The sequence below is a fragment of the Methylocystis sp. H4A genome, from assembly GCF_015709545.1.
Classification (GTDB): Bacteria; Pseudomonadota; Alphaproteobacteria; order Rhizobiales; family Beijerinckiaceae; genus Methylocystis; species Methylocystis silviterrae.
Window position 1 is genome coordinate 1 of record NZ_JADNQY010000024.1, and the last position, 53,154, is coordinate 53,154.

Here is a 53,154-nt window from a genome sequence, read left to right on the forward strand (position 1 = left end):
CAAATGGATTTGTTCGACGAGGTGGGTCAGCGTTGGACGCTGCGGCTTCAGATAGACTTCCCGGATCGTCTGGCGGATCAACTTATGACGCGATTTGTCGAGAGCGAGCGCCCCTTTCGATCGGCCTCGCGGCTTCGGCTGAAGCGCCTCAACGGTGGGCGTTTCGCGATAGATCGCGACGAGGCGATAAAGTGTCGCGCGACTGATCCCGAGGTCCAAAGCAACATCTTCGACGTCGCTTGTTCGTAGCCGGTCGCCCGCGGAGCGGCCTAACAATTCTCTGATGGCCTCCTCGCGTCGACATGCCTCTAACCACTGCGGGTCGTCGGACCCCGTCGTGTCGGCGTCATCAGGGCAGGGCGCGTTCTCATTATTGCTGTTCATTTTTCGGCCGCGTCCATGAGAAATGGTTGAGCCGCAAATTCTCAATTCAACTGTACATCATTCGGGCGTTTTCTCAATTCAAATGTATACGCGTAAATCAGCAGCGTTTCGTAACGCATTGAAATTCAACAGGCCGATTTCTCAATTTCTGATGTGTCCTGACACGCAGTGGGCGAAGGTCGGCGGCGTTCAACACGACGCGGCCAGCGCGCACTTCTTCGCCGCCGGCGCCAGTCTTGCCCGCCTCGACCAGCTTTTGCGTTGCCCCGGAGGCGATATTTCGCGCGCCGGAATCGGCTCCGCCGATGTTTCGCGCGCCGACGGAAGAGCCGCCGATGCTTCGAGCCCCGGCAAAAACTTCGGGGAAGGAGGCCTCGAACCCGTTTTTGCCGGCGCCCTGCGGCAGCGCCTCGCCTTGCGCGCCGCAACCGCCTGCGCCGCGATAGCGCGTCTGCGCGAAGACGAAGGCGCCCTGCGCGACGCCGAACATCTCGCCGGCTTCGACGCGGCGCCGACGCCCGGCGGCCGCCTGCATCGGCTGTGGCGCCTGTTCACAACGCCTTCTGTGCGGCTCGATGCGCGCGTCGTGAGAGTCGCGGCCGATTGTCTCGATTTACCGCCGGCCATCGATTGCGAAGCGGTCGCCGCCCTTGTGGATGAGCGGTCGACAGCTGAGAATCCGCTCAATGCTGCGGCCCGCGTGAGCGCGCTAGCGCTGGGCGTCATCGGTGACGCGGCGCAATTCGACGCCGAAATTTTTGCGCTGTGGTTCGCCGATCTTGTGTTGGCGCGGCGCCTCGCGTGGCAGGCGCCGCTGCCGCTGTTGGCGACGACGATCACGCATCCATCGATGCGCACGGCGACCGGACGCCGACCACGGCCGAGCGATGCCGATTGGGATTTGAGCGCCGCGCGCGCCATGGCGCGCGCGGCGCAAGAGTCTTACGCGCTGGCGACAGAACTGTCGCGGCGTTCCAATATACTGTTGAGCGTTGCGCCAAAATTGCGCGCCAAAAAGGCGGCGCGCGTCGTCGATTTGTTGCTCGCCGACGATTGCGTTTCGCCGACGCGGGCGGCGACGTCGGCCGGCCTTTCCGATCGCGCCACGCGGCGTTTGTTCGATCGGTTGATGGCGCTTGGCGCCGTGCGCGAACTCTCCGGTCGCGCCAATTTTCGACTTTACGGACTGTGACATGAAAAGGATGCCGACATGCCGTCGATGAAGGCGCATCGACAGGACAGTGCGCCGCCGCCAAACCGTCGTGTGCCGCGGCGCGATGGGGATTTGCTGTTCGACGCCGATCTTTCCGATCTGCCACAGGCGATGCGCTGGCGCGAATGGATGGGGCGCGTCGAAGCGGCGATCTTCGCCGCGCCGTCGCCGGTCACGCGCGACGCGCTCACCAAACTGGTCGGGCGCGATTGCAATTTTGATGATTTGATTTGCGACATTCGCGAAGATTTGCGGGCAAGGCCCTATGACCTCGTTCTCGTCGCCGGCGGCTATCAACTGCGCACCAAACCGCGCTACGCCGACGCCATTCGCGTCCTGAACAACGGCGCCCACGCCGCCGGACCGCCAGCGCTGACGCCGACCGAACTCCTCACCGTGACGGCGATCGCCTATCTGCAGCCAGCGACGCGCGCGGAGCTGTCGCAGTTTGCAGGGCGAGAAATCAGCCGCGACGTCATTGGAGCGCTCAAGCGCCATCGGCTGATCGACGCCGCATTGCGCGCGCCGGAGCCCGGCGCGCCGTTCGCCTACGTGACGACGAGGAAGTTCCTAGAGGTCTTCGGACTCGCGTCGCTGCGCGATCTCCCCGACATCGAACGGCTCGAAGACGAGGGACTTTTGGAGAGGCCGCAGCCGGAGGCCGATCTTGACGCCCTTCTTTTCGCGGAAGAGGAGGATCTCGAAGAGCATTGGGAATGACCGGTGATAGGGTTCGCAACTCCCTGCCTGCTCGTCGTCCTTTCACGGCGAAAACAGGGGTTCGAATCCCCTTTGGCGCGCCAAGAAAATCAATTGTCCGGACTGAAGACATAGGTAACAGTCTGTTCCTAAGACATGGGTGACAACCTCGGGCCGAAGGGGTTGTCGAGGGGTTGCAAGGTTTTCTGCTCCAGATCGATGAAGCCGAGATCGTAGCTCATGAAGCTGACGAGCCAAATGCCGTCGTCGATTTCCTTGATTCCGAGGCGCTGACCGGCGAGCACGGACGAGATGTTGACGCGCTTTCGATACATGCAGATGCGCCCGCATGAGGTGACCATCACGTCGCGATCGTGCAGCGGATAGTCGATTTCCGGTAATTTCCCGTCATAGGGCTTGGCGGACGGGCGATAGACATCGGCCGGGCGCTTCATGTCGAGCGCTTCGTGCGGCCTTTCGTCGTTGAACTCCTTGATGAACGCGTCGAAGCGGGCCTGTTGCTGCAAGCTGTTCATGCCGGGCGGACGGGTCGCCTCCTTCTTCAAGGTCAGGTGCATGCGCTCGTGGCGGCCGTTCTGCTGAGGATGGCCGGGCTTGATGCGCTCGATCTCGACGCCCAGGCGCAGCCACCAGACGGAGAGCTTGGAGAGGCCGAAGAGGCCGTTGGGGCTGGCGAAGGGAACGCCATTGTCGGAGCGGATGGCGCCGGGGAGGCCGCGCTCACGAAACAGCCGGCCGAAGGCGGTGATCGCCGGGTCCTCTCTGGTCGATTCCAGCGCCTCGCAGAGCAGCAGGAAGCGCGAGGCGTGATCGGTGACGGTGAGCGGATAGCAGTAGCGTCCGGAGCCGAGCTTGAACTCGCCCTTGAAGTCCACACACCAGAGATCATTGGGAGCAAGGCCGGGCGAAAGCTCCGTGCCCTGCGCCCGCGGGCGGCGGCGTCCGAGCGCCTTGACGAGGCCGTGCCGGCACAAGACCGCATGGATCGTGCTGTTGGCGGGGACGCGGAAATCGCCGTCGAGCTTGCGCAGCAGCAGCTCGCGATTCTTGCGCGCGCCCCAATGGGGCTTTTCACGCTTGCAGCGCAGGATGAGGCTTTCAATCTGCTCGGGCAGCTGGTTGGCGTAGCGCACCGGCCGCCGCGAGCGGTCGGTGAGCGCCTCGAGGCCGTGCTCCTTGTAACGATCGAAGATTTTGTATCCCGTCTTGCGCGAGATGCCGAACTCCCGGCACACATCGCTCATCGCCTCGCCGTCGAGCAGACGCGCGACGAACCGAAGACGCTCTTCCATAACCGAACACCCCTTCCAGGGCATTCGACACCTCCCGCCTAGACTGGCGGGAGGTGTCACCCATGTGTCCGGAACAAACTGTCACCCATCTCTCAGGTCGCTCACAATAAGTTGTGATAATAGACTGCGTCGAGCGCCGCTTCGTGCCAACATTTGCCGGATAAGCGTCGGCGAACGTCAGCGGATTCCGTCCCTCCGCCCACGAAAAAGCCCGGTCGTCGCCGGCCGGCTGGAGGTGCGGTGGGAAGGCCAGTCGCCGAGCACTTTTGGCTCGGCGCGGGCCGGTTCGTACGCGCGGAGCGATGCAGGCAACCGCGACCAGCCGCCATAGTTAATGCTATGCTGCCGCCATCTGCGGACGCTTGGTGCAAACTGACGGCCTGAAACCGTCGGTCTTGAGGAGGTCGCAATGGTGAAATTTGGCATCTTGGCGACGCTGGAGGCGAAGATCGGCAAGGAGCACGAGGTTGCAGCGTTCTTGAAATCGGCGCTGCCGCTCGTGGAAGCAGAGCCCGGCACAGTGTCGTGGTTCGCGATCCGAGTGTCACCCACCACTTTCGCCATTTTCGACGTTTTCAATGACGAAGCCGGCAGAGACGCTCATCTTGCTGGGGAAGTCGCGAAAGCGCTCATGGCGAAAGCGCCGGAGCTTTTCTCGCAGCCACCCAAAATCGGGAAGGTTGACGTGCTGGCGGCAAAGCTGGGCTGACAACACAAAAACGCACCGATCGCGTCGACGACTTTTTGCATGCCCGCCTCGGCTTCATCCGCGCGGCCTGTCGATGTGGCCAATTCCGCTTCCCGCACGGCAAGTGCTGGAGCGCATGGGCCGATTTGCTCTTCGGACTGCCTAATGGCAGCGGCGGTTTCCGATACAAGGTTTAGCGCGACGGTGACGGGGTCCGACAGCGGGTCCCTGTGCAGGCGCGCCCATCACGGCAAGGTCGCCTTCGATGCCATGCGGACGGCGCCGGGAACGCCGTTCGTTGCCCTGGCGAGGTGCGCCGCTTTGTCTGCTCCGTCTGCGGCTCCCGGACGTTCATCTGATGCCAGATTGGCCGCCATATCGGGCGCGGGGGTGACACACCCTAGCGGTCTACTCTCTCCTGGGAAGAGTTCCAGCGCATCGCCGACCTAATCGGCCAGCCGCGCTACAACATCGCCCTACGACGCAGATTGAAGTCATCCGGCCAGCGGCTGGCGGCAATGAGCTTGTCCCGATGCGCTGGGGCCTTGTTGCCTCTTTAGTGGAAGAGTCCGCTCAACGAGCTGCCGGCGACATTAAAACGCCCGCGCCAAGACGGTTGGGGCGAAGACGCTACTGCCGCACGACGAGCACTGAGCACTTTGCGTGGTGTACGATGGCGCCGGCGTTGGAGCCAATGAGAAACCGATCCATTCCTGGCCGGTGGGAGCCTACGACGATGACTTCGGCGCCCCACTCCTCGGCCTCCGCCAGAACCTTTTGATAGACGGGACCGAACAGCACAACGGTCGAGATTCGGCCGGTCGGATGATCGATGCTAGCCGCTAGGGCCGCGATCTCCTTCTCAAGGCCTTGCCGAATATCCTTGTCGAAATTTCCCTTGACGTAGTCGAGGAAGGCAATGGGAATAAGCGTCTGCACATTGACCAGCCTGAGTTCGCTATTGAAAGCCCTGGCGAGCGCTGCCGCTTTGTCGATCGCCTGCTTGGTCATCTCAGATTCGGTGAGATCGATCGCGACAAGAATATTTTTGAACATCATCGCCTCCCTGGCTGACCCTTTAAGGCAGCTAGATGCCGAACTCTAATACTCCTTCGCGTATCTTGCCGCCGCGTCAATCGCCACAATCGACTCCCGCAAATTGTGGATTATGATCCTGCCGGCATTCCCTTCCGAGGAATGGCTAGTGGGAGGATATTTCAATGAACCGCAGAATTTTTGTACTCGCGCTGGGTCTTGGAGTCGCGGCCTTCGTAGCGCCCCGCGTCGCGCTCGCCGAGGATCATTTGGCCGAGGCGATTAGCCACACCAAGGAAGCGATCGACCACGGCAAACAAGGTCATGCGGATGTGTTGGTGACGCACGCCGAAGCCGCGCTTAAACACGCTGAAGCGGCGGAAAAAGCGAAGAAGAATGAGCACACCAAGGAAGGAATTACCCATCTGAAGGCGTCAATTACGGAAGGCAATAAAAAGGACGCCAAAGCTGCGACCGGACACGCCGAAGAGGCGTTGACGCATCTGGAAGCGGCGCAGAAATAACCCAAACAGCAAAACCCGCCGTTTCATCCACGGCGGGGCGTTCTGTTGCGCCGACGACGAATTTCGGCGCTCGGGATGATGTAGGGCTCGAAGCCTACGCCGCAAATCCCCGGGCATGAGCCTTGCGCCGATCTTTCGAAGCCGCCCATGCCGTGGCCAAGCATTGCCCCGAACGTCCAGCCGAGCCCGAGGCGCTTGCCGTCTCGGAATCGCTTGTGGGCGTCCCGCATGATCGCGGTGCGGTCGTAAGTCACGGCCTCAGCCTTCTCCGCAAATCGTCCGCCTTGATGGCGCAGCGCTCGGCGCTCTCGACGATGCGCCGAGACGTTCGCATGGCCGCGCCTTGACGTTGCTCAGGTCAGTCATCGGCATGGTCTCCGCACCGTGCCATTGCCGCCTGGCAGGTGCGGCGAATTGAACCAAGAGTCCATATAGTCGCCGTCCAGCTCTCCTTTGTCGCTGTCGTCCTCTTCTTCGTCGCGCGGCCCTGTAGTCCTCTCCCGATCGTCGTCATAGCCGCGCAGCGCCATCTCGGGATGGCCGCTCCCATGGCCCGTCCAGCCGAGCGACGGCTCGGCTTCGTCGACCGCATCGGCCACGCGAGACGCGGCCCAAGCATGTTGCTGATTGACGGCGGTCGTCGCGCCGAGCGTTGGCTCCTCATCGCCGGTCGGCTCAAGCAGCTCGCTTTCGTCCTCGCGGTCGTCGCTAGCTCCTTCGGCCCAGTGCGCCTGGTCCGGACGGCGTCGATCTGGTCCAACAGGTTCAAGAACGCGTCCACGGCGTCGGCGAGCGCCTTGCGCATGCCGGGGCGCAATTCGATAAAGAGCGGCGCCGCGGAGGCGTTGTCGTTGTCGAAGCTCATGACTGCGCTTCCCGCTCTAACACCGCGACGGCGTTGCGGACGGAGTCGCCGATCATGTCGCCGACAAGCATGTCATTGACCACGTCGTCTTCGTCGAGAAAGTCAGCGAGGCGACGGAGCAGCCGTAAGGCGCCCGCGAGCGTCGTCGGTGTGGATTCGAAGACCGCCCGCTGCGCTTCAGTTCGCATTATCTTGCGCCTTCTGCGCGGCCGACTCCGCATCTAATACCTCGCTCGTCTCGGCATTCTGCGCATATGCGTTGTGGGCTTCTAGAACGGCGCGCGCGTTCTGGTATTCTGGCTCAAGGCCGGCGGCTTCAGCACGCATTGTGGCGTTGCCTTTGCGGAGGCGCGCAATCGTGTCGTCTATTTCTTCGTCTGTCATTCCCATGCTGCTTTCGCGCATGGTTTCGAGATGGAGAATGCTGAAGACGCGATTGCCATTAAAGACAACTTCCGGGAGCCTATTGCTCGTGGGCGCGGCGTCCGCCACGGCTTCCCAAGCAGTCCGTTCGATCGCGTGCAGGCGCTCGTATTCTGCGAGAGCCTCAAGCAGCGGATCATCGTCCGCGACGACGCCAGCAATGGCAGGAAGCCCTGCGACGGGCGCAGCGGCGAGGCCGGCGAGCATGGCCCGCCGCGATGGTGTATGAGACAGTTTAGCCATGATGTGAAGCTCCGTTTGCGTTGTGGTCAGGCCGGGAGTGGGGTTCGCGAGATCTCTTCCCGGCCGCTTATCATGCGGTCCCTCTTGAAGTTCAGGCCGCGAATGATCCGGCGAGGCGGCCGGAATGCGTGGTGTAGAGGCGGCATAGGGGCATGCGCGGCGCAGGCCGGTCGGCAACGCAGGAACGGACCGGAAGGCCGACGTTGCTTTCCTCGCGCAGGGGACTGTCAGGAATCTTGTGTGTGTGGGCCATAGTAGAACCGCTGGAGGCGGACTATGGCGATCAAGAAGGACACACTGGACCAACTTCTCTCGGGGCGCGATCCAAAGGAAGTTTTTTCCAAGGACGGGCTTTTCGACGAGCTGAAAAAGGCCCTGGCCGAGCGGGTTCTGAACGCGGAGCTGGACGATCATCTCGATGGCGAAGCAGTGGGTGGTAGAGCCAATCACCGCAATGGCTATTCGAAGAAGACCGTGCTGACCGAGACGTCGAAGATCGACATCAAAATCCCGCGTGACCGGGAAGGAACTTTCGATCCCAAGCTCATCCAGCGTTACCAGCGCCGCTTCCCGGGCTTCGACGAGAAGATCGTGTCAATGTATGCGCGCGGCATGACATGCGTCGCGCGTGGCGGCTGGGGCGCGCCCCGATGGCGGGGCGCGCCCAGTTCGTGAGATCCAGGGCCATCTCCTGGAGCTTTATGGGCTGGAGGTCTCGCCCAATCTCGTCTCGACGATCACCGACGCGGTTTTGGAGACGGTCGCCGAATGGCAGAACCGGCCCTTGGAGGCGATGTATCCGCTGATTTTCTTCGACGCCTTGCGCGTCAAAATCCGCGATGAAGGGCTGGTTCGCAACAAGGCCGTCTATGTCGCGCTGGGCGTTACGCCCGAGGGAACCAAGGATATTCTGGGCCTGTGGATCGAGACTTCCGAGGGCGCCAAATTCTGGCTTCGCGTCATGAACGAGCTGAAGAACCGAGGCATCGACGACATTCTCATCGCCGTGGTGGACGGACTGAAGGGCTTTCCGGACGCGATCAACGCGGTCTTTCCGCAAACGATTGTGCAGACCTGCATCGTGCATCTCATTCGCAACTCCATGGACTTTGCGTCATGGAAGGACCGCAAGGCCATCGCCGCCGAACTGAAGACGATCTATCGCGCGAAAGACGCGGACGCCGGCCGAGAGGCGCTGGAGGCATTCGACGCCGGACCATGGGGTATAAAATATCCAGCTATTGCGCAGAGTTGGCGGCGAAACTGGGAGCAAGTCATTCCGTTTTTCGCCTTTCCCGTCGCGGTGCGTCGGATCATCTACACGACGAACGCCATTGAATCGCTCAACGCGAAATTGCGCCGCGCCGTGCGAACGCGAGGGCATTTTCCAACCGATGAGGCCGCGACGAAGTTGCTGTATCTCGTCTTGCGTCAGGTCGCGGGAGAATGGAAAATGCCGCCACGCGAATGGTGCGAGGCGAAGACCCAATTCGCCATCATGTTCGACGAAAGGTTCGTCGTGGTGTGATGGTCAACCTGGCCCCACACACAAGATTCCTGACAGTCCCCTCGCGCAGGCGAGACGCCTTGGCCTTCTTCCATTCGGAGGACAGCGCCTTGGCGAACCATTCCCGACAGGAGCCGCCGACGCTCTGGCCAACTCCTCTTCCACCTCGTCAGCCGGCTCTATGAGCGCACCTCAGTGATCGTCACAACCAATCTCGCCTTCGGCGAATGGCCCAGCGTCTTCGGCGACGCCAAGATGACGACCGCTCTCCTCGACCGCCTCACCCATCACTGCGACATCGTCGAAACCGGCAACGAAAGCTGGCGCTTCGAAAACCGCGCCTGAGGCCGACGCGCCGCCCAGGCCGCTGCCGTAGTCGGCGTAACTCCGGTCGGGCTACGCCCTCCCTCCGTCACGCCGACTACGGCACAAAACGCACGCCTGAAAAGGGGTCCCTTTTCGGCGCCGATCTGGGGTCCCGGTTCAATGCTGATTGACAGCTTGGGAGCGGGCATTGGCGTTCGCATATCCTAGGAGAGCACAATGAGATTGCCGAGCCTGTGGTCCCGTCAGGACATAGACCCCTTTCGTTCGCTCCGACGCGAGATGGAAGATGCGTTTCGTATCTTCGATACCGGTCTTCCGACCCTGAGTGTCGGAGCGAAAGCGCCTGCGATTAACGTCGCCGAAACGGTTAACGCCATCGAGGTGACGGCCGAACTTCCCGGCGTCGAAGAAAAAGACATTAAAGTAGGCTTAGAAGGCAACCGGCTCACCATCGCCGGCGAGAAAAAAGAAGAAAGCCAAAGGGACGAGAAGGAGTGGCACGTCGAGGAGCGCAGCTACGGCTCGTTCTATCGCTCAATGTCCTTGCCATTCACTCCCGCTGACGGAGCCGTGGAGGCGCATTTAGACAAGGGCGTTCTCCACGTCACCGTCAAGAAACCTGCCGAAGCCGCTAGCGCCGCCAAGACAATCGAAATCCAGGCCGGCCAGCCTCCGAAGCAATCCTGATTGGAGGGCGCAAGACAAATACTCGCACGCGAGTAAATCTCGCGTGCGCTCAGGCAACTGCGTCGTGATTCCTTCTTGCGACAAGCAGGATTGCGCCACCCGCACAGTTTGCAACTCCTCTGAGGTCCCCGCGAGTAGCAGGCGCTGGATTGACGCCGCCGCGGTAAGCGACACTCGGCGGACACATGAATTTCGGCGGCGTCGATTCTGCTGGCGATTTTTCGCCTAAAGGGCCTATGCCTGAAGCGCTTTCATGATTTTCCGCTTAGCCCGCCCTCAGCTGTTGACGGACGAATCGGCTGAATAAACCCCGCTCCTTTGGACTATTTATTGAGGCGTCGCGCTTTTTTTGGCGGTCCGGGACGCCGAAAACCAAGACCCTGTCCGTTTCTAGCCTCTCCAGGAGATCAAGAAACCGATCTGGAAGCGGCTCACCAAGGATGTCACCGTACATGGCGCGGAGCTGTTCGCCGATTAGGTCTTCGACCTTTTGGGGGAGCAAGCGAGGTTGACCCATCTGACACCTTTAGGCGACATAAATGACAGACTCAGGGTCAGCTCGGGTTGCGGCCACAATATGAAGAAGTGACAGTGGCGTGTAAGTGAGCGCCGATTTTTAAAATTTATGACAAATTGGCTGCGGGTATGGGCATCTAGACTAGCAAAGCACGGCGTTGTGGGTGATTGCTGCGAAGGCGGAGCTCAAGCTGAAGTGTTGAAAACGAAGACTCCACAATTATGATGCGGCGCTGCCCGCCAGTCGCTGTTTCAAGCCACGCGCCCGCCGCGGACTTAGCGACGACCAACGTTAAGCTGCCGAAGACTGAAACCGAGGAGAGCTTTGCGCGACGATTGTGGCGCGCGCATTTGGAGGCGTCTATGTTGAACTTCGTCGTCGCTTTCGCCATCTTGTTCCTTGCCGCCTCGGCCAGCGCCAAGGCGGACGAAGTAGAGATCAAAGGCTTTCACCAGAAAATCAAAGCTGAACTCTCGGACCTTGGCCAACTCGCCGAGCTCAACGGCAAGTACCGTATCCGCGTGACGCAGACGACCATCGACCCAGGGGGCTACATGCATGCGCATCTTCACCTCGGGCCGGGGCTGCGCTGCGTCCTTTCCGGGGAGATGACCTATACGCTCGGCGGAACGCCGACCATTTACAGGGCGGGCGATTGTTTCGCAGAGACCGGCTCGGTCGCCCATGAATCGAGCAACACTGGCGCAGCTCCGGTCGAACTTCTGACCTTCGAACTGCTGCCCGCCAGCGCGCCGGAAGGCAAAGGTTCGGCGATCCCGGTTCCGGCGAAATAAACCAGAACCCCGGGATGGTTCAGATGCAAAGGGCAAGTCTCGTTGTCGCAGCTGCGTGCACCGTGCGAAATGATAGACCTTTGAGATGAGCGGGAAGTTCAATAAATGAACCATAAGCATCGGACAATTCTGCACGCCTTGTTCGCGCATCCAATGAGTAGCAACATCGATCCAAAGATCGTCAAGTCAATGTTGGAAGAGCTGGGAGCTGAAATAACTCGTACTCGGCACAACCATTTATTGGTGACGCTGAGCGGCTTTTCCCATGGATTCCACGACGTCCATCATAGCCTTCCAAAAGACGAAATTGCCGCCCTGCGCAAATTCCTGACGGACGCCGGGATCGATCCTGCGCGCGACTATCCTCTTTAAACCAGCGGTGAGCGACAGGTCACGACATGTGATGGCTCGTCGGGGCCTGTCGCGCCTCGTCGAGGATCGTCGCGATCAGACGCGGTGCGTTCTATTATGATTTACGACGGAGAAGCTTTGCCAGGTCGTGCGCGGCGGCGAGCAAGTCGTGAGATAGACGCCACCACAAAAGCCGGAATGGCGCATGTGCATGCGTTCGCCGAAAATATTCCTCTCGCTCCTGGGAGGAGCGCTCCCAGTGCCGATACGTGCGCGCCATGAACTCGTCAAAGGATTCCTGCCGTGGCGGTGGGGAAGTGCTCGCGGAAGAGCCCGCCGGCCGTCCGCATCGGGCGAGCGCGTACTCATAGGCTGCGGTCAGTTGGACGAATGCTTCGTGCGATCCGCTCTTCTTGTCGGGGTGTCGCTCGTGCGCGAGCAGCCGATACGCCGCCTTGATCTCCACGGCCGTCGCAGATCGCGCGACGCCGAGGATACTGTATGGATCGGTGCTCGTCATGCTACCGACGGTGGGAAACGTTTCTAATTGCCGCGCACGGTTAGGCGCGCATCCGTCTGCAATGGGACCGCGAGAAAATTGTTTTCGTTCGCGACCATGACGGTGATCGTAACGGGCACGGTCGTCATGCCCGAAACGTCACTCGGCTTGCAGCTCGTGTTTTCCATCACGATCGTTCCTGACACGCGCGCCTTGTCGGGAACGAAGCGCATGACACGATCGCGATACGATTTGTTGCGCTGCAACTGGATCGCCAGTGCGTCATCGAATAGTTCGAGCCCCGAGCCGCTTTCGACCTCTGAGCAAGGACCAGCTGAGATGCCCCTGCGCTTAACGGCCAAGCTCAGAGGCATGCCTGAATTATTTTCAATAGTGTATGCAATGCGAGCGGCAATAGGAATTGGATCGCCTGTGGGCGTCCCTTGAATGTAGAGCGTATTGCTTTGCGCCAGCATGCTGTTGACGGTGAGCTTCAGCGCGTCGGCCTTGAGCCGGTTAGCGAAGCTGTCCGGCGTGATGTCATCGGCAAAAGCTAGCGACGGAAGAAGCGCAAATAAAACGGCGATGATCCGCGTGTGATCCCCCTCAAATATCGGGGAAGGGAAGCGCGGCTTTGCTAACGAGTCAAGGCGTCAGAAGCCGCGCGCACAGCAGACAAAAAAGGAGCGCCCGAAGGCGCTCAGTAAAGATCGATCGAAGGCACGTCCTTCTCGTCCATTAAGAGGCGAGCACGTTCACGCCGTTAATGGTGATATCGGCGAGGAAGGCGACGACATTAGCGACGCCATGCGCGGAAGCCTGCAACACCTGCAACGGGTCCCGCGCGACATAGGCCATCGCCCCGTTCCGGCATGGGCTCGACACGCGCAGCCTCAATTGTGCCGTCGGCGTTCCAAAACATCAGAAGGTCTGTCCACAGAGCATCAAGCTGATCTTCCCAACGGGAAAGAACCCTTTTTTAAAAGGCTTGCGGGGGAGCGATGCGCCTTCAGATGCGTCGAGTCGATCATGATGCGCTTGGACTTGGGGCGTTCGCCGACGACCGCCGCGAAGATGCGGTCGAAGACCCCGAGCCGCTAGCGGATGAACCGGTTGAAGAGAGTCTTGTGCGGCCCACAGTCTTTGGGCGCATCCATCCGTTGCAGACCATGCTTGATCACATAGACGATTCAGCTGACTACCCGACGATCGTCAACCCGCCGCACTCCGTGCGCCAACGGAAAATACGGCGATATCCGTGCCATCTGGCGCGCGCTGAGCAAAAAACAAATCATTCATCAAAGCCTCCATCTCGGAGACTTTGAATCGCGCCTCAATCAAAATTGATAGGTCCTGAGCCTAGCTGTCGGTCTGTTTGACCTTTGAAAAGTCAGCCCACCTGAACCGCACACCGACGCTCGCCGCATCTTCTCGCTCGACGAGCCCGAAGGCTCGGACAAGTATTCATGGGCCTGGCGCTTAAAGGCGCTCATACCCTCGATTGTTATGGATGACGAGGCAGAAGAGGGCGGCTCAACACAAGCATGGGCGCATGGCACACTTGAAGCCAATTTTGGCAAACTTGGCCCCCTGTGGGTGATCAAGCCTTCGTTAAATCTGTGCAACATAGCTCATCACGAGCGAGAGCGGGTGAGAGTATTACTATGCAAACAGGCGCTAAGAGCCAGCGGCTCAATGGAAATGTCCTATACGCGATAGCTGTTGCAATCTGGATCGTGGCGATATGGGTCACCGCATTTTACGTTGCAAGTGCAGCTATAGCAGATGAAAGCGCCGGTGTCGGAGGCAATAGCTTTCTACTTGGCTCTACCATGGCGACAGCCGGGGTCCTCACTTTCTTTTCGATTCGGGAGTTTCTTGGGGCGTACAGGCAATGTCACGTGACGGAGGCTTCACGTCCTGTCGGCGCTGACCGCTGTAATCCAGATCAAGCTAAGGAGAAAGTCCAATGACTAAGCCAGGATTGTTTGTTGCTCTTGAAGCCAAGGTGGGAAAAGAGAAGCAATTAGCTACCTTCTTGAGAGACGCGCTGCCACTCGTCGAGGCAGAACCAAATACCGCCAGCTGGTTTGCAATCCAGATGAGCCTGTCAAGGTTTGGTATTTTCGATACCTTTCCGGACGAGAAGGGGCGCGAGGCCCATCTCTCTGGAGGAGTAGCCAAAGCACTAATGGCGAACGCTCCGGATCTCCTGGAGAAGCCTCCATCAATAGAAAAAATTGAGATCTTGGTTGAAAAACTCCCCAACCGATGACCAAATGAACGAGCGTCAACGCCGGACCAGTAAACCGGAGGCGGAATTGGTGTCGGGGGCGGCGCTGTGCTGACCCCAAGCAGGCTGGCTATGGAAATTGTCGTGCTCGGCTTCAACGGCTGCCTAGGAGCCGGATTCGTTGGCTCAGTCGATATGCTGAAGCTCAGCTCGCTAATGATCAGCAAAGAGGACAACCGTCAGCCTTTCAAGACTTTGACGGCGAGTTTTAATGGCAAGCCATTTGAAGATAGTAGCGGGCGCGCTCTAAGTGTAGAAAAGAGCGTCACTGCGATCAAGGCGTCAAGCGCGATAGTGGTACCTGGCTATCTATGCGACGACAATGCTGACTTCCTGTCAACGCCGCAGATTGGTACATTGGCCGCGTGGCTTCGCCGTCAACATGCACTTGGTGCTTTGGTATGCGCTTCGTGTAGCGGCGTGTTTATTCTTGGCGAAGCTGGGTTACTTGATGGTCGCCGTTGCACAACCACGTGGTGGCGTCACGATGAATTGAAAAGCCGCTATCCGCGAGCCGACGCTATATGGGGCGCTCCGCTCATCGAGGACGAGAGGATAGTAACGTCGGGCGGGCCTTTATCGTGGGTTGACTTGTGTTTGCATGTCATTCGTTCGCTGTGTGGTGGAGATGCTGCAAAGATAGCTGCTGATTTCGCGGTCGTCGACACGGCCCCCTCGACGCGCTCGGTATATGCTCCACTTAGTCATTTTGCTGCGGCGAACGCCTTCTTGCTTGAAGCGGAGCACGTCGTCCGGCTAGCTGGAGAGGACCCTATGACAGCGCAAGACCTCGCACGCGCACTTGGCATGTCGAGTCGGACTTTGAATCGGCGGCTAAAAGAGGCGACCAGCGAGACGCCAAAGCAATTTATTGATCGCGTGCGCTTCGAAACCGCTCGAATGCTACTTGAGACGACAAAATGCTCGCTGAAGCAACTGGCTGCAAGCTCTGGGTATTCGGATGCAGCGAGCTTTCGACGAGCATTTTATCGATACTCCGGCATGACGCCTGGGGCTTACCGTACCCAGAGTCGCAATCGACAAACTTAGGCTCCGGACCCATAAAGAGTCCCATCGGTTCGAATTTCTGACTCGGGGCTTCGGAGAGGGAGGCAGCTAATGATTCGCAATTTTTTCTGGCTTGACTGTCACGGAACGCACGTCAAAGACAGTTCCGTAAGCGTCGAATGCGTGTGCTGCCACAGTCACCCTCCAGCATGAGCCACGCCTATGTTCGAACTTCTTCCGCTCGAGCACAATGTGCCCGCTGAGAGGGGCTCGTTTAGCGACGTGGGCGCTCCGGTCTGCTTTGTTCGCGTGCAAATAAGGTCATATCTCTCGGCGGGAGGCGAGAGGGGCCTGTCATCATCACTACAAACCTCACCGAATGAATCACGAGTACACGTTTCACGCAGTCCCTCGGCGCGCTTTTATCCATGCCCTATAGGCACCTGGGGTCATTCCAGAATACCGCTGAAATGCGCGGCGAAAGCTAGTTTGATCTGAGTATCCTGAGGTCTGCGACAACTCTTTAACGGAATGTGCAGTCGTCTCGAGCAGCGTTCGAGTGATTTCAAAACGTACTCGATCGATGAAGCCTTTCGGAGTTTCTCCTGAGGTTTCTTTAAGGCGTCTGTGGAGCGTCCTCTCTGAGGAATTGAGCGCAACTGCGAGTTGCCGGGCTGTTAGCGGTGCATCACCGGCCTGGCGAACCACCCTCTCAGCTTCAAGCAAGAACCGGTTGGACGCTGCCAAATGTCCGGGAGGGACATAAATGGTTTGAGTTGATGGCGTCGTGTCAACAACCGTGAAATCTGCAGCCTCTTTCGCGGCGTCACCACCGCAAAGAGAGCGAATGACGTGGAGCGAAAGGTCGATCCATGAAAGCGGCCCGCCCGCAGTTACAACACGATTTTCTTCAATAAGAGACGCACCCCACGCGACCTGTGCGCGTGGATAATTGGCCTTCAAATCATCGTGCCGCCACCACGTTGTTGTGCAACGGCGACCATCAAGTAGCCCAGCCTCGCCAAGAATGAAGACCCCGTTGCAGGAGGCGCACACAATTGCGCCAAGCGCATGTTGATGCCTCAACCAGGCCGCGATTGCACCAATTTCGATAGAGAGTGACAGACGATTATTACCATCACATATGTAAGCTGGGACGATGACAGCGCTGCAAGACTTGATCGAATCAAGGCCCTTATCTACCTCCTGCCGCCTACGGTTTCCGTCATCAAAAGGCGCGCCATTAAAGCTCGCGGTAACGACTTCAAACGGCAGCGGTCTACCTGGCTTCGTGAGCATCCGAAGACTCATCGTAAGCATGTCATAGGGACCCAGAAACGCAGACCCGATGCAATCGCGATAGCCAAGGACAACAACATCCATTGCGACGCCCTGACGTTTGGCAGACTTTGTCTCGAGTTTGGCAAACTCGATGGCAAGCCCGGTATTCTTATTGTCAAACGAGACTAGCTGTAATCGATCTCAAGGTCGAGCACATTTCCCTCACGGGAGGAACCAAGACCGCCCGGATCAATCGGAGGATGAAAAATGAGTGTGACAACAGAAGTTGCGGGCCGGTCCCGTGCAGAAGTGGAAAAAGTTGTCGACCTAAGGGGAATGTGGATCGGGCTCGCCGTTCTGAACGGGTTCTATCTGATCGTGCGCATATACGAGCAGATTTACGGCTGGCGGGCTGGCCTCGATTCATTCGCGCCGGAGTTCCAGACCTATTGGATGAGCATTCTGTGGACGGAAATTCCGCTGGAGCTCATCTCAGGCATCGGCCTCGCCGGCTGGCTCTGGAAGACGCGCGTGCGTGACATGTCGACCGTGACGCCGCGTCAGGAGATGAAGGCCATCGCCGACAATGCAGCCTGGCTCGTCGTCTATGCGGCGGCGATCTATTGGGGCGCGTCTTTCTTCACCGAGCAGGACGGCACGTGGCACATGACGGTGATTCGCGACACGGACTTCACCCCGTCGCACATCATCGAGTTCTACATGAGCTATCCGATCTACTCGATCATGGCGATCGGCTGCTTCTTCCATGCGAAGACGCGAATCCCCTACTTCTCGAAGGGCTATTCGATTGCCTATCTGATCGTCTCGATCGGACCCTTCATGATCATTCCGAACGTTGGCCTGAATGAGTGGGGCCACACGTTCTGGTTTATGGAAGAGCTGTTCGTTGCGCCGCTGCATTGGGGCTTCGTGTTCTTCGGCTGGATGGCGCTCGGCGTGTTCGGGGTCGTGATCCAACTCCTGCTGAACATCCATCGTGTCATCGGCAAGGAAGGCGTCGAACTGCTGACCGGCGCGTAAGGCTCAAGATTCTCGCGCCGCGGCCGCGTTTGGACCTCCTGACGAACGACGGCGCGGCGCGGGAGGGAATGCGAAAAACTCCCAGAATCGAGCTCATTTCGTCGCCTCTCGCCGCCTTCTGCGGCGGGAGGCGATGGACGTCAGACCAAAAATTGCGGCATTCTCGAATCTAGAGACGCGGTGCCGGAAGACGAGTGGAGGCATGCTCATGATGAGGCTCCTATTGATTCTCCTCGCGGCGATCGGCTTGATCGCCCGCGCGGACGCACAGGCGGTGCGCAGGGATTCCGCCAAGGCTTTCCAGAAAGTTCGCGAATGCGCGACCCAGATGGGGCCTAACATCATAACCTTCAGCTTCTATCAGCCGACGCAATCGCGAAGCCAGTTCTGCGAGGACATTCCTGAGACAGGACCGACGACCATCGTGGTCGACACGATGCAGGACGAATTGCGGGACATGATGGTGGAGATCCGCATCGTTGAGGCGGACCCGAAGGGGGACGACGAGGCTGCGCCGAACGAAGCCTACCTGCCGCCCGCGCAGTTCCAGACCGGCGTTATCCAGCTCGAACACGACTTCAGGAAGCAAGGCGACTATGTGGCGCTCGTGCGGGCGCGCAGCGAAGATGGGCGCAAGGAATACAACGCCCGTTTCCCCTTCTCGGTCGGGGAAGCGTTTCTACGCGATTGGACTGCGGTCGCCGTCGCTACCGTCGTAGCGCTCGCTCTGGGCGCGGGCTGGTACGCGCATGTCTTCGGCAAGCGATCGTCGAAAAAGACCAAGCTCCGCCACGCGTGATGGCGACCGTTTGCTCCCTTGGAGCGAACGGTCTTCGCGCTGGATCGTATCGCGAGCGCAACGAAGCAATCCACTTTTTAGTGCGACTCCTGGATTGCTTCGTCGCTTACGCTCCTCGCAATGACGGTCTTTGCATTCCAAAAACGGCGTGCATCTATGTCGACGCTGTGCCCGGCTCCTCGAAGGCCAAAGCCGCTCCCTGCCGCATGGGCGTCGCGCCGGCCGCCAGCACGTAGCCGAGGCGGTCGAGGCTGGCATGCCCTTCTTCTCGATCTCGGGCTCCGACCTCGTCGAAATGTTCGTCGGCGTCGGCGCGTCGTGTGTGCGCGTCATTGCCGCCGCCAAGGCCGGCGGACAAACTCGGCACGGTCGCCTATGCCGATACGCACCAGGAACATTTCCTCGGCTATTCGATCCGGCACCAGACGATCTCCAAAGCGACGTAGCAGACGATCGACGCCGAAGTGCGGCGGCTGGTGCAGGAAGCCTATGATGAGGCCAAGCGCATCTTGACCGAAAAACACAGGCAACTCGATACGCTCGCGAATGGGGTGCTCGAGTTCGAGATGCTGACGGGCGAGGAGATGAAGGTTCTACCCGAGGGCAGGCTACCGCTGCGGGAGTCCATGGAAGTCAGGTCACCAGATGATAGGCGGCCAATAGTCGATCCATCCGGTTATGACTCGAAACTGCTTCATTATTGCTCATATCGTAACTGCATTTTTCCCGAATCTCATCCTAGCAGGCTTAATGGCGTGGGATGTGCTACCGGCCGTTCATCAGTGAATCCGTGCCGGACATCCCAACGCCGGCCGGCGTCGTCGCCAAGACGGAAACGCCGCGCCGCGTCCTTTTCGAGCTCTCGCTGCAGAACCAACGGCCCGTGATCGGCGGGCGCGGCACTTCCGCCGAAGCGATCATCGAATTGGGGGGAGGAGTCAACGCGGCGGGGGCGATCGAGGGTGACAAGCCGATGGCGGACGAGGCCATCATCGCGGCGGCGCCTGACATGGTCGTGATGATGCGTCGCGACGGCACGGCCTCGGAGGAGAACCATGGAACTCAGAGGAGTTAGGCTCCGTTAGTACGCCCTTGGCGTCGGCACTCGACGGGATTCTATGTAGGCTACGTGCTCGCCACCATTGATGGACGACAATCGTCAGCACGCCGCTGCGCGTCTACTTTTGGTCAAGCTCCTGTTCCAATTTCTCCAATAGCGCTTGTAACTCGTCGGGCAGCGGTTCCCCGATGATCTCTGTGAGCTTAATCCGTAGCTCCTTGCCGATTTGCTGGAGACCGGCGAAGGGCAATTCCTGGAGTTCGCGAGCGAGCGGGTCGCTTCTTTGGTTGTTTTTTTCTGTCATCACGGCCCGCCCGAGGCCGCAACTTTTCTGCGGTGGCTTTGTTCCATGATTTCTTAACAGTCGGATTCGCGCCATGTTCGGCCCGGTCAAGGCCAGGTTGCTCGGGCCGGCGTCCAACCCAGGCGCGCGCAGTATGCTAAGCACGACGCCACTCCGTACCGAAGACAGCTTGCCGCCGGCGGCAGTCGTCTATGACCGCCTCGATCGGCAGCGCGTCGCGCAGCTCCGCCGAAAAAAATCCAGCGCGCACAAATTCGCCAAAAGGCTGCAATCCGCGTCGCGCCATAAGGTCGCGGAGAGAGCGGTAGGCTGCGGCCGCCACGGTATGGATCGCCAGTTCGTCTTCTTCCGCAAACCAAAAGCGGATCGCGGCGTCCAGTTTCTCCTGGCAGCGGCCGCGTTCGTCACGGGCATGCCCGCGCCGTCAGCGTCCAACTACATGCCCTTGCTCAACCAACGATACGCTATCCCCAAGTTGGATTTGCCAGACGCAACATCGCCTCGCCTAACCCTTGGCGGCGATCGCAGCGACGCAGACGGAGGCAAGTTTGTCCCTTCGGGTTAGGGCGCGCGTGTGGCGGTGAATGGCGCTGCGATAACCGTCGTCGCCCGCGCAACGCCATAAGGCGGCAGTTTCGCCAGAATGTCCGCGCCCGCCGGGTAAACAGCGACTTGACCGCCGGTTGTCAGAAGGCGAGAGGCAGCGTTACGCGTCGGTTAGCGCATGAATTTTGGTCACGCGTCTTGCGCGCGACTGGCGATTGCCTGGGCGTGTTTCTTTGCCGCTGCGCTCGCCGAAGGATGCGCCTACGCCGCTGAAGAGCCGACAAAGACTTGAGTCGGCGGGTTGCCTGACGATTCCGACGAAGGCGCCCGTCTGTAACGGGATAATGCCGCCCGGGGATTCCGGGATAATGGCGCCCCCCTTTTACGAGATGATCCCGCCCGGGCGCCGCGTTCGTTGACCGACGAGATTTGTCTCACCTCCGATTGTTTTTGGTCAAGTCGTTTTGGGTCCTTTGGCGCGGGCGCGGCGCAGGCTCTCGCCGACGAGTTCTACGCGATGCGCGTTGTGCACGAGGCGGTCCAAGATCGCGTCGGCGTAGGTGGGATCGCCGATGACCTCATGCCATGAGGTCACGGGAAGTTGGGATGTGACGATCGTCGATCGTCGCCCATAGCGCTCTTCGAGGATTTCCAGGAGATCGTGGCGGGCGCCGGCGTCGAGCGGCTCGAGGCCGAAGTCGTCGAGGATCAGGAGATCGGCGCGGCCGAGGGATTTGATAAGACGCGGTGGCGCCCATCGCCGCGCGCGAGTGCAAGGTCTTCGCAGAGCTTCGGCCAGCGATGATAGACGACCGAGCGATTGTCCCGGCAAGCCTTCTGGCCGATGGCGCAGGCGAGCCAGCTCTTGCCGACGCCGGACGGACCGACGAGGGCGAGATTGTCGTGGGCGTCGATCCATTGGCCCTCGGCTAGCTTCTGGAACAGGGCGCGGTCGAGCCCGCGCGCGGCGCGGTAGTCGACATCTTCGATGCTGGCCTGCTGGCGGAGTTTTGCGGCGCGCAGCCTGGCCGTCAGCCGCTTGTCGCGTCGAAGAGACGCTTCTCGATCAAGCAGCAGCGCGAGCCAGTCGTTGCGGTCGATCCCTTTCGCCTCATCTGTCTCTGCGAGTTCGGCGAAAGCCTTGGCCATTCCGTAAAGGCCGAGGGCGTGAAGCTGGTCGAGGGTGGGATGTTTAAGCAAGTCGCTGTCTCCTAATGATAGTAGCGCGGGCCGCGGATATTGGGGTGAAGGATCGGAGCCGCGTCCGCGGCGCGCTTTGCCGCCGGCTTCCGATCGAGCTTGTTGTCGAGGATGGATTTGACCGAGCCGTAGGTCTTCGCGCCGATCTCGATGGCGCGCTCCGCCGCGGCCTCGACGCGCTCGGACCCGTAGGGGCCGACAAGGCGGACGATGCCCAGACAAGCGCGATAGCCCTGTTCGGGATGAGGCCGCGCCTCCAGAATCTGCTCGCAGAGCGCCGCCGTCGCCGGGCCGATCTTGCGGGCGTCCTCGCGGATGCGTTCAACGGTCCAGCCGGCATAGCGCCGGTGGCTCGACGGCATGTGCTCGGGAATGGTCGTGTGCTTGCGGTTGCCGCTCATCCGCAGATGGACGGCGATGCGCTCGCTCTTGCAGAAAATCTCGACGCCGCGGACGGTCAGGCGCGCTTCGACCTCCGCCCGGGCGAAGCGATAAGGCACGGAGTAATAATGCGCGTCGATCTCGACGTGATAGTCGATGCCGACGCGGCGCAAGCGCCATTCGCAATATTCGTAAGGCTCGACTGGAAGCGCCTTCAATGCCGGGCGGTCGATCTCGTCGAACAATTGGCGACGGGTGACACCGAGCCGGCGGATGGGGCGCTCCTCGTTGAGAGTTTTCAGCATCCCGTCGATGGCGGCGTTGACCTCCGCGAGGCTGTAGAAGGTTTTGCGACGCAGCCTGCCGAGCAGCCAGCGTTCGACGATCAGCACCGCCGATTCCACCTTCGCCTTGGAGAATGCCGCCAACTGCGGATCGTGTGGGAACGATCCATGACAAGGTGCATGTCATCCACCCGTTCCATCCGCTGAGCGGGCAAGAGATCAACGCGGTCTGCCGACGCTCTCACTGGGGTGAGGATCGCGTCGTCTACTTGGGCAAAGACAATCGGCTTTGCTTCATCTCCGCCGCATGGACAGATATCGACCCGGGGGATGAGTTCCGGCGGATTGCTGATGGCCGGGCGTCGTTTCGCAGCTGCGATTTATTGGCGCTGCATTGCTTGCTCGACGAACTTACGGCGCGTCTGGAGGCTGGCGATGTGTAAAGCCAATTTCGCCTATGATGTAAAGGTAATGACGCCGCATAACCCTTCGGTTTGTCCTTGGCTTGCTGAGAAAAGCTCGACTATCTGCTCGCATCCTTACCAAGAGTGCCGGCAAAGAGAGGTTGACAGCCAGGAATATGCGGCGTATTTATGTTTACATATATCCGGGGCCGCGCATGGCGAAGGCAAAACGACAAGACCCGAAAAGGGAAGCACTCGCGCAGGATGGCGCGCTCAATCCTCACCCAGAAGCCGTCCGCGACGCTCTGTTCGCCGGCAATCCATTCTTCGACCCGAACGACTTGCTCCAGGTCCGTTACGAGATGGTAAGGCGCCACAAGGTGGATGGCCTCAGCATCAGCGACGTCGCCGAGAACTTTGGGGTCTCACGACCGACCTTCTACAAATCCCGGAACGCGCTCGAAATTGCCGGGCTTTCGGGTCTGCTGCCCAGGCAGCGCGGGCCAAAGGGTGGACACAAAATCTCTGCCGAAGTCCTTGCCTTCATCGTCGAACTCAAGGCCGGCAGGCCCGAAGTGACGGCGCAGCAATGTCTCGACGCGATCGAAACACGTTTCGGCTTCAAGCCGCACCGGCGCAGCCTGGAACGCGCGCTCGCGGGCAAAAAAAAACGCCTCAATCCAGCAATCTGACGCCCCCTCCGGCAGACGCGGCCATCGCATACGAAGAACTGCGCGCAGCCGTCTTGTCCGCCCAGCAAAGCAGCTGTTTCGGCCTCGGCGTCATTCGCCGCCGTGGTCTCGCGGCATGGATCAGAGATCTTGGATCGGAGCCTTTGGCCAAGCCTCCCGGCTTCTATCACCGTCCGCCAGATCACGGGATTGCGCAGGTTCCAACGCCCGCATCGGACGAACTCACCCGCCTCATCGCCGGAATCGTCATTACTCTCACTGCGGAGACCGCTCATGCCTGACCTCAAGGTTGCCGCCAGCCATCTCGATCGCGACGCCTATCTTTACATCCGTCAGTCGACGCTGCGGCAGGTCGCCGAGAATGGCGAGAGCACGCTGCGCCAATATGCGTTGCGCGATCGCGCCGTCGCCGCGGGTTGGCCAATCGAGCGCATTCGCGTCATCGATTGTGATCTCGGGAAGTCCGGATCGAGCGCGGCGGCGCGCGACGGCTTTCAGAAACTCGTCAGCGAAGTGGCGCTCGGCAAGGCCGGCATCGTCATGGGACTGGAGGTCTCGCGGCTGGCCCGCAACTCAGCAGATTGGCATCGCCTCATCGAGCTGTGCGCGCTGGCGGGCACGCTCATTCTCGACGAAGATGGGGTGTACGATCCGGCGAGCTTCAATGATCGCCTCTTGCTCGGATTAAAGGGAACGATGAGCGAGGCGGAGTTGCACATACTCAAGGCGCGCATGCGCGGCGGGCAACTCAATAAGGCGCGCAGAGGCGAACTCGAAATGGGACCTCCCGTCGGCTTGGTCTATCGGAACGACGGAACAATCGGCCTTGATCCAGACGTGCAGGTGCAGAACGCCATCCGTCTGGTCTTCGATACCTTCGACCGAACCGGCAGCGCGGTCAAAACGGTCCGGTTCTTCAGAGAACAAGGCTTGCTTTTTCCCCGACGGCTGCGAACCGGTCAAGACAAAGGGGAACTCCTATGGGCGCTCCCGCAGCATGCGCGCATCCTGCAAGTCCTCCACAATCCGCGTTATGCCGGCGCGTTCGTCTATGGTCGCACGCGCACGCGTCACCTTCCCGACGGTGGTATCGTCGTAATCAAAGTGCCTCGGGCCGAATGGCAGTTCGTCGTGCCGGGAATGCACCCTGGCTATATCGACTGGGACTGCTTCGAAGCCAACCAACGGCGCCTGACAGATAATGCTCGGGCCTTCGGCGTGGAGCGGCGTTCGGGACCTGTCCGAGAGGGCCCGGCGCTGTTGCAGGGTCGCGTGCTGTGCGGTTTATGCGGCGAACGCATGGGCGTCCACTACAACCAAGAACATGGCCATACCGTCCCGGTCTATATTTGTCAGGAAACTCATATTCGCCGCGCTGGAAAAGTTTGCCAGACGGTTCCCGGCAAAGTTGTCGACGCGGCCATCGGCGCCCTGCTGCTGGAATTGATGACGCCGATGAACTTGGAAATCGTCATGGCGGTTCAGCGCGAACTCGAAGCGCGCTCCGCCGAGACCGACGCCCTGCGGCGTCAACATGTCGAGCGGACACGCTACGAGGCAGAACTCGCGCGGCGCCGCTACATGAAAGTCGACCCCGACAATCGTCTCGTCGCCGATGCGCTCGAGGCGGAATGGAATGAAAAACTGAAGCTTCACACCGAAGTCGCCGCGGACTACGAAAAGCGGAGCAAGGAACGGGCGGCTATCCTGGATCAGGAAGCGCGCCGCCGCATTCTCGATCTTGCCGCGCGTTTCCCACAAATCTGGCAAGACCCTCGCGTTCCCGCAGCTGAGCGCAAGCGCGTTCTGCGTCTGCTTGTCGATGACGTCACCTTGATCAAGGCCGAACAGATTACCGCGCGGGTGCGGTTGACGGGCGGCGCAACTCGCACTCTCGTCCTCGATCGGCCATTGCCCATCGCTCAGATTCGCAAGTTCAAACCCGAACTCGTCGCCGAGGTCGATGATCTTCTCGACCAGCATTGCGACCGCGAGATTGCGGAGATTCTCAACAGTCGTGGTCGGCGAACATGGGAGGGCAAACCCTTCAACCTGAAGAAGATTGCATTCATTCGCGGGGCCTACAATCTGCTCAGCCGCTATGAGAGATTGCGTCGCCGCGGAATGCTCACGACCAGTGAGATTGCACAACGGTTCGGCGTCTCGGAGACCGCCGTCCACCAATGGGGGCGTGAGGGCCTCCTAAAGAGATGCTACAAAGACACACTGAACCGCGGCCTCTGGGAAGTCCCGCCGGGCCAGACGATCCTCAAAGGCTGCGGCGGACGCGACGCCCGCCCAGCCCGCCTCGCGTCAATCACAACGCCATCAACCGAACAAGGTGCAGTATGAAGCAATTGCCTTGTCGCGCGGTTTTCTGGGCCGGGCCGGCAAAAGCGCGGCGCCGTAATGCGCCGCCATGTCGGCGTAGGTGCGGTTGACCTGTGGATCGTAGAAGCAGGCTTTGACGATGGCGGTCTTGGCGTTGTCCGGCACGATGAGCTGCGGAACGCCGCCGATCGCCTCAAGCGCGCCGACATGGGCGTCGATCCAGTCAGGAAGCGTCTGCGTCCAGCTCGCTCTCGCGAATGTGAGGCTCGACGCGCCCAGCACCGCGACGAATATCTGCCCCATGCGCACTTCGCCGGTGAGCCTGTCGACGACGACGGGAACGCCGTCGCCGGCGTAATCGACGAACAGGCGCTCGCCGGCGGCGTGGGTCTGCCGCATGGTCACCGACAGCGTTTTCTCGAAGGCGCGATACAGCTCGCAAAAGCGCGAATAGCGATAGCCGCCGGGGTTCTCGGCGATGTATTCGTCCCACAGGATCGTCAGGGTGACGTGCTTGCGCTTCAGCTCGCGATGCACGTTTGCCCAGTCCGGCTCTTCGACGCGCCGGTGACCGCGCTTGCTGCGCCGGTTGGCGTAAAGCGCCGCCTCCAGCGCGTCGTCGTTCATTCCCTCCGGCAGCGGCCAGGAGAGCCCGGCGCCCTCCGCGCGTTCGAGCGCTTCCCGAACCGTCGAACGCGGCATGCCGAGACGCCGGGAAATCTCGTGCGCTGAAACCGACGCGGTCTTCAGCCGAATAATCTCGCGCGCCTGGCGCATCGTAATCCGCTCCGCTGGCATGAATCGCTCCCCCTTGGATTGCCAAAGGAGCGACTTGATCAGGCCAACGGCGGCGGTGAGCCACTGCACGAAATCACCCGGGCGGGATCATTCCGTTGCAGGGGGCGGGATCATCTCGGAATCGGGGGGCGCCATCATTCCGTAACGGGTGGGCGCCTTCATCTCGTTTTAGGGGGCGCCATCAAGCGGAATCAGCAACGCTGCAACTCCGGGAGCCAAACCACGCCTATCCGAACACGTGCGAGCGCATCAAGCTCCGGGACAGACGGCAAGGGGGCAGCTCGCGGAAACTAGAGGAGCCGCTATGAGAGACGAATGACGACCCGCGCCCACATGTTCGCTGGGTGGGCGGGGGCGTTATTGGTGGTCTTGCTATGCAGGTCTTGGCGGCCCTTAGAACACAATCGCTGCGGTTGTCGTGAAGCTCGTTGGCGGAGCTGCTTAGGGTTTTTGTTCTAGTCGGGGCTGAGCCGGCGAGCCGGCGCAGGGTCTTTCGAGCCTGCGCCGATACATCAGGCGAGAATGACTGGCTATCGATGCCTACGGCTCATCCAGTCGGCGCGTGCACGGCCGGCACTCGCTTAAACTCGCGCGTTCAGCGTCACATAGGCCGAGCGCGGGGTGCCTGGCGTGTTGTTGTTGTTATGCTCGAAGACATAGTACGTAAGCGCTTAGCCGATCCCCTTCTGCCGAAAATGTTCTGATCATGCGAAGAAGCCCCTGCTTTCGAGGGTGGCTGTAATGACCAGAGACGTCAAAATGGACGCCCAAATGGGCGTCTCGAAAGAAGGCTACGCGGGACGGATTGAGGTGGTTGCCGGCCCCACGGGCCGTCGGCGACGCTCTGAGGCGGAGAAAGCTCGGATCGCCGCCGAGAGTCTGACGCCGAACGCCATCGTGGCCGATATCGCTCGCCGATACGGAGCGACGCGCTGGCAGATCTACGATTCATAGTACCGCGCGCCAGCCAGATTCTCGACGTTGAGCTATCCCGAGACATTCTCGCTCAACCTGATGAACAAGGCGCCGTCCACGCGCGCGTAAACGGGCACCACGACGAAATTGTCGATCGCCGGATAGAACTTGGAATTGTACCACGCCGGCGCCGACGCCCAGAACGCCAGGGCCCGCCGAAGCCGCTCACGTCGTTCACGTCCTGGTAGCCGGCGAGCCGACCTAACCCAGACCGCCGTAAATTGCCAACCAAGAGCATGCTCTTGCCGGTGCAGGCGCCGGCAAGAGTCTCGCCCGCCATGCCGCTCAGGCCAAGCGCGTCGTCGAGTTCTCGATAAGGCGACCACGCCAACATCAGAGGTCACGACCGAACCCCGAATTGCATCTTTTAGACGGCGGTCAAAATCGAGCCTGAGAGCCTCTCCATCCGATTCACCCGCCGCGTTCGTCATCGCCGCCTCACTCAACGAGCCTAACCTTCTAAAAATTGCTATAAATGACGAATTGTACAGTGAAATCAGAGTTCATCCGGCGAGTGCGGGCCAAAATGTTTGCTCTCATAACGCGGGCGAGAGTTCCGCCAATGACAGATGCTGTGAGTGTGGCAAAGTGGTGAGAGAACAGCCGGCGCTGTGGGAGTGGTGACTGCCCCCGCACCGAATAGTCCTATAGCCCTCTGCTTAGGTCGTATATGGCGGCATCTCAATTTTTCGCTCGGGGTCCAACCTGGCTTGCTTCAGTCGCAGGGAATTGACGACGACGCTTACAGATGACAGCGTCATCGCTGCGGCGGCGATCGTTGGTGATAAGAGTAGCCCGAAGATCGGATAGAGCGCGCCAGCGGCAATGGGCACGCCCGCGGCATTATAAATGAACGCAAAGAACAGATTCTCGCGGATGTTGCGCATCGTCGTCTTGGAGAGGCGTCGACCACGCACGATGCCCCCGAGATCGCCCTTCAGCAAAGTCACCCCCGCGCTTTCGATCGCGACATCGGTTCCGGTTCCCATGGCGATTCCGACATCGGCAGCGGCCAGTGCAGGGGCATCATTCACGCCGTCTCCCGCCATGGCGACGATTCGACCCGCCTCGCGCAAGCTGGTCACGACTTTGCTCTTGTCCTCAGGGAGGATCTCAGCTTCGATCTCGCCGATTCCCAAGCGTTTGGCGACGGCCCGCGCCGTTGTCCAGTTATCGCCGGTTAGCATCACGACATCGACGCCATCTTCGCGCAGCGATTTCAGCGCGGCGTCCGTCGTCGCTTTGATTGGGTCAGCGATGCCGATGACGCCGGAAATTCTTCCGTCTATGGCGACAAAGATAGCAGTCGCGCCGTCTTCCCGCAGGCGTTCAGCGTCGCTATCGAGCGGCGTCGCATCGACGCCGAGCTCCACAAGGTATCGACGATTGCCGATCGCGACCACATTGCCTTCGACCCGACCGATGACGCCCTTGCCCACGGGGGAATCGAAATCCGTCGCACCTTTGAGCGCGAGCCCGCGCTCGGCTGCGGCCTGAACGATTGCGAACGCCAGGGGATGCTCGCTGGCGCGTTCAAGACTCGCCGCCGTCGCCAACAGATCTTCCTCGGAGATCCCGGTGACGGCGAGGATGGCCGTGACGCGCGGCTTGCCTTCGGTGAGCGTCCCGGTCTTGTCCACCACCAGCGTGTCTATTTTTTCCAAGCGCTCCAGCGCCTCGGCGCTTTTTATCAGCACGCCCGACTGCGCGCCGCGTCCCACGCCGACCATGATCGACATCGGCGTCGCAAGACCGAGCGCGCAAGGGCAAGCGATGATGAGAACGGAGACCGCTGCAACAAGGCCATACGTCATGCGTGGTTCCGGTCCCCAGATTGCCCAGGCAAGAAATGCAATAACGGCGATGAGAATGACGGCGGGCACGAACCATCCCGCCACTTGATCGGCGAGGCGCTGTATTGGCGCGCGGCTTCTCTGCGCGGATGCGACCATCTCGACAATCCTTGAGAGCACGGTGTCGCGGCCAACCTTCTCCGCGCGCATCACAAAGCCGCCAGTCTGATTAAGCGTGCCGCCGATGACTCTGTCGCCTGCAATCTTCGTCACCGGCATGGATTCGCCGGTGACCATGGACTCATCGACCGAACTGCGGCCCTCGACGAGTTCGCCGTCCACAGGAACCTTTTCTCCTGGACGGACGCGCAGGCGCTCGCCGACCTTCACAAGATCCAGCACAATCTCTTCGTCGGATCCGTCAGCGTTAATCCGAGTCGCCATTTTTGGCGCGAGATCGAGGAGCGCGCGTATGGCGCCGCCGGTCTGTTCCCGCGCGCGCAATTCAAGAACTTGTCCAAGCAGAACAAGGACGGTGATAACCGCCGCCGCCTCGAAATAGATCGGGACAGAGCCATCGAGGTTGCGGAATGCCGGCGGGAAGAGCGACGGCGCCAATGTTGCGATGACGCTGTAAATCCAGGCGATGCCCGTTCCCATGGCGATGAGCGTGAACATATTCAGATTACGTGTCACGAGCGATTGCGCGCCTCGAACCAAAAACGGCCAGCCAGCCCAAATCACGACCGGCGTCGCCAAAATAAGCTGAAGCCAGTTCGACGCCTGCGGCGCTAGCAAGTGATGGAGATTGAATAAATGTCCGCCCATCTCCAAGACGAGCACCGGCGCCGCCAACGCCAGCCCGATCCAGAACCGCCTTGTCATATCTACGAGTTCGGCGTTCGGTTCGGCTTCATTTGAAGCGACCAGGGGCTCGAGCGTCATGCCGCAGATCGGACAATTGCCGGGGCCGATCTGGCGAATCTGCGGATGCATCGGGCAGGTGTAGATGATGTTCGACGCGTGCGGATCGCCGTGAGCCGCATCTTCGGTCGCAGCGTCGTCGCGGGCCGATCTCGATTCCTCATGCGAGGCGTGATCATGCCGATGCTCGTGGCCCACGCGGGTCATCCTTCTTTTGCGCCATCAGAACGGCATCCTAATCGATCTCGGCGTCCCTTGCGCATCGTCGACCGTCGTCGCCCGCTCGGCAATACGGCCGCCGCGCCCCCAAAAACGGCGGTTCCTTCGGTCACGGCAACGCCTCCGTCGACCGCGGCGCTGAGCTCAAGATGGCAGGCGCGACCAGCGCGAATAAGCGCGCCTTTTCGATGAGGCGCTAAAAAAGGACTGCCGACTGGCGCGATCCGAGAGTCCCGCCGCCCGCGCCGCGGAAACGCAAATCGACGGCGAGCAACAAATCGACGCGCACGCAGCCCTGTTGGCGCGCAATTTTGGCGCGTAGCTCAACAGTAAATTGGAACGCCGCGACAGTTCTGCCAGCGCATACGCGTCTTGCGCCGCGCGCGCGTAACCATGCGCGACGCTCGAAGGCCAATCCGGAACGCTCGGGCGCGGCCGGCGTCCAGTCGCATTACGCATTGACGGATGCGCGATCGTCGTCGCCAAAAGAGGAAGCGGCGCCTCCCACGCGAGGCACCGCGCCAACACAAGCGGAAATTCCGTAGTTTGCGACCGGATCTAAACTCCCACAAGGCGGGGCCTGACCGAGTTCACGCCGCCTCGGTGACTGCTCTCACTTCAAGGTGCACGCCAGTTCGGTTTTGCAGCGCATTGATGACCGCAAACAGATTCGTCACTGTCGGATTTCCGTTGGGCCCGAACATGCGCATCAGACTTTTCGGCGGCGTCTGCGTGATTTCCGCCAGGGCCTCGAATCCGATCGTCGCGTTGATATAGTCGCGCAAGATCGATCGGCCGGCGCCGATCTCTCCCGCGAGGAGAAGTTGCACGGCCTCCTGAAACAGAGCCTGCCGAAACGCCGCGTCATTCGTCGCCCGCGCTTGCACAGTCTCCTTGAAACTCCGGGTCAGCGCCATCACGTCACCCTCACCTATTTTTTTGCCTTCGCCTTACGCGCTTTGTAGTTTCGCCAATGCGCCAAAGCATCGGCGATGTCGTCGCTCTGACGGCGCTTCGTGCCGCCTCCCAGCAAAATCACCAGCGCCTTGCCATCCCTTCCAAAATAGACCCGATAGCCGGGACCGCGATTGATTTTTAGTTCGGACGCGCCCTCGCCGATTGGTTCGACTTTCGAGGCGTTTCCATCAGCCAGCCGCGCCAAACCAACAGTGATGATCGCTGCGGCCTGGGGATCGAGGGCGTTGAACCACTCCGCGAAGGGGCTCGCGCCTTTCTCGGTAAGGTATTCTTCAATCTCTATGAGAGGTATCATATACGTTACCAAATTGGAAGCGGAGCGATGGAATGTCGAGGCGCGCCACCGCCACCATTGCTCAGCCCTCGCCGTCGGCAATTTTAGCTCTGAGATTTTAGCTCTGAGGATGCGTATCCTGTTGCCCCTCGACGGACTCAGAGAACGGCGGCAACTGGCCATAGGTGGCGGCGGCGGTCAGCGCCTGCGCGGCGATGTCGCCCGACCGGGTCAAAGATCGGCGGGCGACGCCTTCCCTTCCGCGGCCATTGGGCCAAGCTCGATGATTTTGACCAGCGCATCGGAAAGGATGGCGAGCTGGGTCATCGTATCGGTCATGGCGTCCGCGCTCCTTCGATCCCCGACGATAATCGCCAATTTCACGGCAAGGAAATCCTCCGGCAAGATTGATCATCCCGCTTGCCGCCGTTCACGCGCGGCCTTTGGGCCTTGCCGCGCAGCAGCGCCATCAGCACAGGTCCGAGCGAAAACTCCCCTGCCCGCGCCTTAACGGACAGAACCCGCAAATAGCCGCCAGCGGATTTGATTTCTTCGCCCCTCTGCGAGATCGCGGCCCCTCTGCGATCGAAGCCCAAAGGCCGAAGCTTGACTGCCAGTCCTGCGCCTTCGTCACAAATCTTGACCTGCGAGGCGGGCGAACTAGCTGCCTGCTGGGCGGCGAGGCGGAAGCCTTTAAGAGGAACGATCCATCATGCACATGATCCCGAAGGAAATGCAGGCCTGCATCGACGCCTGCCTGAACTGCTATCAGATGTGCTTCGGCATGGCGATGACCCATTGCCTTGAGAAAGGCGGCGAGCATGTGAAGCCCAAACATTTCCAGGCGATGATCGCCTGCGCCGATATGTGCCGCAACAGCACGCAAATGATGCTGATGAATTCACCGCTGGCGAAACAGATGTGCGCGCTCTGCGCCGAGGCTTGCGAAGCCTGCGCCAAGGAGTGCGATCCGATTCCCGACATGAAGGAATGCGCCGACGAATGCCGTCGCTGCGCCGAGGAATGCCGCAGGATGTCCGGACGCAAGATGGCCGCATAAATCCGCGCGGAACAGCTTGCAATCAGCTTGGCGGCTATTTGCCGCCAAGCCCCAAAATATAGCTCGCCAGCGAGTCGATCTCTTCGCGGGCGAGAATGATGTTGGGCATGTTCTTGTGCGAAGAGCGCAGAAAAACTTTGAGCGACAGTTCCGTCGCCGAAGGCATCTTCGCCACATCGATAAATCGCGGCGCCTTGGGATCCGGGCTCTTGGCCTCTGCGTCGGGTCCAACGGCATGGCATGAGGCGCATTCGGCTTTGGCGATCCGCGCGCCGGTCGTCGGATCCGCGCTCGCGGCCATCGCCGGCGCCGCAATGAAGACCAAGCCTAAAGACAGCGCTATCCTCATTGCCTTACTCCTCGCCGTTGAGATCCTCGGGACGTGGCTGCAACATGATATTATAGCCGGCGTCGACAAGATGAACTTCGCCCGTCACGCCGCCCGACAGCTCCGACAGCAAATAAAGCGCCGAGCCGCCGATTTCATCAAGCGTGATCATCCGACGCAATGGACAATGCTTTTTTTGAAACGCGCCCATCGCCCGCGCGCCCGTGATGCCGGCGCCCGCCATGGTGCGCACCGGGCCGGGCGACAGCGCATTGACGCGAATGCCGCGATCGCCGAAATCGGCGGCAAGATAGCGCACCGATGAATCGAGCGCCGCCTTCGCGACGCCCATGACGTTGTAATTCGGCATGACATGCGTGCCGCCGCCGAAACTGACCGTCAGCAGCGATCCGCCGTTCTTCATCAGCGTGGCGGCGCGGCGCGCGGCTTCGGTGAAGGAAAAACAGGAAATGACAAGCGTGCGAATGAAATTCTCGCGCGAGGTGTCGGCGTAGAGTCCCTTCAATTCGCTTTTGTCGGAATAGGCGATGGAGTGGACGAGAAAATCCATATCGCCCCAGTCGTGTTCGAGACGCGCGAACACCTGATCCACCGTTGAAATATCCTCGGCGTCGCACGGCAGCACAAGGTTCGACCCGAGCTCCTGCGCGAGCGGCTTGACGCGCTTGCCGAGCGCCTCGCCCTGATAGGTGAATGCGAGCGTCGCGCCGTGGCGCGCAAGAACGCGCGCGACGCCATAGGCGATGGAATGATCATTGGCGACGCCCATGATGAGGCCGCGCTTACCCTGCATGAGACCGGTTGAAACTGTCATATGGCGATTGTCATCATAGGAGAGATCGAAAGTTTGGGCCTAAGCCCTATCGGAGACGCAGACAGCAAAGAAGAACGACGCTGTGGGCCGTATCGGCGATACCTCTAGCCACGAGCGCCGCTCGTTCGCAATCCATCCGCTGGAAGAATCGCCTTCTCCTAAACGCCGGCTGGATGTCTCGACGTCCATGGCCGGAACAAGCCCGGCCATGACTATCGCGAGGGATCGGCGTCAGGCGTCTGGATGCTTGAACACCAATGTCGCATTGGTGCCGCCGAAGCCGAATGAGTTGGACAGCACCGCGCCAAGCTTCACATTGTCGCGGCGCGCCCGCATGATGGGCATGTCGGCGAAATCGGGGTCGAGTTCCTCGATATTGGCGCTTTCGCAGATGAAGCCGTTCTGCATCATCAACAAGGAATAGATCGCCTCCTGCACGCCCGTCGCGCCGAGCGAATGGCCGGTCAGGGATTTGGTCGCGGCGATCGGCGGGCATTTGTCGCCGACGCCGAACACTTCGCGCAGCGCCTCGATTTCCTTGGCGTCGCCGACCGGGGTCGCCGTGGCGTGGGGGTTGATGTAGTCGATCGGGCACTTCACCGTCGCGAGCGCCTGCTGCATGCAGCGCACCGCGCCCTCGCCCGAGGGCGCCACCATGTCATGGCCGTCGGAGGTCGCCCCATAGCCGGCGACTTCGGCGTAGATCTTCGCGCCGCGCGCCTTGGCGTGTTCGAATTCTTCGAGCACCAGCACGCCGGCGCCGCCGGCGATGACGAATCCGTCGCGATTCTTGTCATAGGCGCGCGAGGCCGTCGCCGGCCGATCATTGTAGGAGGAGGACATGGCGCCCATCGCGTCGAAGAGGACCGACAGCTCCCACTCCAGCTCTTCGCAACCGCCCGCGAACATCATGTCCTGCTTGCCATACTGAATCAGTTCGTAGGCGTTGCCGATGCAGTGATTGGACGTGGCGCAGGCCGACGAGATCGAATAGTTGACGCCCTTGATCTTGAACCAGACCGCAAGCGTCGCCGAGGCGGTCGAAGACATGCATTTGGGCACGGCGAAGGGACCGACGCGCTTGGGTCCCTTGGTGCGGGTGATGTCGGCGGATTCGACAAGCGTGTGGGTCGAGGGGCCGCCGGACCCCATGATGATTCCGGTGCGCGCGTTGGAGATTTCCGCTTCGGTCAGGCCGGCGTCGGCGATCGCCTGATCCATGGCGACGTGGTTCCACGCCGTGCCCGTCGCATGGAAGCGCATGGCGCGGCGGTCGACGAGCGTCGAGGGGTCGAGCGACGGCATTCCGTACACCTGCGAACGGAAGCCGAGTTCGGCGTATTTCTCGGCGCGGGCGATGCCCGACTTCGCCTCGCGCAGCGAAGCGATCACTTCCTGGGTGGTGTTGCCGATCGACGACACAATCCCCATGCCGGTGACGACGACTCGTCTCATTGTCCAACTCCTTGGCGGCGCTTTCCCGCGCCTTGCTGTGCGCTTCAGGCGGCGGCCGGCGCCTCGGCCTTGGCGAGCCCAACCTTCAAATCCTTCGCCTCATAGATGCGCTCTCCGTCGGCGGCGACCCAGCCGTCGGCGATGCCGAGCACAAGCTTGCCCTTGAAGACGCGCTTAAAGTCGATCCCGTAGGTCACCTTTTTGACGGTCGGGCGAACCTGCCCGCTGAATTTCACCTCGCCGACGCCCAGCGCCATGCCGCGTCCCGGATTGTCGAGCCAGGCGAGATAGAAGCCGACCATCTGCCATAGAGCGTCGAGGCCAAGGCAGCCCGGCATTACGGGATTGCCCTTGAAATGGCAGTCGAAGAACCAAAGGCTCGGTTTAATGTCGAGTTCGGCGCGCATGTAGCCTTTGCCGTGCTCGCCGCCGTCTTCGAAGATCTCGGTGATCCGGTCGAACATCAGCATCGGCGGCAGCGGCAGCTGGGCATTGCCCGGGCCGAACAGCTTTTCCTCGCCGCATGCCAGTAAATCCTCGTAGCCGAATGAGGAGCGCCTTTCGCCCATCGTCCTTTGTTCCTCGCGTTGGAGCCTTTGAAGGCCCATTCTTCCCCAAGCGCCCTAAAGGGCGCGCCCTTATCTTTTTGGCGCCGGCGGCGGCGCCGCTCTTATCCGCTTTTGGGCGAAGCGATCCGTAACATAGCCTCGCCCGGGCCGGAAGCGCCGTCGCAAGCGGGATCGCAACAGCCGGGCGGCGTTGAATTTCCCGCCATTCCCCCTATGATGCCATGTAGAAAACCGCGAGAGTGGAAAACCGCGAGCCGCTGCAATGGACGCCGAGCCGAATTCGACCGTTCCGCCAGACTGTGCGCCGCGCAAGCGCGTCGCAGAGTTGCTGGCCGACGCCGGGCTGCGGCCGACCCGTCAGCGGCTGTCGCTCGGCGAGTTGCTGTTTGGACAGAGCGGCGATCGTCATGTGACGGCGGAGCGGCTCTATGAAGAGGCGCTCGCCGCCAATCTCTCCGTATCCCTCGCGACCGTATACAATGCGCTCCACCAGTTCACCCAGGCAGGCTTGCTGCGGGAGATCGCCGTCGACGGCGCCCGGGTGTATTTCGACACCAATACCGCCGATCACCATCATTTTCTTCTCGAAGACGACGGAGAGCTATACGACATCGCCGGCGCGAATGTCTCGGTCTCCGATCTTCCCGAGCCGCCCGACGGTTTGCGCGTCGCACGCGTAGATGTCGTGGTGCGTCTTCGCCGCGCCTAAGCCCGCCCTATATTCCGGGAGACGACACATTTCGAAGCAGCTCGACGTCGCCGCAGGGCCGTCGAGACCTCTTCGAAAACCAGGGCGGGGCGGGAGCAATGTCGCAGCGGGCGACCAAACAGGAATCCGAGATCACCTACGCGCAGTTCAAGGCGCTCGCCAATTCCATACCGAATCTTGCCTGGATGGCGCGACCGGATGGCTGGGTGTTTTGGTACAATGACCGGTGGTACGAATATACCGGCGCGACTCCCGAGGAGATGGCGGGATGGGGTTGGCAATCGGTACATCATCCGGACGTGCTGCCCAAGATGCTGGAGCGCTGGACGCATGCGATCCAGCACGGCGAATTTTTCCAAATGATCTTTCCGCTCAGAGGCGCCGACGGGTTCTACCGGCCGTTTCTGACGCGCATCGAACCGCTGCGCGAGAACGGCGCGGTCGTCGGCTGGTTCGGCACGAACACCGACGTCACCGAACAGGAACGCGACCGCGAACGCCTGCAGCTTCTGATCCACGAGCTCAACCATCGCGTCAAGAATACGCTTGCGACGGTTCACTCGATCGCTCTGCATTCGTTGCGCGAGTTGAAGCAGAATTCGGTGGAGCTCTTTGAGAATCGTCTGCTGGCGCTCGCCGCCGTGCATGACGTGCTGACCCGCGAAAACTGGACGAAGGCGCAGGTCGACGAACTCGTGCGTACTGCGATCGCCCCGGCGGGCCAGGAGAATTTCGACGTTTCAGGAGCGCCTGTCGACGTCTGCCCGCGCATCGCGGCGGCCCTGGCGATGACGCTGCATGAATTGTGCACGAACGCCGTCAGACACGGATCGCTCTCGGCGCCGAGCGGACGAGTCGCCGTCGAGTGGAGCATTGACGCCAAAGGACGCACGCCTAAGCTCCATCTCGTCTGGCGCGAATACGGCGGACCGCCGATCTCGCCCCCATCGGTCAAAGGATTTGGCATGCGCCTGATCGAGAAAACGCTGGCGTCCGAAGCGGGCGCGCGGATCGCGGTCGAATTCCCCTCCGAAGGATTTCGCTGCGAGATGGACATTCCTCTTGGCGTGGAAGTGCTCAAATGAACACGCCTCGCGTCCTGATCGTCGAAGACGAGGCCGTGATCGCCATGGCGCTCGAAATGTTTCTCGAGGAGCTTGGCGCGCAAGTCGTCGCCACCGCGGGCAATGTGCAGGAGGCGCTGCAAAAGGCGACGAGCGAAGATTTCGATATCGCCTTTCTCGACGTCAACCTCAATGGCCAGAAGGCTCATGTTCTCCCCGGCGTTCTGGAGCGCCGGCATAAGCCCTTCGCCTTCGTGACCGGTTACGGCGAACAGGGCGTGCTTGAGGCGCATGCCGATGCGCCGGTCGTCGCCAAGCCCTTCAGTCGGGACGCCGTTTCGACGGCGTTGGAGAAACTCAAGAGCCGCCTGCCGGGCGGTCCATCCGGCTGACTATTCAAATTTCTCGCCCGGATAGACGCCCCAGAGATTTTCCTGCTCCATATAGCCGTCAAAGCCCTTGCCGGCGATGCGGCACCATTTGCCGTCGCAGCTGCGCAAATTGCCGATGACGCCGGGGCCGAGCTTGGCCGCGGGCGTCGAATGATCGGCGGCGACGAGCAGTTGCGGCTCCTTTTTCCACGGCGCAACCAAGGCGGTGCGCCGTCCAGAGAGCAGCGAGTGCAGCACCCAGCCTTCGGCGCCTTCGGAATCGCGGATCTTGCGCCAGGTTTCGAATTCGGCGGTGATCTCGACGGGGAGCGCAGCGCGTTCGTAGATCCACAGAGTCGGATGTTCCTTGCTCGGCCCCTCGCGAACATTGACCCGATCCGATTTGAGGCTGACGTAGCGGGGCAAGGGCAGGCCGCTCACCGGGCCCTTCTGCGGCTCCTGAGCGTCGGCGTGCGCTGCGCAAAAAAGCGCACATACGAGCGCGGCGAAAGCCGCGCGGCGACGCTTTTGGAAAAGTTCCTGAGCGTTTGAGAAAGCGGCCGAAATTGGCGCAGATTCTGTATTTATTCGCGACATGATGGACTGATCGCTCGCTTGTCTTTGGCCCGTCATCTGCTAGGAAGTCGAATGCGTCCGCCGAGGAGGCGTATTGGTTTTGTCGCTGACCGTCGTTAAGACCCGGTTGAAGCCGGCGAAACTCGCCGGCGTCTTTTCATCCGCTGCGGCGACGCGGCGCAGATCATAGCGCAATCGCAGAAACGCTGCTGCAACACAACATGAACGCGGAGGCACGACCAGGGATATGCCGAAAAAGAAGCCGCTCGTTGTCGTGTCGCGCCGGCTGCCCGATGTCATCGAAACCCGCATGTGCGAGTTGTTCGACACGCGCCTCAACGAAAGCGACAAGCCGCTCACTCATGACGAACTCGTCGAGGCCATGCGCACGGCCGACGTGCTGGTGCCGACCATCACCGACCGTATCGATTCCCATCTGATCGCCCAGGCCGGCGAGCAAATGAAGCTGATCGCCAATTTCGGCAATGGCGTCGACAATATCGACGTCGCCTCGGCGCTCGATCGCTCCATCACCGTCACCAACACGCCCGGCGTTCTGACCGAAGATACCGCCGACATGACGATGGCGCTGATCCTTTCGGTGGCGCGTCGTCTCGTCGAAGGCGCGAGCGCCATTCCCGACGGCGCTTGGGCGGGCTGGTCGCCGACCTGGATGCTCGGCCACCGGATCACCGGCAAGAGGCTCGGCATCGTCGGCATGGGCCGGATCGGCCAAGCCTTGGCGCGTCGGGCGAAAAGCTTTGGACTTTCAATCCATTACCATAATCGTCGGCGAGTCTCGGCCGATCTCGAAGAGCAATTGGAGGCGACCTATTGGGAGTCGCTCGATCAGATGCTGGCGCGAGTCGACGTCGTGTCGATCCACTGTCCGCATACGCCGGCGACCTATCATCTTCTCTCCGCGCGCAGACTGGCGCATCTGCGTTCCCACGCGATTCTGATCAATACCGCGCGCGGCGAAATCGTCGATGAGAACGCGTTGGTGCGCATGCTTGAAGCGGATGAAATGGCCGGCGCCGGGCTCGACGTCTTCGAGCACGAACCCGCCGTCTCTCCCAAATTATTGAAGCTCGCCAAGGCCGGGAAAGTCACGCTGCTCCCGCATATGGGCTCGGCGACCATCGAAAGCCGCATCGATATGGGCGAGAAAGTGATCATCAACATCAAAACCTTCATGGACGGCCACCGGCCGCCTGACCGCGTCCTGCCGAGCATGCTATAAGGCGCTGCGCCGCGGGCCCGGGACCGACTGGCGCGAGTCGCCTTATGGGGAGGATGATTGACGCGATGAACAGGATTTTGCTCGCCTTAGCCGCCTCGCTCTGCGCCATTGCGCTCGCCGCGCCAGCCGTCGCCAAGAGCCGCGCAAAACCGCCTCAGGGCGCAGAGCAGAAGCAGCCGGAAGACGAAAACAAGGAGACGGGCGGCATTCCGCGCTATCAGCCGTTCCCGCACAATCAGAACTTCGTGCTCAAGGAGATCAACGGCAAAGCGCCGCCGGTGGAGATGTGGATCTCCATCGACTCAACCGGCCGCGCCAACGGTTTTTCGGGCTGCAAGAACTGGTCCGGCATCTTCATCATCGGCCCCAACCGGCTCGGACCGCGCACCATGCCGGCGGTCAACGAACGCAAATGTGAAGGCCCGCTTGCCGCCTTCGAGCGCGACTATTGGGCGGTCCTGCTCTCGGGCCCCTATTGGGACACGAAGGGCGACGACCTCATCCTGAAGGGCGCGCAGGGCGGCGTGCTGCATTTCCAGCGCTCGCTGTAAAGCTGGCGCGACAGCGACCCGACGCTCGCGCGTTGAGCGAGATTCCCGAATAGGCTCCCAAAATTCGGACCGCGACTCTGGCGTCCCGATCAGGCCTTCGGCCTGTCGGGATTGAGCGGCGATGCGCCGGCGATTATTTCACCGGCGACGCGAGCAGCGGACAGGGCGCCTCGTGCAGCACGCGCTGCGTCGTCGAGCCGCGCAGCGCCTCCAGCAGGCCCTTTCGGCCACGCGTCGGCATGGCGATCATGTCGGCCTTGATCTCCTGCGCGTAAGCGAGAATGGTTTCGACGACGGGGCCGCGGCGCAACTCGATATGCGGCAGCAGCCCTTCAAAAAGCGGCAGATCTTCGCCGACATGCAGCAGCATGACGTCGGCGGCCGGGTTGAGACAATGCGCGACTGCGGCGACGTGGCGGAAGGCGGCGAGCGGCGAGACCGTCGCCTCGACCGGCATCAGCACCGTATTGAGCGAGACGGCGCCCGTCTCCCGGTCGACGAAGCCTTTCTGGTCCTCGCGCAGGAACAACGCCGGCACATGCGTCTCGCGCGCCGTTTCCTCGGCGACCGAACTGGCGAGCAGACGCTCCAGAGCGCTGCGCGGCCGGGTCATCATCACAAGAAGATCGCACAGGTGCCGCTCGACGTAGGCGGTGACGCCGACGACGGCCGATTCCGATTCGACCGACGCCTTGACGATTTTGACGCCGAGCTGTTCGGCCGCCTCGGCGCGCGTCGCGGTCGGCGAGATCATCTTCCAGCGCGCCAGCATTTCGCGTACCTGGGGAAAGCGATCCCAATCGTCCTCCTCAGTCTCGGGCGCTTCGATATGCAGAATGTGCAACATGCTCTTGCAGGCCACGGCGATGCGCAGCGCATGTGCGAAAGCGTCCTGGCTTGCGAAGGAGAGATCGGTGGGATGGACGATTGATTTGGGCGTGTCGCCATTCATCTGCGTTTGCTCCTCTATCCCCTCGCAAAACTATACGCGCCCGCGCGCGTGGCAATGATCCGCTTCGCCGCAGGTTAAATTTGTTCCTTAAGCGCCTTTTGGACCTCTTCGACCAGTTCGGCTTCCGGCACGGCGAATTGGGCGGGACGAAGCGCCTTCCACTGCTCGTTGGTGGCGATATTGGCGGCGGCCTTCGCGCCGGCGACGAGATCCTTGATGGTGACCTCACCGCGCGCTTTTTCGTCGGAGCCCTGGATGATCGCAAGCGGGCTGTTGCGCCGATCGGCGTATTTCATCTGCGCCTTCATGCCCGAAGCGCCGAGATAGATTTCGGCGGCGACGCCAGCGTTGCGCAGCTGCGCCGCCATCCGCTGATAGTCGGCGAGCCTCTCGCGATCGAGGACCAGCACCACCACTGGGCCGACATGCGGACGCGCTGAGACGATCGGGCTGCCGATCAGCTTCAAGGCCGCGAAAAGCCTCGAAACGCCGATCGAGAAGCCGGTCGCGGGCGTGTTCTCCGATCTGAAACGCCCCACGAGGCCGTCGTAACGGCCACCGCCGCCGACCGAGCCGAAACGCACGGCATTGCCCTTCTCGTCGCGGGTCTCGAAGGTCAGATCGGCCTCGAAAACAGGGCCCGTGTAATATTCGAGGCCGCGCACGACGGAAGGGTCGACGCGGATGCGATCCGGCCCAAAGCCCGCGTCGCGCGCGAGATCCTCGATTTCCAGAAGCTCCTCCGCGCCCTGGGCGCCGACCTCGCTCTTGCCGAGCAGGCCGAAGAGATCGAAAGCCGGCGCGCCGTCCCGATATTGTCCCCCGAGGCTGAAGGACAGGATCGTGTCGATCGCCGGCAGAGGGAGCCCCGCGCCCTTGGTGAAATCCCCGCTGTCGTCCTTGCGGCCCTCGCCAAGCAACTGCCGGACGCCGTCGGGGCCCAGCCGGTCGAGCTTATCGATGGCGCGCAGCACGACGAGGCGGCGGCCCGCGTTCTCTTCGCCGGCAAGGCCGATCGACTGCATCACGCCGTCGAGCACCTTGCGGCTGTTGATCTTGATGACGTAGTCGCCGCGCGCGATCCCCAGGCGCTCCATGGCGTCCGCGGCCATCATGCAGATCTCGGCGTCGGCGGCCGGCGAGGCGGAGCCGACCGTATCGGCGTCGAACTGCATGAACTGGCGAAACCGCCCCGGCCCCGGCTTCTCGTTGCGATAGACCGGGCCGACCCGATAGGAGCGGTAAGGCTTTGGCAGCCGGTCGAAATTCTGCGCGACGAAACGCGCCAGCGGCGCGGTCAGATCGTAGCGCAGCGACAGCCACTGCTCGTCGTCGTCCTGAAAGGAGAAGACGCCCTCATTTGGCCGATCCTGGTCGGGCAGGAACTTGCCGAGCGCGTCCGTGTATTCGATCGCCGGCGTCTCGAGCGCCTCGAAGCCGTAGAGCTCGTAGACCTCGCGGATGACGTCGAGCATCCGGGCCGTGGCGGCGAGTTCGCCGGCCTCGCGGTCGGCGAGCCCGCGCGGCGTGCGCGCTTCAACTTTGGTTTTGATTTCTTCTTTTGACATTCAGACCTGTTCCGATGCGCGCGCCACCCTCCCCTCGAGGGGGAGGGTCGCGCCGAAGGCGCGGGGTGGGGTGAGCGCCCGCGATCGGGGAATCCACCCCCTCCCGCGCGGCTACGCCGCGCGACCTCCCCCCCTCAAGGGGGAGGTGGGCCGCCTTCCTAGCATTTTCCCAGTCGGAAGGAAGCGCCGCGCCTTCCGGCCAGAATCGCAAATGCGCGGCGCAGCGACGGCAATCCGAACTGCCGAAGCCGGCGATCGGGATTGGCAGATCGGCGAGCGCGGCGTTGAGGGCGCATTCGTCGCCGCCTTCGACGATGTAGGCGCCGAGCAGGCTCGCCCCAGCGGTGAGCTGGTCGATATGCCAATGCATGCGCTTGTTTTTCCGCATGTGCCGCGCCAGTCGCGCCCGCATTCCGCCCGGGCCTCGCGCCGAGCCGCAATAGAGATAATCGCCGACGGGAAGCGTCGCTGAGATTTTCCCGACGCGAATGTCGAGCGGCGCGTCGAGACGCAACGCCAGCGCATAGCCGCCGGGCGTCGACGGCGCGTCGGCGACGGAGGCGACAAAATTCATCGGCGTACTCAATGAAAAATCCCGAGCGCCACCCTCTCCCAAAGCGAGAGGGTTGGCGCGCGCCGCTGTTCGCGCGGGAGCGGCCAATTCTTGTTGGGGAGAAGACTTCCCCGCAAGCGCGGTGCGCGCGCCTTAGGCGATCATCACCCGCGCCGCGGCCTTTTCGTCGCCCAGGAGCTCCAGCGCCTTGCCGACGATCGCCTTGCTGTCGAGCATCGCCTTGGCGATCATCAGCTCATGCTTGTCATGATCGATGTAGGCGTCCGGCAGGGTCATGCTGCGGAATTTGAACGCGCCGCGCACGCCGTCCAGCATCCCATCTTCGGAGAGCGCCTGAAAGACCTGGGAGCCAAAACCGCCGATGGATCCTTCTTCGACGACGATAAGCGCCTCGTGATTGGCGGCGAGCCGGCGCAGCAGGTCACGGTCGATGGGCTTGGCGAAGCGGGCGTCGGCGACGGTGGTCGACACGCCGTAACTTTCGAGCTCCGCCGCCGCCTTCATCGAGTCGGCGAGCCGCGTGCCGAGCGAGAGGATCGCGACCTTCGAACCCTCACGCAAGATACGGCCCTTGCCGATCTCGAGAATTTCGCCGCGTTCCGGCAGGTCGACGCCGAGCCCCTCGCCGCGCGGATAGCGGAAGGCGCTCGGGCCGTCGTCATAGGCGGCCGACGTCGCCACCATATGCATCAACTCGCCCTCGTCGGAGGGCGCCATGATGACGAAACCCGGCAGGCAGCCGAGATAGGCCAGATCGAAAGCGCCGGCGTGCGTCGGACCGTCGGCGCCGACGAGGCCGGCGCGATCGATGGCGAAGCGCACCGGCAGGTTCTGGATCGCCACGTCGTGAACGACCTGATCGTAGCCGCGCTGCAGGAAGGTCGAATACAGCGCGCAGAAGGGCTTATAGCCCTCGCAGGCGAGGCCGGCCGCAAAAGTGACGGCGTGTTGCTCGGCGATGGCCACGTCGAAGGTGCGATGCGGGAAGGCCTTGCCGAAAATATCGAGGCCGGTGCCCGATGGCATCGCCGCCGTGATGGCGACGATCTTGTCGTCATGTTCGGCTTCGGCGACCAGCGCCTTGGCGAAAATATTCGTATAGGTCGGCGCATTGGCCTTGGGCTTGATCTGGATGCCGGTCGCGACGTCGAATTTATTGACGGCGTGGCATTTGTCGGCCGATTCCTCCGCCGGCCCAAATCCCTTGCCCTTCTGCGTGACGACGTGAACCAGGACAGGCCCGTCGTCCTTGTCGCGGACGTTCTTGAGCACGGGCAGCAAATGGTCGAGATTGTGGCCGTCGATCGGCCCGACATAATAGAAGCCGAGTTCCTCGAACATCGTGCCGCCGGTGATGAAGCTGCGCGAGAACTCCTCGGCCTTGCGGGCTTTGTCGTAGATGAAGCGCGGCAAATGGCTGGCGAGCTGTTTGGCGGCCTCGCGGATCGAGCGGTAGGCGCCGCCCGAAACCAGACGGGCGAGATAGGCGGACATGGCGCCCGTCGGCGGGGCGATCGACATGTCATTGTCGTTCAGAATGACGATCAGGCGAGAGTGCAGCGCCCCGGCGTTGTTCAGCGCCTCATAGGCCATGCCGGCCGACATCGAGCTGTCGCCGATCACCGCCACGACGTGATTGTCGCCGTCGCCGAGATCCCGCGCCACGGCCATGCCGAGTCCCGCTGAGATCGACGTCGAGGAATGGCCGGCGCCGAAGGCGTCATATTCGCTTTCGGCGCGCTTGGTGAAGCCGGACAGTCCGCCGCCCATGCGCAGCGTGCGGATGCGGTCGCGCCTGCCGGTGAGGATCTTGTGCGGATAGGTCTGGTGGCCGACGTCCCAGATCACCTTGTCCCGCGGCGTGTCGAAAACATAGTGCAGGGCGACCGTCAGCTCGACGACGCCAAGGCCCGCGCCAAGATGGCCGCCGGTCACGGACACGGCGTCGATCGTCTCGCGCCGCAAATCCTCCGCGACCTGCTTGAGCTCGTGGGGACGGAGCTTGCGCAGATCTTTGGGGGAGGCGATGCGATCGAGAAGGGGTGTTTTGGATGTCGTCAATGTCTCTACTCTGCTCGTCAACAACAAGCGCCAGAAATCCGAGCATTACCCGTTAATAAGAAGCCCGGCAAACGCGCCGCAGCATCCATTTCGATTCAGTCGGTGAGTGTTGCCCAGATGCAACGCCGGACGCTGCGGGATCCGGACCTAGTAGGGGAGGAAGCTCTCCATGCCGGAGCCGAAGGAGGGCTCTTCGTAAATCGGGCGCGATCGCCGCGTCACGCGTGGACGCTCCGCCTCCTGGCGCTCCGCCTCCTGGCGACCGGCCGCGCGGCGGGCGCCGCCGGTGATTTCGATCGTCGCCCCGTATTTTTCGACCCAATCGAAGAGCTGCCGCGCGTTCGGAACCGCGAGCCGCACGCAGCCGTGGGAGAGCGGACGGCCCAAACCGCGCTCATAGCTCCCGTGGATGGCGAGGCCGCGCGGCGAGAAGAACATCGCGTAGGGCATCGGCGCCTGATCATATTCGTCGGAATGATGATCGGCCTCCATGCGCATGACGCTGTAAGTCCCGGACGGCGTTTCATATCCTGGTCGTCCGCTGGAGATTTTCCAGTTGACGGTCTCGCCCTGCGGCGTGACCGCCTCGAGCCTTTGCGCGGCAAGGTCGATGCGGACGCGCACCGCGGCGCCTGCAGGGGCCGCCGTGAATAAAACAGCCGCAGCAAGAGCTGCGAATAAACGCGGAACGCTGACCATGCTTGACCTAAACACGCAGACGCCAAATCGTAAAGGCGCGCCGATGGAAGGCCCGGCTTTTGGCGCTTTTCGGTTAATTTGGCTCCTTCGAGCGCCGCGTCCAGCGCAGCTGAGTTGTGGTCACGTCGACGGCAATCATTAACTCCCTGCCCCGTTCCAATTTGGAACAGCAGAGCTCGTGCTCTTACGGGTGACGCGTCCCAAAGCGCCTGCGCGGGCCGCCGGACTTTCCCTCGCCCGCAAAGAAGCCGATCTTCGTCACGCCTGCGCCCTCGCCTTTTTTTGCTTCATCGCTATAGTGCGCCGGCTCTCCCTGGGACGAATCGCCGTGACGCCTCCATTGCCGCTCCTCACCCGCCGCCCCTTGGCGGTTCTTGCGCTGGCGCTCGTCGCCGCGAGCCTGGGCGCTTGCGGCCGGCGCGGGCCTGTGGAGCTGCCGCCCGAAACTCAGGCGCGCGGGGCGATTCTGCGGGCGGAGGCGGAAGCGAGAGCGGCGCGCGGGGCGCCCCGGCCGGCGGCCGGCGATCCTGAAACCTCTCTCCCGCCGCCGCCGATTCCGGGCACCATCGGCAATCGACCGCCGGAGCAATATCCCTTCCCGCTCGACCCGCTGCTGTAAGCCGATGCATCTTTTCGACTATCGAAACGGCGCGCTCCACGCCGAGGAGGTCGCCGTGGCGACGCTCGCCGATGAGGTGGGCACGCCCTTCTATTGCTATTCGGCGGCGACGATCCGACGCCACTATCGGGTTTTTTCGCAGGCCTTCGCCGGTCTCGACGCCCTGGTCTGCTACGCCGTGAAGGCCAACTCCAATCAGGCCGTGCTGCGTCTCCTCGCACGCGAGGGCGCAGGAATGGACGTGGTCTCCGGCGGAGAGCTGGCGCGGGCGCTCGCCGCCGGCGTCGCGCCTGAAAAAATCACCTTTTCCGGCGTCGGCAAGACGCGTGAGGAGATCGTGGCGGCGCTTGACGCCGGAATCTTCTGTTTCAACGTCGAGTCCGAGCCCGAGCTCGAAGCCCTGTCGCAAGCGGCGGTCGCTCTCGGGCGTGCGGCGCGCGTGTCGCTCCGCGTCAATCCGGACGTCGACGCCCGCACCCATAAGAAGATCTCCACCGGCCTCGCCGAAAACAAATTCGGCGTGCCGCTGTCGCGGGCGCGGGAGGTCTACGCCTTCGCCGCCAAGCTCAAGGGAATCGAACTCGCCGGCGCCGATATGCATATCGGCTCCCAGCTCACCGACCTCGCGCCCTTCGACGAGGCCTTTTCGCTGCTCGCCGAACTCGTGCGCGACCTGCGCGCCGACGGGCACGATATCTCGCATGTCGATCTCGGCGGCGGGTTGGGGATTCCCTATCACGACGGCGACGATCCGCAGTCCTACCATCCCGACAAATACGCCGAGATCGTGCGCCGCCATTTCGGCGGACTCGGCTGCAGACTGGTGCTGGAGCCGGGACGGCTCATCGTCGGCAACGCCGGCATACTCGTCACGCGCGTCATCTATGTGAAGCATGGCGACGCCAAGACCTTCGTGATCGTCGACGCCGGCATGAACGATCTCATCCGTCCGACGCTCTACGACGCCTGGCACGACATCATCCCGGTGCGCCAGAGCGCCGATCGGCCAAAGATCGTCGCCGACGTCGTCGGACCCGTGTGCGAAACGGGCGACTATCTTGCGCATGGACGCGAGATTGCGGAGCCGCGCGCCGGCGAATTGCTCTGCGTGCTGACGGCCGGCGCCTATGGCGCCGTGCAGTCGGGCGCCTACAACACAAGGCCTCTTATCCCGGAAGTCCTGGTTGACGGCGACCGCTTCGCGGTGATCCGTCCCCGCCCAAGCGTCGCCGCGCTCATTGCGCAGGATCATGTGCCGGCGTGGCTCTCGTAGCGCGCGCCTATGGTTTGCGATCGTAAAAGCTTACGAAATCATTCGTCGAGAGCGTTGCGACAACATTCGAATCGTCGTCGAGAATTTCATAGAGCGGGCCTTCACGATCATAGATGGTGAACAACACGACGACGTCCTGATCGCCGCCGCCTTCTCGATGCGGCTCGTCCGCGGGAGGACTAACGGTGTAACTGCCCGCCGGCCGGACGTCTTTGAGTTCGCCGTTCGCGTGATAGAGCCGATGTTCTCCCTGAATGACGAATGTCTTGTTGAGCGCGCAATGTCGGTGAAGCACGATCCGCTGATTGGCCGAAAGCTTGAACAGCACATGGAGGACGTTTCGATCGTCGATATCCAGGACCGAAAAAAGCAGATGATCGATTCCATCGAGGCGCTTCCATGGAATATTGCCGTCGTTGAAGGTAAACTGCGACATGATGCGCTCTCTCTCATCGGTGAAGGCGCGCCAATATGACAGTCGACGCAGCGGCGCGAGAAGGACGCTGGCCTGAAGGGGCTTGGGCAATTTTCCTGACGTCATCCCCGGACACCGCGGCGGCGCACGAAAGCTCCGCGCGCGACAATGACCAAGCCCTTGTATGGAATTTCGAATTGGGGCAGCCTTGAGCGCGGGCAGCCAGGAACCTTGAAAAAACGCGCTGAATCGTCTTTCGCTTTCCAATCCGCAGGGAGAAACGCCGATGTTGTTTGCAATCTATTATGAGATGACGCCCGAACGTCGCGACGAGGTTCTCAAGCGCTTTCAGAAATTCGGCGACGCCGCGCCAAAGGGTATGAAAGTCGTCGGAAACTGGCTTTCCGTCACGCTGCTCGAGGGTTGGAGCATCGTCGAAGCCAACGACATCGCCGATCTCGGCAAGCTCTTCCAATCCTGGACAGACCTCAACGTCAATCACATCACGCCGGTCTTCGACGAAGACGCCGCGCACAGATTCCTCTCAGCCAACAAGAAATAACAGACACGCTGCGGAGGGCGCCCGCTCGCCGAGGGCTACGACGGGAAGGCCGCGACGCAGGGCGCCGAGCGGCTGCCGCCGGTTAATACGACAATTCTCCATGAGCGCGGCGATAGTCGCGATACCATTCCACGAGCGCCGCGACTCCCTCATCGAGCGACGTATGCGGGCGATAGCCGGTCAACCGCTCTAAGAGATCGGCGCTGGCGAAGGTGCGCGGCACGTCTCCGGGCTGCATGTCGAGATAGTTGCGCTTGGCCTTTTTGCCGAGCGCTCGTTCGATCGTCTCGATAAAGTCGAGAAGCTGCACCGGCGCGCCGCGACCAATATTGACGATACGAAACGGCGCCACGGGCGACACGCTATCGTCGCTTGAATCGCGCTCGGGAACGCAGTCGATCAACCGCACGACGCTTTCGACGAGATCTGCGACATAGGTGAAATCGCGTGACATGTCGCCATGATTATAGATATCGATGACGCGGTCGTTCTCGATGGCGTCGACGAATTTCAACGGGGCCATGTCCGGTCGGCCCCACGGACCGTAAACGGTGAAGAAGCGAAACATCGTCGTCGGGATCGACCACAGATGCGCATAGGAATGCGCCATCGCTTCGCCGGCTTTCTTCGTCGCGGCGTAAAGGGTCAAAGGGAAATCGGTACGATCGCTCTCGTGAAATGGCACGGTAGGGCTCGCGCCATAGACCGAGCTTGTTGAGGCCCAGAGAAAATGCCGCGGCTTCAGCAGTCGCGCGATCTCCATGACGTTGAAGGCGCCCACGAGATTGGCGTCGACATAGGCGCGCGGATTTTGCAGCGAGTAGCGCACGCCCGCCTGCGCGGCGAGATGAATGATGACGTCCGGCGCGGCCTGTTCGGCGGCGCGAGTCAGCGCCTCCATATCCTCCAGCATGGCGATCGTGTCGCGAAAGCCGTTGCTGCGCAGCAGAATGGCGCGCCGCGCCTCCTTGAGACCCGGATCGTAATAAGGCGTCATGCCGTCGTAGCCGTCCACCAGATGCCCGGCCTCTAACAGGCGCTTGGCCAAGTGGAAGCCGATGAAGCCTGCCGTGCCGGTCACGAAGACGCGCATGAGCCGCCATATTCCCGCGTGATGAAAGCTTCGCCGTCATGGGCGAAGGCGACCCGCCTGTCAACGCGGCCGCGAGCGGCCCTTCGCTTCCAGTCCCGCAAGCCATATGTTTTGCCCTTGAACAGGAGAAACCGTCATGGTTGCCGCCTCCGGAGCCGACGAGCGAAGGACGATCCACCCGCTCTTTGTCCGGGTGACGCATTGGGTGAACGCCTTCGCGATCTTCGTCATGGTGCTGAGCGGCTGGCGCATCTACAACGCCTCGCCGCTCTTTGGCTTCGAGTTTCCTAAGGATTTCACTTTGGGTGGTTGGCTCGCGGGCGCGCTCGCCTGGCATTTCGCGGCGATGTGGCTCCTGGCGCTCAACGGATTCGCTTATCTCGCTTACGGCCTGGTTTCGGGCCACTTCCGAAGAAGCTTCATGCCGATCTCGCTCCGCGGCGCGTTCGACGACTTATTGGTCGCGATGCGAGGCCACTTCAATCATGCGCCCGGCCGCTACAACGCCGCGCAGCGTCTGCTTTACGTTGGCGTCATCCTCGCCGTGATCGTCGCCATTCTGTCGGGCCTCGCCATCTGGAAGCCTGTGCAACTCCAAGCGCTGACGGCGTTGATGGGCGGCTATGAGACCGCGCGCCACGTGCATTTCTTCGCCATGGCCATGATTGTCGCTTTTCTTGTCGTTCACATCGGACTCGCCGTGAGCGTCAAAGGCATTCTGGCGCCGATGTTCACCGGCCGCGCCGAGGCTCCGCGATGACGCGCTCGCGCCGCATCGGCCTGAGAGGCGTTCAGCCGCAGATCGCGCGGCTCGAACGCCGTCTCTTTCTCAAGCAAGGCCTGTCGCTTGGCGCGCTGTCGCTCCTTTCGGGCTGCACATTGAAGGACGACGACGCCGTCGATCGGCTGCTTTTGACGATGTCGCGCTTTAACGACCGCGTCCAGGCGGCGCTTTTTGATCCCGCGAAGCTCGCGCCGACCTATTCTGAGGCGGACGTCACGACGCCTTTCCCCTTCAACGCCTATTACGAGGAAAAGGACGTTCCGTTCGTTGACGGCCAGAGCTATCGACTGCAGCTCTCCGGCCTCATCGCCGACAGGCGCCCCTGGAGCTTAAGCGAATTACGCGCGCTGCCGCAGTCGAGCCAGATCACCCGCCTCGTCTGCGTCGAGGGTTGGAGCGCGATTGGCCAATGGCGCGGCGTCGCCTTCCGCCATTTTCTTGAGCGGATCGGCGCCGACCTTACGGCGCGTTACGTCGGTTTCAAATGCGCCGACAAATATTACTCAAGCATCGACATGCCGAGCGCGCTGCATCCGCAAACGCTTCTGGCGCTTGACTTCGCCGACGCCAAATACGGCTATCCGCTGCGCCTGCGCCTTCCGACGAAACTCGGCTTCAAGAATCCGAAATTCATCGGCGAGATCTTCGTGACGAACGACGATCCGGGCGGCTACTGGGAGGACAAGGGCTACAATTGGTTCAGCGGCTCTTGACCTGCGCCGAGGCCAGCACACCTAAGCTCGACGCTTTCTCGCCACTTTTTTGACGCTCTATGGCCGCGGCGGCAGCTGAGTCGGCACGCTGACAGCGAGGATATATGACCAATCGTCGACCCTGCGTTAACGGCATTCTCGCGGCGGTCCTGTCCGCCAGCGTTATCCCGCTTCACGGCGCGCTCGCGCAGGAGAAAACTCCGACCGCACAGCGGCCGGCCGTGAGACTTCCCGCCTCTTTGCCGGTCAAGAACGAGGTCTCTGCGGGAGAGGCGGTCAAACCGGAGGAAACGGAAGCAGCCGACGGCGAATGACGCCGCAATTTTTTTATGACTTCATTAACCAATTCGTCAAACTGACGCTAACTGCGCGAATTCCGTCATGAAATCACCGCAGCGTAGGCGTGGCGGCGACCCAACTTCATCATCGTTGACCGGCCTGATGTCTGCGGGGCGGGCCGGTTGATTCGGCGGGGGGCTCTCACTTCGAGGGGACCATCCAGTGATGAATCAGCGACCCTGCGTGAACGGCATATTGGCTGCCGTGCTATCGGCGAGCTTCCTTCCCATTCACGGCGCGCTTGCGAAGGAAGACAGATCCGCGAACGCGCCCGGCGCCGCGAAACATGCAGTAAAGAAGCCGGCGAAGCCGCCGGCGCCGAAGCAGGACGCGAGCAAACCGACGCCGGACGACCAGGGAGGCGCGGGCGACAAGCCGTAGCGGGCGCCCTCGCGCAAATCGCTAATAATCGACGGCAACAAGGTAAAGACCGTGCGGCGGCGCGACCTGTCCGCAGCGCGCACGGTCTTTCGCCAGAAGCGCCAGCGCCAAGTCCTCGACGCGCCACTTGCCGCTGCCGACATGCTCCAGCGAGCCGGCCATGGAGCGCACCTGATTGTGCAGGAAGGAGCGCGCCGAAGCGACGATCTCGATGCGCTCGCCATCACGGCGCACGTCGAGACGCTCCAGCGTGCGCATTGGCGAATTCGCTTGGCATTCCGAGGCGCGAAAGGTCGTGAAGTCGTGACGGCCCACGAGAGATTGCGCGGCTTCATGCATGGCTTGCGCGTCGAGCGGCCGCTTGACGTGCCAGGCGCGGCCGAGGTTCAGCGCCAAGGGCGCGCGGCGATTGTCGATGACATAAAGATAATGGCGGCGGATCGCGGAAAAGCGCGCCTCGAACTCCTCGCCGACCGCGCGCGCGGCGAGCACCGCGATCGGGTCCGGCTTCAGATGCGCATTGATCGCGTCGCGCAGCCGATCGACGCGCCAGTCGCGCGCAAGATCGACATGCGCCATCTGCCCCCGCGCATGCACGCCGGCGTCGGTGCGGCCCGCGCCATGAACGACGGCGCGCGCGCCGCCATTGATCGCAGCCACGGCCTCTTCAAGGCGCTGCTGGACGGAAACGCCATTCGCCTGCCGC

59 protein-coding genes and 9 pseudogenes (1 of these 68 only partly in view) are annotated in these 53,154 nt (G+C 61.6%); 34 read left to right on the plus strand and 34 right to left on the minus strand.

Annotation, left to right across the window (positions count from 1 at the left end):
- Positions 1 to 384 (minus strand): annotated as a pseudogene (locus IYW40_RS10265) (transposase); the annotation flags it as partial.
- 82 nt (positions 385 to 466) lie between these two features.
- Between IYW40_RS10265 and IYW40_RS10270 the strand changes: the two are divergent.
- Together IYW40_RS10270 and IYW40_RS10275 are read left to right on the plus strand one after the other, a co-directional pair.
- Complete coding sequence (locus IYW40_RS10270) at positions 467 to 1,576, plus strand: DUF1403 family protein (protein WP_109026968.1); 1,110 nt, start codon at positions 467 to 469, stop codon at positions 1,574 to 1,576.
- Positions 1,577 to 1,594: 18 nt separating this feature from the next.
- A complete protein-coding gene (locus tag IYW40_RS10275; RefSeq protein ID WP_109026966.1) occupies positions 1,595 to 2,317 on the plus strand; it encodes an SMC-Scp complex subunit ScpB in 723 nt (240 codons plus the stop codon).
- 128 nt (positions 2,318 to 2,445) lie between these two features.
- Here the strand turns inward: IYW40_RS10275 and IYW40_RS10280 are convergent, their stop codons facing one another.
- Positions 2,446 to 3,633, minus strand: a complete 1,188-nt coding sequence (locus IYW40_RS10280) for an integrase core domain-containing protein (protein WP_109026963.1) — start codon at positions 3,631 to 3,633, stop codon at positions 2,446 to 2,448.
- Positions 3,634 to 4,018: 385 nt separating this feature from the next.
- Here IYW40_RS10280 and IYW40_RS10285 point away from each other — a divergent pair, with 385 nt between their 5' ends.
- On the plus strand, positions 4,019 to 4,318 hold the full coding sequence (locus IYW40_RS10285) for an antibiotic biosynthesis monooxygenase (protein WP_109026961.1): 300 nt from the start codon (positions 4,019 to 4,021) through the stop codon (positions 4,316 to 4,318).
- 609 nt (positions 4,319 to 4,927) lie between these two features.
- Here IYW40_RS10285 and IYW40_RS10290 read toward each other — a convergent pair.
- Positions 4,928 to 5,353, minus strand: coding sequence for a universal stress protein (locus IYW40_RS10290; protein ID WP_109026984.1), 426 nt, complete (start codon positions 5,351 to 5,353; stop codon positions 4,928 to 4,930).
- Between the two features lie 164 nt (positions 5,354 to 5,517).
- Here IYW40_RS10290 and smbP point away from each other — a divergent pair, with 164 nt between their 5' ends.
- The gene (gene smbP / locus IYW40_RS10295) at positions 5,518 to 5,856 is read left to right on the plus strand and encodes a small metal-binding protein SmbP (protein ID WP_109026958.1); all 339 of its coding nucleotides are present in this window, start codon (positions 5,518 to 5,520) and stop codon (positions 5,854 to 5,856) included.
- Between the two features lie 23 nt (positions 5,857 to 5,879).
- Here the strand turns inward: smbP and IYW40_RS10300 are convergent, their stop codons facing one another.
- The 4 genes from IYW40_RS10300 to IYW40_RS10315 form a co-directional block, all read right to left on the minus strand.
- Entirely contained in the window at positions 5,880 to 6,110 is a 231-nt protein-coding gene (locus tag IYW40_RS10300; protein ID WP_124740581.1) for a hypothetical protein, read from the minus strand.
- A 108-nt stretch (positions 6,111 to 6,218) separates the two neighbouring features.
- Positions 6,219 to 6,455, minus strand: coding sequence for a hypothetical protein (locus tag IYW40_RS10305; RefSeq protein ID WP_124740580.1), 237 nt, complete (start codon positions 6,453 to 6,455; stop codon positions 6,219 to 6,221).
- A 262-nt stretch (positions 6,456 to 6,717) separates the two neighbouring features.
- Positions 6,718 to 6,909 carry a hypothetical protein gene (locus tag IYW40_RS10310; RefSeq protein WP_109026945.1) on the minus strand — a complete coding sequence of 64 codons (192 nt, stop codon included), beginning with the start codon at positions 6,907 to 6,909 and terminating at the stop codon, positions 6,718 to 6,720.
- Positions 6,899 to 7,351 (minus strand): hypothetical protein, encoded by a 453-nt coding sequence (locus IYW40_RS10315; protein ID WP_109026941.1) that lies wholly within the window; start codon positions 7,349 to 7,351, stop codon positions 6,899 to 6,901. The genes IYW40_RS10310 and IYW40_RS10315 overlap by 11 nt, the downstream gene beginning before the upstream one ends.
- Positions 7,352 to 7,663: 312 nt before the next feature.
- Between IYW40_RS10315 and IYW40_RS10320 the strand changes: the two are divergent.
- The 3 genes and pseudogenes from IYW40_RS10320 to IYW40_RS10330 all read left to right on the plus strand — a co-directional run bounded on the left by IYW40_RS10320 (position 7,664) and on the right by IYW40_RS10330 (position 9,908).
- A pseudogene (locus tag IYW40_RS10320) lies at positions 7,664 to 8,915 on the plus strand (IS256 family transposase).
- A 126-nt stretch (positions 8,916 to 9,041) separates the two neighbouring features.
- Positions 9,042 to 9,239, plus strand: a pseudogene (locus tag IYW40_RS10325) (ATP-binding protein); the annotation flags it as partial.
- Between the two features lie 198 nt (positions 9,240 to 9,437).
- Positions 9,438 to 9,908, plus strand: a complete 471-nt coding sequence (locus IYW40_RS10330) for an Hsp20/alpha crystallin family protein (RefSeq protein WP_109026938.1) — start codon at positions 9,438 to 9,440, stop codon at positions 9,906 to 9,908.
- 265 nt (positions 9,909 to 10,173) lie between these two features.
- On the opposite strand, the gene IYW40_RS22095 is transcribed toward IYW40_RS10330, so the two are convergent.
- Positions 10,174 to 10,425: a NepR family anti-sigma factor gene (locus IYW40_RS22095; protein ID WP_109026933.1), complete on the minus strand. Its 252-nt coding sequence runs from the start codon at positions 10,423 to 10,425 to the stop codon at positions 10,174 to 10,176.
- A 362-nt stretch (positions 10,426 to 10,787) separates the two neighbouring features.
- On the opposite strand from IYW40_RS22095, the gene IYW40_RS10340 reads away from it, so the two are divergent.
- Together IYW40_RS10340 and IYW40_RS10345 are read left to right on the plus strand one after the other, a co-directional pair.
- On the plus strand, positions 10,788 to 11,219 hold the full coding sequence (locus IYW40_RS10340) for a cupin domain-containing protein (protein ID WP_158273655.1): 432 nt from the start codon (positions 10,788 to 10,790) through the stop codon (positions 11,217 to 11,219).
- Between the two features lie 105 nt (positions 11,220 to 11,324).
- Positions 11,325 to 11,591, plus strand: a complete 267-nt coding sequence (locus IYW40_RS10345) for a hypothetical protein (protein ID WP_109026924.1) — start codon at positions 11,325 to 11,327, stop codon at positions 11,589 to 11,591.
- Between the two features lie 94 nt (positions 11,592 to 11,685).
- Here the strand turns inward: IYW40_RS10345 and IYW40_RS22100 are convergent, their stop codons facing one another.
- Positions 11,686 to 12,090 (minus strand): J domain-containing protein, encoded by a 405-nt coding sequence (locus IYW40_RS22100; protein WP_192879626.1) that lies wholly within the window; start codon positions 12,088 to 12,090, stop codon positions 11,686 to 11,688.
- 23 nt (positions 12,091 to 12,113) lie between these two features.
- Entirely contained in the window at positions 12,114 to 12,545 is a 432-nt protein-coding gene (locus IYW40_RS10355) for a hypothetical protein (RefSeq protein WP_109026923.1), read from the minus strand.
- A 1,493-nt stretch (positions 12,546 to 14,038) separates the two neighbouring features.
- On the opposite strand from IYW40_RS10355, the gene IYW40_RS10360 reads away from it, so the two are divergent.
- Entirely contained in the window at positions 14,039 to 14,344 is a 306-nt protein-coding gene (locus tag IYW40_RS10360; RefSeq protein WP_109026922.1) for an antibiotic biosynthesis monooxygenase, read from the plus strand.
- Positions 14,345 to 14,434: 90 nt separating this feature from the next.
- Complete coding sequence (locus IYW40_RS10365; protein ID WP_109026921.1) at positions 14,435 to 15,412, plus strand: helix-turn-helix domain-containing protein; 978 nt, start codon at positions 14,435 to 14,437, stop codon at positions 15,410 to 15,412.
- A 357-nt stretch (positions 15,413 to 15,769) separates the two neighbouring features.
- On the opposite strand, the gene IYW40_RS10370 is transcribed toward IYW40_RS10365, so the two are convergent.
- A complete protein-coding gene (locus IYW40_RS10370; protein ID WP_109026920.1) occupies positions 15,770 to 16,753 on the minus strand; it encodes a helix-turn-helix domain-containing protein in 984 nt (327 codons plus the stop codon).
- Positions 16,754 to 16,918: 165 nt separating this feature from the next.
- Between IYW40_RS10370 and amoC the strand changes: the two genes are divergently transcribed.
- Complete coding sequence (amoC, locus tag IYW40_RS10375; RefSeq protein ID WP_109026919.1) at positions 16,919 to 17,692, plus strand: bacterial ammonia monooxygenase, subunit AmoC; 774 nt, start codon at positions 16,919 to 16,921, stop codon at positions 17,690 to 17,692.
- A 208-nt stretch (positions 17,693 to 17,900) separates the two neighbouring features.
- Positions 17,901 to 18,491, plus strand: coding sequence for a hypothetical protein (locus IYW40_RS10380; RefSeq protein WP_245435102.1), 591 nt, complete (start codon positions 17,901 to 17,903; stop codon positions 18,489 to 18,491).
- 154 nt (positions 18,492 to 18,645) lie between these two features.
- Here the strand turns inward: IYW40_RS10380 and IYW40_RS21805 are convergent, their stop codons facing one another.
- Positions 18,646 to 18,858, minus strand: coding sequence for a hypothetical protein (locus tag IYW40_RS21805; protein ID WP_245435149.1), 213 nt, complete (start codon positions 18,856 to 18,858; stop codon positions 18,646 to 18,648).
- A gap of 85 nt (positions 18,859 to 18,943) precedes the next feature.
- Here IYW40_RS21805 and IYW40_RS22105 point away from each other — a divergent pair.
- Positions 18,944 to 19,069: pseudogene (locus IYW40_RS22105) on the plus strand (hypothetical protein); the annotation flags it as partial.
- A 182-nt stretch (positions 19,070 to 19,251) separates the two neighbouring features.
- Positions 19,252 to 19,566 (plus strand): hypothetical protein, encoded by a 315-nt coding sequence (locus IYW40_RS21815; RefSeq protein WP_245435146.1) that lies wholly within the window; start codon positions 19,252 to 19,254, stop codon positions 19,564 to 19,566.
- Positions 19,567 to 19,669: 103 nt separating this feature from the next.
- Here IYW40_RS21815 and IYW40_RS10390 read toward each other — a convergent pair whose 3' ends face one another.
- Entirely contained in the window at positions 19,670 to 19,855 is a 186-nt protein-coding gene (locus IYW40_RS10390) for a hypothetical protein (protein WP_109026916.1), read from the minus strand.
- 73 nt (positions 19,856 to 19,928) lie between these two features.
- On the opposite strand from IYW40_RS10390, the gene IYW40_RS10395 reads away from it, so the two are divergent.
- Entirely contained in the window at positions 19,929 to 20,420 is a 492-nt protein-coding gene (locus IYW40_RS10395) for a hypothetical protein (protein WP_124740578.1), read from the plus strand.
- 435 nt (positions 20,421 to 20,855) lie between these two features.
- Here the strand turns inward: IYW40_RS10395 and istB are convergent.
- Positions 20,856 to 21,601 (minus strand): annotated as a pseudogene (gene istB, locus IYW40_RS10400) (IS21-like element helper ATPase IstB).
- Between the two features lie 11 nt (positions 21,602 to 21,612).
- A pseudogene (locus IYW40_RS10405) lies at positions 21,613 to 22,395 on the minus strand (IS21 family transposase); the annotation flags it as partial.
- 5 nt (positions 22,396 to 22,400) lie between these two features.
- Between IYW40_RS10405 and IYW40_RS10410 the strand changes: the two are divergent.
- The 4 genes from IYW40_RS10410 to IYW40_RS10425 all read left to right on the plus strand — a co-directional run bounded on the left by IYW40_RS10410 (position 22,401) and on the right by IYW40_RS10425 (position 25,714).
- A complete protein-coding gene (locus IYW40_RS10410; RefSeq protein ID WP_196399181.1) occupies positions 22,401 to 22,709 on the plus strand; it encodes a DUF5372 family protein in 309 nt (102 codons plus the stop codon).
- Positions 22,710 to 22,885: 176 nt separating this feature from the next.
- On the plus strand, positions 22,886 to 23,362 hold the full coding sequence (locus IYW40_RS10415) for a helix-turn-helix domain-containing protein (protein WP_196399180.1): 477 nt from the start codon (positions 22,886 to 22,888) through the stop codon (positions 23,360 to 23,362).
- A 143-nt stretch (positions 23,363 to 23,505) separates the two neighbouring features.
- On the plus strand, positions 23,506 to 23,643 hold the full coding sequence (locus IYW40_RS10420) for a hypothetical protein (RefSeq protein ID WP_196399179.1): 138 nt from the start codon (positions 23,506 to 23,508) through the stop codon (positions 23,641 to 23,643).
- On the plus strand, positions 23,636 to 25,714 hold the full coding sequence (locus tag IYW40_RS10425; protein ID WP_196399178.1) for a recombinase family protein: 2,079 nt from the start codon (positions 23,636 to 23,638) through the stop codon (positions 25,712 to 25,714). The genes IYW40_RS10420 and IYW40_RS10425 overlap by 8 nt, the downstream gene beginning before the upstream one ends.
- A 6-nt stretch (positions 25,715 to 25,720) precedes the next feature.
- Here the strand turns inward: IYW40_RS10425 and istA are convergent.
- Positions 25,721 to 26,470, minus strand: a pseudogene (gene istA, locus IYW40_RS10430) (IS21 family transposase); the annotation flags it as partial.
- A gap of 762 nt (positions 26,471 to 27,232) precedes the next feature.
- Here istA and IYW40_RS10435 point away from each other — a divergent pair.
- The gene (locus IYW40_RS10435) at positions 27,233 to 27,445 is read left to right on the plus strand and encodes a transposase (protein ID WP_109026914.1); all 213 of its coding nucleotides are present in this window, start codon (positions 27,233 to 27,235) and stop codon (positions 27,443 to 27,445) included.
- Between the two features lie 190 nt (positions 27,446 to 27,635).
- Here IYW40_RS10435 and IYW40_RS21820 read toward each other — a convergent pair.
- The 5 genes and pseudogenes from IYW40_RS21820 to repC all read right to left on the minus strand — a co-directional run.
- Positions 27,636 to 27,897: pseudogene (locus tag IYW40_RS21820) on the minus strand (IS1380 family transposase); the annotation flags it as partial.
- Between the two features lie 228 nt (positions 27,898 to 28,125).
- Entirely contained in the window at positions 28,126 to 30,390 is a 2,265-nt protein-coding gene (locus tag IYW40_RS10440) for a copper-translocating P-type ATPase (protein WP_196400547.1), read from the minus strand.
- A 602-nt stretch (positions 30,391 to 30,992) separates the two neighbouring features.
- Positions 30,993 to 31,319: a transcriptional regulator gene (locus IYW40_RS10450; protein ID WP_196400317.1), complete on the minus strand. Its 327-nt coding sequence runs from the start codon at positions 31,317 to 31,319 to the stop codon at positions 30,993 to 30,995.
- A gap of 14 nt (positions 31,320 to 31,333) precedes the next feature.
- Positions 31,334 to 31,663, minus strand: coding sequence for a type II toxin-antitoxin system RelE/ParE family toxin (locus IYW40_RS10455; protein ID WP_196400345.1), 330 nt, complete (start codon positions 31,661 to 31,663; stop codon positions 31,334 to 31,336).
- Between the two features lie 371 nt (positions 31,664 to 32,034).
- Positions 32,035 to 32,229 (minus strand): annotated as a pseudogene (gene repC, locus IYW40_RS10460) (replication initiation protein RepC); the annotation flags it as partial.
- A gap of 137 nt (positions 32,230 to 32,366) precedes the next feature.
- Between repC and IYW40_RS10465 the strand changes: the two are divergent.
- Positions 32,367 to 32,714, plus strand: a complete 348-nt coding sequence (locus IYW40_RS10465) for a four-helix bundle copper-binding protein (RefSeq protein WP_196400316.1) — start codon at positions 32,367 to 32,369, stop codon at positions 32,712 to 32,714.
- Positions 32,715 to 32,748: 34 nt separating this feature from the next.
- Here IYW40_RS10465 and IYW40_RS10470 read toward each other — a convergent pair whose 3' ends face one another.
- The 4 genes from IYW40_RS10470 to fabA form a co-directional block, all read right to left on the minus strand.
- A complete protein-coding gene (locus IYW40_RS10470; protein ID WP_196400315.1) occupies positions 32,749 to 33,063 on the minus strand; it encodes a cytochrome c in 315 nt (104 codons plus the stop codon).
- A gap of 4 nt (positions 33,064 to 33,067) precedes the next feature.
- Positions 33,068 to 33,877: an enoyl-ACP reductase FabI gene (gene fabI, locus IYW40_RS10475; protein WP_196400314.1), complete on the minus strand. Its 810-nt coding sequence runs from the start codon at positions 33,875 to 33,877 to the stop codon at positions 33,068 to 33,070.
- A gap of 231 nt (positions 33,878 to 34,108) precedes the next feature.
- Entirely contained in the window at positions 34,109 to 35,332 is a 1,224-nt protein-coding gene (gene fabB, locus IYW40_RS10480) for a beta-ketoacyl-ACP synthase I (RefSeq protein WP_175095055.1), read from the minus strand.
- Positions 35,333 to 35,376: 44 nt separating this feature from the next.
- Positions 35,377 to 35,901, minus strand: a complete 525-nt coding sequence (gene fabA, locus IYW40_RS10485; RefSeq protein ID WP_014891799.1) for a 3-hydroxyacyl-[acyl-carrier-protein] dehydratase FabA — start codon at positions 35,899 to 35,901, stop codon at positions 35,377 to 35,379.
- Positions 35,902 to 36,163: 262 nt separating this feature from the next.
- Here fabA and irrA point away from each other — a divergent pair, with 262 nt between their 5' ends.
- From irrA to IYW40_RS10500, 3 genes are all read left to right on the plus strand, one after another.
- Positions 36,164 to 36,610 carry an iron response transcriptional regulator IrrA gene (gene irrA / locus IYW40_RS10490; RefSeq protein WP_246720731.1) on the plus strand — a complete coding sequence of 149 codons (447 nt, stop codon included), beginning with the start codon at positions 36,164 to 36,166 and terminating at the stop codon, positions 36,608 to 36,610.
- Positions 36,611 to 36,708: 98 nt separating this feature from the next.
- Positions 36,709 to 37,695 (plus strand): HWE histidine kinase domain-containing protein, encoded by a 987-nt coding sequence (locus IYW40_RS10495; protein ID WP_196400313.1) that lies wholly within the window; start codon positions 36,709 to 36,711, stop codon positions 37,693 to 37,695.
- On the plus strand, positions 37,692 to 38,066 hold the full coding sequence (locus IYW40_RS10500) for a response regulator (RefSeq protein ID WP_175095052.1): 375 nt from the start codon (positions 37,692 to 37,694) through the stop codon (positions 38,064 to 38,066). Before IYW40_RS10495 ends, IYW40_RS10500 begins: the two co-directional genes overlap by 4 nt.
- On the opposite strand, the gene IYW40_RS10505 is transcribed toward IYW40_RS10500, so the two are convergent.
- Complete coding sequence (locus IYW40_RS10505) at positions 38,067 to 38,678, minus strand: SH3 domain-containing protein (RefSeq protein ID WP_196400312.1); 612 nt, start codon at positions 38,676 to 38,678, stop codon at positions 38,067 to 38,069.
- Positions 38,679 to 38,868: 190 nt separating this feature from the next.
- Here IYW40_RS10505 and IYW40_RS10510 point away from each other — a divergent pair, with 190 nt between their 5' ends.
- Both IYW40_RS10510 and IYW40_RS10515 read left to right on the plus strand, forming a co-directional pair.
- Positions 38,869 to 39,864 (plus strand): D-glycerate dehydrogenase, encoded by a 996-nt coding sequence (locus IYW40_RS10510; RefSeq protein ID WP_196400311.1) that lies wholly within the window; start codon positions 38,869 to 38,871, stop codon positions 39,862 to 39,864.
- A gap of 65 nt (positions 39,865 to 39,929) precedes the next feature.
- Positions 39,930 to 40,415 carry an META domain-containing protein gene (locus IYW40_RS10515; RefSeq protein ID WP_232366090.1) on the plus strand — a complete coding sequence of 162 codons (486 nt, stop codon included), beginning with the start codon at positions 39,930 to 39,932 and terminating at the stop codon, positions 40,413 to 40,415.
- Between the two features lie 133 nt (positions 40,416 to 40,548).
- On the opposite strand, the gene IYW40_RS10520 is transcribed toward IYW40_RS10515, so the two are convergent.
- From IYW40_RS10520 to IYW40_RS10540, 5 genes are all read right to left on the minus strand, one after another.
- Entirely contained in the window at positions 40,549 to 41,367 is an 819-nt protein-coding gene (locus IYW40_RS10520; RefSeq protein WP_196400310.1) for a universal stress protein, read from the minus strand.
- A gap of 74 nt (positions 41,368 to 41,441) precedes the next feature.
- Positions 41,442 to 42,935: a histidine--tRNA ligase gene (hisS, locus tag IYW40_RS10525; RefSeq protein ID WP_196400309.1), complete on the minus strand. Its 1,494-nt coding sequence runs from the start codon at positions 42,933 to 42,935 to the stop codon at positions 41,442 to 41,444.
- Positions 42,904 to 43,509 carry a GIY-YIG nuclease family protein gene (locus tag IYW40_RS10530; protein ID WP_196400308.1) on the minus strand — a complete coding sequence of 202 codons (606 nt, stop codon included), beginning with the start codon at positions 43,507 to 43,509 and terminating at the stop codon, positions 42,904 to 42,906. Before IYW40_RS10530 ends, hisS begins: the two co-directional genes overlap by 32 nt.
- A 132-nt stretch (positions 43,510 to 43,641) precedes the next feature.
- The gene (gene dxs, locus IYW40_RS10535; protein ID WP_196400307.1) at positions 43,642 to 45,570 is read right to left on the minus strand and encodes a 1-deoxy-D-xylulose-5-phosphate synthase; all 1,929 of its coding nucleotides are present in this window, start codon (positions 45,568 to 45,570) and stop codon (positions 43,642 to 43,644) included.
- Between the two features lie 147 nt (positions 45,571 to 45,717).
- Positions 45,718 to 46,194: a L,D-transpeptidase gene (locus IYW40_RS10540; RefSeq protein ID WP_348644261.1), complete on the minus strand. Its 477-nt coding sequence runs from the start codon at positions 46,192 to 46,194 to the stop codon at positions 45,718 to 45,720.
- Positions 46,195 to 46,459: 265 nt separating this feature from the next.
- On the opposite strand from IYW40_RS10540, the gene IYW40_RS22250 reads away from it, so the two are divergent.
- Both IYW40_RS22250 and lysA read left to right on the plus strand, forming a co-directional pair.
- Positions 46,460 to 46,888, plus strand: a complete 429-nt coding sequence (locus tag IYW40_RS22250) for a lipoprotein (RefSeq protein ID WP_348644260.1) — start codon at positions 46,460 to 46,462, stop codon at positions 46,886 to 46,888.
- Between the two features lie 4 nt (positions 46,889 to 46,892).
- A complete protein-coding gene (lysA, locus tag IYW40_RS10550) occupies positions 46,893 to 48,161 on the plus strand; it encodes a diaminopimelate decarboxylase (protein WP_196400306.1) in 1,269 nt (422 codons plus the stop codon).
- A gap of 7 nt (positions 48,162 to 48,168) precedes the next feature.
- Here the strand turns inward: lysA and IYW40_RS10555 are convergent, their stop codons facing one another.
- Positions 48,169 to 48,687, minus strand: coding sequence for a regulator (locus IYW40_RS10555; protein WP_246720730.1), 519 nt, complete (start codon positions 48,685 to 48,687; stop codon positions 48,169 to 48,171).
- 175 nt (positions 48,688 to 48,862) lie between these two features.
- Between IYW40_RS10555 and IYW40_RS10560 the strand changes: the two genes are divergently transcribed.
- Positions 48,863 to 49,138, plus strand: a complete 276-nt coding sequence (locus IYW40_RS10560) for a DUF3303 family protein (protein WP_123174597.1) — start codon at positions 48,863 to 48,865, stop codon at positions 49,136 to 49,138.
- Between the two features lie 82 nt (positions 49,139 to 49,220).
- On the opposite strand, the gene IYW40_RS10565 is transcribed toward IYW40_RS10560, so the two are convergent.
- Positions 49,221 to 50,231, minus strand: coding sequence for an NAD-dependent epimerase/dehydratase family protein (locus tag IYW40_RS10565; protein WP_196400305.1), 1,011 nt, complete (start codon positions 50,229 to 50,231; stop codon positions 49,221 to 49,223).
- A 136-nt stretch (positions 50,232 to 50,367) separates the two neighbouring features.
- On the opposite strand from IYW40_RS10565, the gene IYW40_RS10570 reads away from it, so the two are divergent.
- The 4 genes from IYW40_RS10570 to IYW40_RS10585 all read left to right on the plus strand — a co-directional run bounded on the left by IYW40_RS10570 (position 50,368) and on the right by IYW40_RS10585 (position 52,448).
- Entirely contained in the window at positions 50,368 to 50,991 is a 624-nt protein-coding gene (locus tag IYW40_RS10570) for a cytochrome b/b6 domain-containing protein (protein ID WP_196400304.1), read from the plus strand.
- A complete protein-coding gene (locus IYW40_RS10575) occupies positions 50,988 to 51,728 on the plus strand; it encodes a molybdopterin-dependent oxidoreductase (RefSeq protein ID WP_196400303.1) in 741 nt (246 codons plus the stop codon). Before IYW40_RS10570 ends, IYW40_RS10575 begins: the two co-directional genes overlap by 4 nt.
- Before the next feature lie 104 nt (positions 51,729 to 51,832).
- Complete coding sequence (locus IYW40_RS10580; RefSeq protein ID WP_196400302.1) at positions 51,833 to 52,042, plus strand: hypothetical protein; 210 nt, start codon at positions 51,833 to 51,835, stop codon at positions 52,040 to 52,042.
- A 190-nt stretch (positions 52,043 to 52,232) separates the two neighbouring features.
- Positions 52,233 to 52,448, plus strand: coding sequence for a hypothetical protein (locus IYW40_RS10585; protein ID WP_196400301.1), 216 nt, complete (start codon positions 52,233 to 52,235; stop codon positions 52,446 to 52,448).
- 21 nt (positions 52,449 to 52,469) lie between these two features.
- Here IYW40_RS10585 and truA read toward each other — a convergent pair whose 3' ends face one another.
- A protein-coding gene (gene truA, locus IYW40_RS10590) for a tRNA pseudouridine(38-40) synthase TruA (protein WP_196400300.1) crosses the window boundary here: on the minus strand, positions 52,470 to 53,154 show its 3' portion. The gene runs 56 nt beyond the window's last position; only the last 685 of its 741 coding nucleotides appear in the window; its start codon lies off the right edge, out of view; its stop codon occupies positions 52,470 to 52,472.

Bases quoted from the DNA above. Each gene is read 5' to 3' on its own strand.
- IYW40_RS10270 (WP_109026968.1), top strand. From the start codon at position 467: ATGTATACGCGTAAATCAGCAGCGTTTCGTAACGCATTGAAATTCAAC.
- IYW40_RS10275 (WP_109026966.1), top strand. From the start codon at position 1,595: ATGCCGTCGATGAAGGCGCATCGACAGGACAGTGCGCCGCCGCCAAAC.
- IYW40_RS10280 (WP_109026963.1), bottom strand. From the start codon at position 3,633: ATGCCCTGGAAGGGGTGTTCGGTTATGGAAGAGCGTCTTCGGTTCGTC.
- IYW40_RS10285 (WP_109026961.1), top strand. From the start codon at position 4,019: ATGGTGAAATTTGGCATCTTGGCGACGCTGGAGGCGAAGATCGGCAAG.
- IYW40_RS10290 (WP_109026984.1), bottom strand. From the start codon at position 5,353: ATGTTCAAAAATATTCTTGTCGCGATCGATCTCACCGAATCTGAGATG.
- smbP (WP_109026958.1), top strand. From the start codon at position 5,518: ATGAACCGCAGAATTTTTGTACTCGCGCTGGGTCTTGGAGTCGCGGCC.
- IYW40_RS10310 (WP_109026945.1), bottom strand. From the start codon at position 6,909: ATGCGAACTGAAGCGCAGCGGGCGGTCTTCGAATCCACACCGACGACG.
- IYW40_RS10315 (WP_109026941.1), bottom strand. From the start codon at position 7,351: ATGCTCGCCGGCCTCGCCGCTGCGCCCGTCGCAGGGCTTCCTGCCATT.
- IYW40_RS10330 (WP_109026938.1), top strand. From the start codon at position 9,438: ATGAGATTGCCGAGCCTGTGGTCCCGTCAGGACATAGACCCCTTTCGT.
- IYW40_RS22095 (WP_109026933.1), bottom strand. From the start codon at position 10,425: ATGGGTCAACCTCGCTTGCTCCCCCAAAAGGTCGAAGACCTAATCGGC.
- IYW40_RS10340 (WP_158273655.1), top strand. From the start codon at position 10,788: ATGTTGAACTTCGTCGTCGCTTTCGCCATCTTGTTCCTTGCCGCCTCG.
- IYW40_RS10345 (WP_109026924.1), top strand. From the start codon at position 11,325: ATGAACCATAAGCATCGGACAATTCTGCACGCCTTGTTCGCGCATCCA.
- IYW40_RS22100 (WP_192879626.1), bottom strand. From the start codon at position 12,090: ATGACGAGCACCGATCCATACAGTATCCTCGGCGTCGCGCGATCTGCG.
- IYW40_RS10355 (WP_109026923.1), bottom strand. From the start codon at position 12,545: ATGCTGGCGCAAAGCAATACGCTCTACATTCAAGGGACGCCCACAGGC.
- IYW40_RS10360 (WP_109026922.1), top strand. From the start codon at position 14,039: ATGACTAAGCCAGGATTGTTTGTTGCTCTTGAAGCCAAGGTGGGAAAA.
- IYW40_RS10365 (WP_109026921.1), top strand. From the start codon at position 14,435: ATGGAAATTGTCGTGCTCGGCTTCAACGGCTGCCTAGGAGCCGGATTC.
- IYW40_RS10370 (WP_109026920.1), bottom strand. From the start codon at position 16,753: ATGGATGTTGTTGTCCTTGGCTATCGCGATTGCATCGGGTCTGCGTTT.
- amoC (WP_109026919.1), top strand. From the start codon at position 16,919: ATGAGTGTGACAACAGAAGTTGCGGGCCGGTCCCGTGCAGAAGTGGAA.
- IYW40_RS10380 (WP_245435102.1), top strand. From the start codon at position 17,901: ATGATGAGGCTCCTATTGATTCTCCTCGCGGCGATCGGCTTGATCGCC.
- IYW40_RS21815 (WP_245435146.1), top strand. From the start codon at position 19,252: ATGTGCTACCGGCCGTTCATCAGTGAATCCGTGCCGGACATCCCAACG.
- IYW40_RS10390 (WP_109026916.1), bottom strand. From the start codon at position 19,855: ATGACAGAAAAAAACAACCAAAGAAGCGACCCGCTCGCTCGCGAACTC.
- IYW40_RS10395 (WP_124740578.1), top strand. From the start codon at position 19,929: ATGTTCGGCCCGGTCAAGGCCAGGTTGCTCGGGCCGGCGTCCAACCCA.
- IYW40_RS10410 (WP_196399181.1), top strand. From the start codon at position 22,401: ATGCCGCCAACTGCGGATCGTGTGGGAACGATCCATGACAAGGTGCAT.
- IYW40_RS10415 (WP_196399180.1), top strand. From the start codon at position 22,886: ATGGCGAAGGCAAAACGACAAGACCCGAAAAGGGAAGCACTCGCGCAG.
- IYW40_RS10425 (WP_196399178.1), top strand. From the start codon at position 23,636: ATGCCTGACCTCAAGGTTGCCGCCAGCCATCTCGATCGCGACGCCTAT.
- IYW40_RS10435 (WP_109026914.1), top strand. From the start codon at position 27,233: ATGACCAGAGACGTCAAAATGGACGCCCAAATGGGCGTCTCGAAAGAA.
- IYW40_RS10440 (WP_196400547.1), bottom strand. From the start codon at position 30,390: ATGACCCGCGTGGGCCACGAGCATCGGCATGATCACGCCTCGCATGAG.
- IYW40_RS10450 (WP_196400317.1), bottom strand. From the start codon at position 31,319: ATGGCGCTGACCCGGAGTTTCAAGGAGACTGTGCAAGCGCGGGCGACG.
- IYW40_RS10465 (WP_196400316.1), top strand. From the start codon at position 32,367: ATGCACATGATCCCGAAGGAAATGCAGGCCTGCATCGACGCCTGCCTG.
- IYW40_RS10470 (WP_196400315.1), bottom strand. From the start codon at position 33,063: ATGAGGATAGCGCTGTCTTTAGGCTTGGTCTTCATTGCGGCGCCGGCG.
- fabI (WP_196400314.1), bottom strand. From the start codon at position 33,877: ATGACAGTTTCAACCGGTCTCATGCAGGGTAAGCGCGGCCTCATCATG.
- fabB (WP_175095055.1), bottom strand. From the start codon at position 35,332: ATGAGACGAGTCGTCGTCACCGGCATGGGGATTGTGTCGTCGATCGGC.
- fabA (WP_014891799.1), bottom strand. From the start codon at position 35,901: ATGGGCGAAAGGCGCTCCTCATTCGGCTACGAGGATTTACTGGCATGC.
- irrA (WP_246720731.1), top strand. From the start codon at position 36,164: ATGGACGCCGAGCCGAATTCGACCGTTCCGCCAGACTGTGCGCCGCGC.
- IYW40_RS10495 (WP_196400313.1), top strand. From the start codon at position 36,709: ATGTCGCAGCGGGCGACCAAACAGGAATCCGAGATCACCTACGCGCAG.
- IYW40_RS10500 (WP_175095052.1), top strand. From the start codon at position 37,692: ATGAACACGCCTCGCGTCCTGATCGTCGAAGACGAGGCCGTGATCGCC.
- IYW40_RS10505 (WP_196400312.1), bottom strand. From the start codon at position 38,678: ATGACGGGCCAAAGACAAGCGAGCGATCAGTCCATCATGTCGCGAATA.
- IYW40_RS10510 (WP_196400311.1), top strand. From the start codon at position 38,869: ATGCCGAAAAAGAAGCCGCTCGTTGTCGTGTCGCGCCGGCTGCCCGAT.
- IYW40_RS10515 (WP_232366090.1), top strand. From the start codon at position 39,930: ATGAACAGGATTTTGCTCGCCTTAGCCGCCTCGCTCTGCGCCATTGCG.
- IYW40_RS10520 (WP_196400310.1), bottom strand. From the start codon at position 41,367: ATGAATGGCGACACGCCCAAATCAATCGTCCATCCCACCGATCTCTCC.
- hisS (WP_196400309.1), bottom strand. From the start codon at position 42,935: ATGTCAAAAGAAGAAATCAAAACCAAAGTTGAAGCGCGCACGCCGCGC.
- IYW40_RS10530 (WP_196400308.1), bottom strand. From the start codon at position 43,509: ATGAATTTTGTCGCCTCCGTCGCCGACGCGCCGTCGACGCCCGGCGGC.
- lysA (WP_196400306.1), top strand. From the start codon at position 46,893: ATGCATCTTTTCGACTATCGAAACGGCGCGCTCCACGCCGAGGAGGTC.
- IYW40_RS10560 (WP_123174597.1), top strand. From the start codon at position 48,863: ATGTTGTTTGCAATCTATTATGAGATGACGCCCGAACGTCGCGACGAG.
- IYW40_RS10565 (WP_196400305.1), bottom strand. From the start codon at position 50,231: ATGCGCGTCTTCGTGACCGGCACGGCAGGCTTCATCGGCTTCCACTTG.
- IYW40_RS10570 (WP_196400304.1), top strand. From the start codon at position 50,368: ATGGTTGCCGCCTCCGGAGCCGACGAGCGAAGGACGATCCACCCGCTC.
- IYW40_RS10575 (WP_196400303.1), top strand. From the start codon at position 50,988: ATGACGCGCTCGCGCCGCATCGGCCTGAGAGGCGTTCAGCCGCAGATC.
- IYW40_RS10580 (WP_196400302.1), top strand. From the start codon at position 51,833: ATGACCAATCGTCGACCCTGCGTTAACGGCATTCTCGCGGCGGTCCTG.
- IYW40_RS10585 (WP_196400301.1), top strand. From the start codon at position 52,233: ATGAATCAGCGACCCTGCGTGAACGGCATATTGGCTGCCGTGCTATCG.